General features: G+C 68.4%; 55 protein-coding genes and 3 pseudogenes. 26 read left to right on the top strand and 32 right to left on the bottom strand.

Annotation, left to right across the window (positions count from 1 at the left end):
• Window positions 1-314 precede the first annotated feature (314 nt).
• The gene (locus ACWD0F_RS48260) at window positions 315-500 is read right to left on the bottom strand and encodes a hypothetical protein (RefSeq protein WP_449889328.1); all 186 of its coding nucleotides are present in this window, start codon (window positions 498-500) and stop codon (window positions 315-317) included.
• Here ACWD0F_RS48260 and ACWD0F_RS48255 point away from each other — a divergent pair.
• From ACWD0F_RS48255 to ACWD0F_RS48235, 5 genes and pseudogenes are all read left to right on the top strand, one after another.
• Window positions 486-611: pseudogene (locus ACWD0F_RS48255) on the top strand (hypothetical protein); the annotation flags it as partial. The gene ACWD0F_RS48260 and the pseudogene ACWD0F_RS48255 overlap by 15 nt on opposite strands.
• A 45-nt stretch (window positions 612-656) precedes the next feature.
• On the top strand, window positions 657-1,310 hold the full coding sequence (locus ACWD0F_RS48250) for an integrase core domain-containing protein (RefSeq protein ID WP_449889324.1): 654 nt from the start codon (window positions 657-659) through the stop codon (window positions 1,308-1,310).
• Between the two features lie 464 nt (window positions 1,311-1,774).
• Entirely contained in the window at window positions 1,775-2,365 is a 591-nt protein-coding gene (locus ACWD0F_RS48245; RefSeq protein WP_449889320.1) for a hypothetical protein, read from the top strand.
• A 7-nt stretch (window positions 2,366-2,372) separates the two neighbouring features.
• The gene (locus tag ACWD0F_RS48240; RefSeq protein ID WP_449889318.1) at window positions 2,373-2,843 is read left to right on the top strand and encodes a hypothetical protein; all 471 of its coding nucleotides are present in this window, start codon (window positions 2,373-2,375) and stop codon (window positions 2,841-2,843) included.
• 179 nt (window positions 2,844-3,022) lie between these two features.
• A complete protein-coding gene (locus ACWD0F_RS48235) occupies window positions 3,023-3,208 on the top strand; it encodes a hypothetical protein (RefSeq protein WP_449889316.1) in 186 nt (61 codons plus the stop codon).
• A 263-nt stretch (window positions 3,209-3,471) separates the two neighbouring features.
• On the opposite strand, the gene ACWD0F_RS48230 is transcribed toward ACWD0F_RS48235, so the two are convergent.
• On the bottom strand, window positions 3,472-3,663 hold the full coding sequence (locus tag ACWD0F_RS48230) for a hypothetical protein (RefSeq protein ID WP_449889314.1): 192 nt from the start codon (window positions 3,661-3,663) through the stop codon (window positions 3,472-3,474).
• Window positions 3,664-3,670: 7 nt separating this feature from the next.
• The gene (locus ACWD0F_RS48225; protein ID WP_449889312.1) at window positions 3,671-5,185 is read right to left on the bottom strand and encodes a hypothetical protein; all 1,515 of its coding nucleotides are present in this window, start codon (window positions 5,183-5,185) and stop codon (window positions 3,671-3,673) included.
• Between the two features lie 324 nt (window positions 5,186-5,509).
• On the opposite strand from ACWD0F_RS48225, the gene ACWD0F_RS48220 reads away from it, so the two are divergent.
• Complete coding sequence (locus tag ACWD0F_RS48220) at window positions 5,510-6,301, top strand: IclR family transcriptional regulator domain-containing protein (RefSeq protein WP_449889310.1); 792 nt, start codon at window positions 5,510-5,512, stop codon at window positions 6,299-6,301.
• On the opposite strand, the gene ACWD0F_RS48215 is transcribed toward ACWD0F_RS48220, so the two are convergent.
• Genes ACWD0F_RS48215 through ACWD0F_RS48165 form a run of 11 tightly spaced genes read right to left on the bottom strand, consistent with a single transcriptional unit; the run spans window position 6,285 to window position 17,560 of the window.
• Window positions 6,285-7,307, bottom strand: a complete 1,023-nt coding sequence (locus ACWD0F_RS48215) for a TIGR03617 family F420-dependent LLM class oxidoreductase (RefSeq protein WP_449889308.1) — start codon at window positions 7,305-7,307, stop codon at window positions 6,285-6,287. The two genes, ACWD0F_RS48220 and ACWD0F_RS48215, sit on opposite strands and share 17 nt — an antisense overlap.
• Window positions 7,308-7,341: 34 nt before the next feature.
• On the bottom strand, window positions 7,342-8,559 hold the full coding sequence (locus ACWD0F_RS48210; RefSeq protein WP_449889306.1) for an acyl-CoA dehydrogenase family protein: 1,218 nt from the start codon (window positions 8,557-8,559) through the stop codon (window positions 7,342-7,344).
• Window positions 8,556-9,899 (bottom strand): MmgE/PrpD family protein, encoded by a 1,344-nt coding sequence (locus ACWD0F_RS48205; protein ID WP_449889304.1) that lies wholly within the window; start codon window positions 9,897-9,899, stop codon window positions 8,556-8,558. Before ACWD0F_RS48205 ends, ACWD0F_RS48210 begins: the two co-directional genes overlap by 4 nt.
• Window positions 9,896-11,104, bottom strand: a complete 1,209-nt coding sequence (locus tag ACWD0F_RS48200; RefSeq protein ID WP_449889302.1) for a CaiB/BaiF CoA transferase family protein — start codon at window positions 11,102-11,104, stop codon at window positions 9,896-9,898. Before ACWD0F_RS48200 ends, ACWD0F_RS48205 begins: the two co-directional genes overlap by 4 nt.
• Complete coding sequence (locus ACWD0F_RS48195) at window positions 11,101-12,264, bottom strand: CaiB/BaiF CoA transferase family protein (RefSeq protein ID WP_449889300.1); 1,164 nt, start codon at window positions 12,262-12,264, stop codon at window positions 11,101-11,103. Before ACWD0F_RS48195 ends, ACWD0F_RS48200 begins: the two co-directional genes overlap by 4 nt.
• Entirely contained in the window at window positions 12,261-12,677 is a 417-nt protein-coding gene (locus ACWD0F_RS48190; protein WP_449889298.1) for a Zn-ribbon domain-containing OB-fold protein, read from the bottom strand. The genes ACWD0F_RS48195 and ACWD0F_RS48190 overlap by 4 nt, the downstream gene beginning before the upstream one ends.
• Window positions 12,678-13,835, bottom strand: a complete 1,158-nt coding sequence (locus ACWD0F_RS48185; RefSeq protein WP_449889296.1) for a thiolase family protein — start codon at window positions 13,833-13,835, stop codon at window positions 12,678-12,680.
• A gap of 26 nt (window positions 13,836-13,861) precedes the next feature.
• On the bottom strand, window positions 13,862-14,635 hold the full coding sequence (locus tag ACWD0F_RS48180; protein WP_449889294.1) for an enoyl-CoA hydratase/isomerase family protein: 774 nt from the start codon (window positions 14,633-14,635) through the stop codon (window positions 13,862-13,864).
• A gap of 7 nt (window positions 14,636-14,642) precedes the next feature.
• A complete protein-coding gene (locus ACWD0F_RS48175) occupies window positions 14,643-16,142 on the bottom strand; it encodes a tripartite tricarboxylate transporter permease (protein WP_449889292.1) in 1,500 nt (499 codons plus the stop codon).
• A 3-nt stretch (window positions 16,143-16,145) separates the two neighbouring features.
• On the bottom strand, window positions 16,146-16,637 hold the full coding sequence (locus ACWD0F_RS48170; RefSeq protein ID WP_449889290.1) for a tripartite tricarboxylate transporter TctB family protein: 492 nt from the start codon (window positions 16,635-16,637) through the stop codon (window positions 16,146-16,148).
• Window positions 16,634-17,560 (bottom strand): Bug family tripartite tricarboxylate transporter substrate binding protein, encoded by a 927-nt coding sequence (locus tag ACWD0F_RS48165; RefSeq protein WP_449889288.1) that lies wholly within the window; start codon window positions 17,558-17,560, stop codon window positions 16,634-16,636. Before ACWD0F_RS48165 ends, ACWD0F_RS48170 begins: the two co-directional genes overlap by 4 nt.
• 279 nt (window positions 17,561-17,839) lie before the next feature.
• Here ACWD0F_RS48165 and ACWD0F_RS48160 point away from each other — a divergent pair, with 279 nt between their 5' ends.
• The 3 genes and pseudogenes from ACWD0F_RS48160 to ACWD0F_RS48150 all read left to right on the top strand — a co-directional run bounded on the left by ACWD0F_RS48160 (window position 17,840) and on the right by ACWD0F_RS48150 (window position 19,222).
• Window positions 17,840-18,250: a hypothetical protein gene (locus ACWD0F_RS48160; RefSeq protein WP_449889286.1), complete on the top strand. Its 411-nt coding sequence runs from the start codon at window positions 17,840-17,842 to the stop codon at window positions 18,248-18,250.
• Window positions 18,162-18,959, top strand: a pseudogene (locus ACWD0F_RS48155) (CoA transferase); the annotation flags it as partial. The gene ACWD0F_RS48160 and the pseudogene ACWD0F_RS48155, both read left to right, overlap by 89 nt.
• Before the next feature lie 131 nt (window positions 18,960-19,090).
• Window positions 19,091-19,222 (top strand): hypothetical protein, encoded by a 132-nt coding sequence (locus ACWD0F_RS48150; protein WP_449889326.1) that lies wholly within the window; start codon window positions 19,091-19,093, stop codon window positions 19,220-19,222.
• A 298-nt stretch (window positions 19,223-19,520) separates the two neighbouring features.
• Here ACWD0F_RS48150 and ACWD0F_RS48145 read toward each other — a convergent pair whose 3' ends face one another.
• The 5 genes from ACWD0F_RS48145 to ACWD0F_RS48125 all read right to left on the bottom strand — a co-directional run bounded on the left by ACWD0F_RS48145 (window position 19,521) and on the right by ACWD0F_RS48125 (window position 22,838).
• Entirely contained in the window at window positions 19,521-20,348 is an 828-nt protein-coding gene (locus ACWD0F_RS48145; protein ID WP_449889284.1) for a sporulation protein, read from the bottom strand.
• A complete protein-coding gene (locus ACWD0F_RS48140; RefSeq protein ID WP_449889282.1) occupies window positions 20,245-20,832 on the bottom strand; it encodes a TetR/AcrR family transcriptional regulator in 588 nt (195 codons plus the stop codon). The genes ACWD0F_RS48145 and ACWD0F_RS48140 overlap by 104 nt, the downstream gene beginning before the upstream one ends.
• Before the next feature lie 178 nt (window positions 20,833-21,010).
• Window positions 21,011-21,697 carry a cation transporter gene (locus ACWD0F_RS48135; protein ID WP_449889280.1) on the bottom strand — a complete coding sequence of 229 codons (687 nt, stop codon included), beginning with the start codon at window positions 21,695-21,697 and terminating at the stop codon, window positions 21,011-21,013.
• Window positions 21,694-22,155, bottom strand: a complete 462-nt coding sequence (locus ACWD0F_RS48130; RefSeq protein ID WP_449889278.1) for an ArsR/SmtB family transcription factor — start codon at window positions 22,153-22,155, stop codon at window positions 21,694-21,696. Before ACWD0F_RS48130 ends, ACWD0F_RS48135 begins: the two co-directional genes overlap by 4 nt.
• A gap of 299 nt (window positions 22,156-22,454) precedes the next feature.
• The gene (locus tag ACWD0F_RS48125) at window positions 22,455-22,838 is read right to left on the bottom strand and encodes a nuclear transport factor 2 family protein (RefSeq protein ID WP_449889276.1); all 384 of its coding nucleotides are present in this window, start codon (window positions 22,836-22,838) and stop codon (window positions 22,455-22,457) included.
• 250 nt (window positions 22,839-23,088) lie between these two features.
• On the opposite strand from ACWD0F_RS48125, the gene ACWD0F_RS48120 reads away from it, so the two are divergent.
• The 4 genes from ACWD0F_RS48120 (at window position 23,089) to ACWD0F_RS48105 (ending at window position 26,096) form a co-directional block, all read left to right on the top strand.
• The gene (locus ACWD0F_RS48120; RefSeq protein WP_449889274.1) at window positions 23,089-23,529 is read left to right on the top strand and encodes a hypothetical protein; all 441 of its coding nucleotides are present in this window, start codon (window positions 23,089-23,091) and stop codon (window positions 23,527-23,529) included.
• A gap of 207 nt (window positions 23,530-23,736) precedes the next feature.
• A complete protein-coding gene (locus tag ACWD0F_RS48115) occupies window positions 23,737-25,044 on the top strand; it encodes a ferredoxin reductase family protein (protein ID WP_449889272.1) in 1,308 nt (435 codons plus the stop codon).
• Between the two features lie 147 nt (window positions 25,045-25,191).
• Window positions 25,192-25,521, top strand: a complete 330-nt coding sequence (locus ACWD0F_RS48110; RefSeq protein ID WP_449889270.1) for a hypothetical protein — start codon at window positions 25,192-25,194, stop codon at window positions 25,519-25,521.
• Between the two features lie 293 nt (window positions 25,522-25,814).
• On the top strand, window positions 25,815-26,096 hold the full coding sequence (locus ACWD0F_RS48105; RefSeq protein WP_449889268.1) for a GNAT family N-acetyltransferase: 282 nt from the start codon (window positions 25,815-25,817) through the stop codon (window positions 26,094-26,096).
• 321 nt (window positions 26,097-26,417) lie between these two features.
• Here ACWD0F_RS48105 and ACWD0F_RS48100 read toward each other — a convergent pair whose 3' ends face one another.
• Window positions 26,418-28,718: an excinuclease ABC subunit UvrA gene (locus ACWD0F_RS48100; RefSeq protein WP_449889266.1), complete on the bottom strand. Its 2,301-nt coding sequence runs from the start codon at window positions 28,716-28,718 to the stop codon at window positions 26,418-26,420.
• A gap of 61 nt (window positions 28,719-28,779) precedes the next feature.
• Here ACWD0F_RS48100 and ACWD0F_RS48095 point away from each other — a divergent pair, with 61 nt between their 5' ends.
• Complete coding sequence (locus ACWD0F_RS48095; RefSeq protein ID WP_449889264.1) at window positions 28,780-29,751, top strand: helix-turn-helix transcriptional regulator; 972 nt, start codon at window positions 28,780-28,782, stop codon at window positions 29,749-29,751.
• A 58-nt stretch (window positions 29,752-29,809) separates the two neighbouring features.
• Window positions 29,810-30,352 (top strand): annotated as a pseudogene (locus tag ACWD0F_RS48090) (transposase); the annotation flags it as partial.
• 141 nt (window positions 30,353-30,493) lie between these two features.
• Here ACWD0F_RS48090 and ACWD0F_RS48085 read toward each other — a convergent pair.
• Window positions 30,494-31,504: a GlxA family transcriptional regulator gene (locus ACWD0F_RS48085; protein ID WP_449889262.1), complete on the bottom strand. Its 1,011-nt coding sequence runs from the start codon at window positions 31,502-31,504 to the stop codon at window positions 30,494-30,496.
• A 147-nt stretch (window positions 31,505-31,651) separates the two neighbouring features.
• Between ACWD0F_RS48085 and ACWD0F_RS48080 the strand changes: the two genes are divergently transcribed.
• Window positions 31,652-32,590, top strand: a complete 939-nt coding sequence (locus tag ACWD0F_RS48080; RefSeq protein ID WP_449889322.1) for an NADP-dependent oxidoreductase — start codon at window positions 31,652-31,654, stop codon at window positions 32,588-32,590.
• Between the two features lie 61 nt (window positions 32,591-32,651).
• Here ACWD0F_RS48080 and ACWD0F_RS48075 read toward each other — a convergent pair whose 3' ends face one another.
• The 4 genes from ACWD0F_RS48075 to ACWD0F_RS48060 form a co-directional block, all read right to left on the bottom strand.
• Window positions 32,652-33,686 carry a sigma-70 family RNA polymerase sigma factor gene (locus tag ACWD0F_RS48075; RefSeq protein ID WP_449889260.1) on the bottom strand — a complete coding sequence of 345 codons (1,035 nt, stop codon included), beginning with the start codon at window positions 33,684-33,686 and terminating at the stop codon, window positions 32,652-32,654.
• Between the two features lie 11 nt (window positions 33,687-33,697).
• Window positions 33,698-33,874 carry a hypothetical protein gene (locus tag ACWD0F_RS48070; RefSeq protein WP_449889258.1) on the bottom strand — a complete coding sequence of 59 codons (177 nt, stop codon included), beginning with the start codon at window positions 33,872-33,874 and terminating at the stop codon, window positions 33,698-33,700.
• 102 nt (window positions 33,875-33,976) lie between these two features.
• Window positions 33,977-34,711, bottom strand: a complete 735-nt coding sequence (locus ACWD0F_RS48065; protein ID WP_449889257.1) for a DUF899 domain-containing protein — start codon at window positions 34,709-34,711, stop codon at window positions 33,977-33,979.
• Between the two features lie 20 nt (window positions 34,712-34,731).
• A complete protein-coding gene (locus tag ACWD0F_RS48060) occupies window positions 34,732-35,037 on the bottom strand; it encodes a hypothetical protein (protein ID WP_449889255.1) in 306 nt (101 codons plus the stop codon).
• Between the two features lie 165 nt (window positions 35,038-35,202).
• On the opposite strand from ACWD0F_RS48060, the gene ACWD0F_RS48055 reads away from it, so the two are divergent.
• Complete coding sequence (locus ACWD0F_RS48055) at window positions 35,203-35,445, top strand: hypothetical protein (RefSeq protein WP_449889253.1); 243 nt, start codon at window positions 35,203-35,205, stop codon at window positions 35,443-35,445.
• Here the strand turns inward: ACWD0F_RS48055 and ACWD0F_RS48050 are convergent.
• The 3 genes from ACWD0F_RS48050 to ACWD0F_RS48040 all read right to left on the bottom strand — a co-directional run bounded on the left by ACWD0F_RS48050 (window position 35,418) and on the right by ACWD0F_RS48040 (window position 37,911).
• Window positions 35,418-35,789, bottom strand: a complete 372-nt coding sequence (locus tag ACWD0F_RS48050) for an SgcJ/EcaC family oxidoreductase (RefSeq protein WP_449889251.1) — start codon at window positions 35,787-35,789, stop codon at window positions 35,418-35,420. The two genes, ACWD0F_RS48055 and ACWD0F_RS48050, sit on opposite strands and share 28 nt — an antisense overlap.
• A 131-nt stretch (window positions 35,790-35,920) precedes the next feature.
• The gene (locus tag ACWD0F_RS48045; protein ID WP_449889249.1) at window positions 35,921-36,919 is read right to left on the bottom strand and encodes a zinc-dependent alcohol dehydrogenase family protein; all 999 of its coding nucleotides are present in this window, start codon (window positions 36,917-36,919) and stop codon (window positions 35,921-35,923) included.
• Between the two features lie 518 nt (window positions 36,920-37,437).
• A complete protein-coding gene (locus ACWD0F_RS48040) occupies window positions 37,438-37,911 on the bottom strand; it encodes an RrF2 family transcriptional regulator (RefSeq protein ID WP_449889247.1) in 474 nt (157 codons plus the stop codon).
• 84 nt (window positions 37,912-37,995) lie between these two features.
• Here ACWD0F_RS48040 and ACWD0F_RS48035 point away from each other — a divergent pair, with 84 nt between their 5' ends.
• The gene (locus tag ACWD0F_RS48035; RefSeq protein ID WP_449889245.1) at window positions 37,996-38,742 is read left to right on the top strand and encodes an SDR family oxidoreductase; all 747 of its coding nucleotides are present in this window, start codon (window positions 37,996-37,998) and stop codon (window positions 38,740-38,742) included.
• 113 nt (window positions 38,743-38,855) lie between these two features.
• On the opposite strand, the gene ACWD0F_RS48030 is transcribed toward ACWD0F_RS48035, so the two are convergent.
• A complete protein-coding gene (locus tag ACWD0F_RS48030; RefSeq protein ID WP_449889244.1) occupies window positions 38,856-39,296 on the bottom strand; it encodes a hypothetical protein in 441 nt (146 codons plus the stop codon).
• A 449-nt stretch (window positions 39,297-39,745) separates the two neighbouring features.
• Here ACWD0F_RS48030 and ACWD0F_RS48025 point away from each other — a divergent pair, with 449 nt between their 5' ends.
• From ACWD0F_RS48025 to ACWD0F_RS48005, 5 genes are all read left to right on the top strand, one after another.
• Window positions 39,746-40,639, top strand: coding sequence for a LysR family transcriptional regulator (locus tag ACWD0F_RS48025; RefSeq protein ID WP_449889242.1), 894 nt, complete (start codon window positions 39,746-39,748; stop codon window positions 40,637-40,639).
• A gap of 280 nt (window positions 40,640-40,919) precedes the next feature.
• The gene (locus tag ACWD0F_RS48020; protein WP_449889241.1) at window positions 40,920-41,774 is read left to right on the top strand and encodes an NmrA family NAD(P)-binding protein; all 855 of its coding nucleotides are present in this window, start codon (window positions 40,920-40,922) and stop codon (window positions 41,772-41,774) included.
• 27 nt (window positions 41,775-41,801) lie between these two features.
• Window positions 41,802-42,767: a haloalkane dehalogenase gene (locus ACWD0F_RS48015; protein WP_449889239.1), complete on the top strand. Its 966-nt coding sequence runs from the start codon at window positions 41,802-41,804 to the stop codon at window positions 42,765-42,767.
• 37 nt (window positions 42,768-42,804) lie between these two features.
• Window positions 42,805-43,365: an anthrone oxygenase family protein gene (locus ACWD0F_RS48010; RefSeq protein WP_449889238.1), complete on the top strand. Its 561-nt coding sequence runs from the start codon at window positions 42,805-42,807 to the stop codon at window positions 43,363-43,365.
• Window positions 43,362-44,216, top strand: a complete 855-nt coding sequence (locus tag ACWD0F_RS48005) for an alpha/beta fold hydrolase (protein ID WP_449889236.1) — start codon at window positions 43,362-43,364, stop codon at window positions 44,214-44,216. Before ACWD0F_RS48010 ends, ACWD0F_RS48005 begins: the two co-directional genes overlap by 4 nt.
• A 127-nt stretch (window positions 44,217-44,343) precedes the next feature.
• Here ACWD0F_RS48005 and ACWD0F_RS48000 read toward each other — a convergent pair whose 3' ends face one another.
• On the bottom strand, window positions 44,344-44,883 hold the full coding sequence (locus ACWD0F_RS48000) for a MarR family winged helix-turn-helix transcriptional regulator (protein ID WP_449889234.1): 540 nt from the start codon (window positions 44,881-44,883) through the stop codon (window positions 44,344-44,346).
• 128 nt (window positions 44,884-45,011) lie between these two features.
• On the opposite strand from ACWD0F_RS48000, the gene ACWD0F_RS47995 reads away from it, so the two are divergent.
• Entirely contained in the window at window positions 45,012-45,947 is a 936-nt protein-coding gene (locus tag ACWD0F_RS47995; protein WP_449889233.1) for an NADP-dependent oxidoreductase, read from the top strand.
• A 131-nt stretch (window positions 45,948-46,078) separates the two neighbouring features.
• On the opposite strand, the gene ACWD0F_RS47990 is transcribed toward ACWD0F_RS47995, so the two are convergent.
• Window positions 46,079-47,077, bottom strand: a complete 999-nt coding sequence (locus tag ACWD0F_RS47990) for a zinc-dependent alcohol dehydrogenase family protein (RefSeq protein ID WP_449889231.1) — start codon at window positions 47,075-47,077, stop codon at window positions 46,079-46,081.
• A 92-nt stretch (window positions 47,078-47,169) separates the two neighbouring features.
• On the opposite strand from ACWD0F_RS47990, the gene ACWD0F_RS47985 reads away from it, so the two are divergent.
• Together ACWD0F_RS47985 and ACWD0F_RS47980 are read left to right on the top strand one after the other, a co-directional pair.
• A complete protein-coding gene (locus ACWD0F_RS47985; RefSeq protein ID WP_449889229.1) occupies window positions 47,170-47,499 on the top strand; it encodes an ArsR/SmtB family transcription factor in 330 nt (109 codons plus the stop codon).
• Between the two features lie 478 nt (window positions 47,500-47,977).
• A complete protein-coding gene (locus ACWD0F_RS47980; protein WP_449889227.1) occupies window positions 47,978-48,547 on the top strand; it encodes a hypothetical protein in 570 nt (189 codons plus the stop codon).
• A gap of 113 nt (window positions 48,548-48,660) precedes the next feature.
• On the opposite strand, the gene ACWD0F_RS47975 is transcribed toward ACWD0F_RS47980, so the two are convergent.
• A complete protein-coding gene (locus ACWD0F_RS47975; protein WP_449889226.1) occupies window positions 48,661-49,059 on the bottom strand; it encodes a hypothetical protein in 399 nt (132 codons plus the stop codon).
• Window positions 49,060-49,526 lie beyond the last annotated feature (467 nt).

The following is a 49,526-nucleotide window of genomic DNA, read 5'->3' as shown; positions in this document are numbered from 1 at the left end:
CTGAAGAACGACTCGGCCATCGCGTTGTCCCAGCAGACCCCGGTGCGGCCGACCGAGCGGCGGATATGCAGGCCGGTCAGGAAGCGGCCGAACTCTGCGCCTGCCGATAACTACATCCGCCCAGGTCATGGCTCTGCGAGGGCTTCGCCTTGGCGTACGCGACCTCCGGTCACCCGGGAGACGGAAGCGGGTACGGCAGGATGATCCGCTGTGCTGCTTCGCTTGGCCTACCTGACTGTCACGAACGCCTTCGCCGCACTGCGGTTGCTGCCCATGAGTGATCGGGACAAGGACGTGGAGATTCTCGTTCTGCGTCACAGATCGCCGTCCTTGAACGCCAACTCGGCGTTGACACCAGAGTGCGATTCGCGCCCGAGGACCGGGCCCTTCTCGCCGCGCTCCTGACCGCACTGCCGCGTGAGGTTCTGCGCCGGCTGCGGCTCCTCGTCCAGCCGGACACCGTCCTGCGCTGGCACCGCGACCTGATGAGACGTCGTCACGCCCATACCTGTCGGCCCAAGCGGCCCGGGCGCCCACCCACGGTCCCCTCCATCCGCGCCCTCATTCTGCGCCTGGTCCGGGAGAACCCGAGCTGGGGCTACCGACGGATCCACGGAGAGCTCACCACGCTCGGCATCAAGGTCGCACCGTCCACCGTGTGGGAGATCCTCAAACAGGCAGGCCTCGACCCGGCACCCGAACGGGCTTCCACCATCTGGGCCGACTTCCTGCGCTCGCAAGCCGACGCGCTGCTGGCCTGCGACTTCATCGAGGCCGTCACGCTCAGCGGCCAGCGCCAGTACATCCTGGCTGTCATCGAGCACGCCACTCGGCGCGTCCGCGTGCTCGGCACCACCGCGCATCCGAGCGGGAACTGGGTGATCCAGGCGATGAAGAATCTCGTGATGGATCTGGACGATGCGGGCAGCCGGGCGCGCTTTCTGCTCCGAGACAGGGATGGGAAGTTCCCGGCCCTCATGGATGAGATCCTGGCCGAGGCCGGCATCAAGACGGTGCTCACCGGTATCCGGATGCCACGGATGAACTCGATCATGGAGCGATGGGTGCAGTCCTGCCGCCACGAACTCCTGGACCGCTGCCTGCTCTGGAACGAACGCCATCTGCGGCACGCTCTACGCGAGCACGAACTGTTCTACAACCGGCACCGAGCCCATCAAGCCCTGACCCAAGCCGCCCCGCTGCGTCCCGTTCCGGACCCAATCACGGACCCCGAACGAATCATCGACCTGAACATACGCCGACGAGACCGACTCGGCGGCGTCCTCCACGAATACTCACATGCGGCTTGAACTGCACGGATGGAATTATCGGCAGGAGCAATATCTGGCCGGCGGCGGGGTCGGTGCCGCGCGGCGCGGCGACGCTGTAGATAAGCTAGTCGATGCCGCCCTCTGCGCTCACCTAACCAGAAACGGGACGGTGCCTATTAATTCCGGCAACAGCGAGCAGTTTCGTTATAGATAGCCGATACATGTACGTCCATAACCCCACAAGAGTGGCAATTGATAAATTTGCAAACGACCGTTAATCGCGCCTCCGAGCTGCGCATGTAGCCGAAATACGGCCCTGCGAGTGCCCCTAGCACGCGAGTCGGCACAACACAAGAGGTTGCCTGCCATTCGCCAGCATGAGTAACTGTCGGCTAATACCCGACAGCGAGCCGGGGAAAGATCTACGAGCTGCACGGACGGGTGCCGCAACCAACGATCCCCGCCCGTGGAGCACCATTCGATGCAAAGGGAGCCTACCTGCGATGTCGTTGAAACGCACGCTCTCGGCATCCGTGCTCATCGCGCCGTTCGCGGTGCTGGGCGCGACGCCGGCCTTCGCCGATGATCCACAGCCCCTTCCAGGCAACCCTGACATTGTCGTCGGCTACGAAAACGAGACGGAGGTATTCCGCGCGGAAACCACCCCTCCTACGCTGACCACGGCCTGCCGCCGCGGAGACGTCTCTTACCGGGTCTCCACGTACAGCAACAGCCACAAAGCGGTCGGCCCAACGCAGTCCAATCACAACGGAACCTCCCGCACTGCGACATCGACCTTCACCGCCACCATCTCCGGGACTGTCTCGGTCTCTTGGAACGTCTCCGGCAGCCTGAAGGTGGACAGACTCATCGCAGGTGCCGAAGTGGCCACAGGCGTCAACCTGACTGCCAGCATGACCGCCTCCTTAGGCAACAGCATCGCGGTCCCCACCCCGGCGCGCAAGACGACCACCGCCACGTACGGCGTCTGGCAAAAGAAGACAAAAGGCGTCTACCAGGTATGCGGCCAGAGGCCGAGAAACGTGACCGCGTGGAGTCCGTGGCGCGTCGGCTGGTACATCAAGCAAAGGTGATCTCAACATGACAAGCCGACGGGTAGCGTCTCTTCTGGTTTCCTACGTCCTCGTCTCCATAACAGTGGCCTGCGCAGCCTCACCTCCGGCCAATCCAGTGACGCAGCAGCGAGACGCCACCCCGTCGGCCGCTCCGACCAAAACCCCCGCGACCACACCGCCGCCCAAACGTGCGCCGCTGCGCCTGCCGGGCATGGACGCCGGCACGAAAACCGTCCTCAAGGCGGGCCCCCGGAAAGGGTCCATGGTGGTCGGGGATATCCCGCCCGGCCGGGATGAATTGTGGGTCCTGTTCAGGTGTCGAGGGCAGGGCAAGGCGGAAATCATTCTGGAGCCAGGCATCAACATGCCCTTCACCTGCCTCGACGACATGATAAGCCCCATCATGAACCGTCTAGATTTGGGCCAGAGGAAAACCTTGACGGTACGGATTCAGGCCCCCGACTCGGTCGAGTGGGCCCTACGCATCACTCGTTAGAACGAATCAGAGTTGTGGTTCTTTCAGATCTCTGGCTGCCGACGACAATATGGTCCGACAGGTGTCCCGCTCAGAAATACGGTTGCCTGCTGTGAGCTGGGGTTTTGCTGCGTGATCAGGGCGGCGACTGCGACCATCTCGAGGTGTTGTTATCGCTTGTCCACCGGTTGGTGAGGGGCTTGTTCGGCCTGCTGACCGTGCTGATCCGCTCTGATCTGTCCAAGGACGTTGAACTGCTGGTGCTCCGTCAGGAGAACCAGGTGCGCCCAGCTGGGGACATCAGCTGCGATAACGCGCTGATCACCGCTCGATCAGCCCACGTCGGCCGCGGCCTGGCCACCTGCCGACGCAACACCGCCAACTGATGACGCAGGACAAGGATCTCCACATCCTTCGACCTCTGCGAGCGGCCCAGGAGCACCAGCCAACCCGTGACCCGGACGAAGATCAGGTAGAGCAGACACAACGCCATGAATCGCGATCCTGCCAGCCAGAACACGAGCCGCAAACCCGCAGGTCAATCCGCTCGCCGAGTTCCTGGCACCCACAGGGTGCGGTGCGGGGTCAGCTCAATCGAGGGGACTGGTGAGTGACCGGCCGGCGTGGTGTGTGGACGCCGGCCGTTACCTCATCGATCGTCCTTGTCGGGCGCGCTCAGCCAGCGGCCGATCGACCCGGCGAACGTGATCACAGCTCCCGCCAGGATCAGCGACGAGCTGATCAGCCCGTCCGCCTCGGGCGGCGTCATGCGCGAGTAGATCAGCGCGCCGGTCATGAGAACGAAGCCGACCACCGTAACGGCCCACCACACCTTTCTCATGGACGCGCTACCCCCTGCCGGGCTGCTGGGTGCCTATCGTGGCGCTCTGGTGCCCATTGGTGACACGGTAGGTGACGACAATTCCATGGCCCTTGTACGCCGCCCCGATGGCGATCGACAAGGCTCCCGAGAACACGCTGACCATGCCGCACGCAAGTCCTATCAGATGAGTTACCGCGATGAACATCGCACACGCGCCCGTGCCCCAGGTGGTGTTCTCCAGGACCGTCTTCAGCAGATTGTTGAGATAATACTCGTACTTCCAAGCCAGCGCCTCGTATACATCCTTCGCCCGCGGGCCATTCGATCCGCTGTAGCCGGTGTCACCGACGCAACCCGTTTCACCGGACTTCTGCGCGCTCTTCATGTACCAGTCGTCGACGACCGAGCAGTCTTTAGAAGAGCTTCGGCATTCCACGTAATCGATCACGCCGCTGGCGGAGTCGGTGTAGCCGCCCTGGTAGCCGAGGCTGTGCTGGGCGCCGCTGCGGGTGATCACCTCACCGCACGGGTCGTAGGCCACCGAGTCGGCCAACGCGGTTCCGTCCGCGGTGAAGGTGCCGATCAGGTCGCCGCGCAGGCCGGAGAAGGCGAGCTGGGCGCCCACCCCCTCGCTGATGCCGAGAGTGCGGCCGAGCGCGTCCCGGCCGACGGTGGCCGTCGTGGCACCGTTGGCACCGGTGACGGTGACCAGGTTGTTGCTGGTCCCGTCGTAGGTGAAGCGGCTGGTCTGCCCGCTCTGCGTGCGGGTCTCCATGCGGTCGAGGGCGTCGTAGCCGTAGGTGACGGCGTCGTCGGTGATGAGCCGGTCGAAGGCGTCGAACTTGGCGATGCGGACGATGCCGGCCGAGTCCTCCTTGAGGGTGCCGCGGGCGGTGTAGGTGTAGGTGTGCCCGTCACCCGAGGTGAGCCGGTCGCGCTCGTCATAGGTGTAGGTCTTGTCGCCGGCCTTGACGCGGTTGCCCGCGGCGTCCCATCCGTAGTCGGTCTTGTTGCCGTCCGGTGCCGTCCAGGAGGTGAGCCGGTTGGCCCGGTCGTAGCTGTAGTCGATGGCCTTACCCGAGACCGGGTCCGTCGATTGGCTGAGGCGGTCGCCGTCGTCCCAGGTGAAGGTGGAGGTGCCGGCGCCGTCGGTGCGCTGCACGAGCCGGTTGAGCTCGTCGAAGGTGCGCTCGACGCGCACCCCGCCGGGGGCCAGGGTGACGGTCGGGTTGCCGCTCGCGTCGTAGCCGGCGGTCCAGGTGCGGTCCTTCAGGTCCTGGTGCTGCGCGGTGGACGGCTCGATCACCGTCTCGGTGAGGCCGAGGCTGTTGTTGGTGATGTAGGTGGAGTGGCCACGCCCGTTGGTGACGCGGGTCTGCGCGCCGGCCGCGTCGTAGCCGAAGGTGGTGGCGTTGCCGAGCGCGTCGGTGTGCTTGGTGAGCCCGCCGGTCGCGTCGTAGGTAGGCGCGGGTCGAGGAGTCGCCGGTGCGGCACGCCCTACGCGAGCCGCCGGCATGCGCACGATCGTCGATGCGAGCACCGAGAGCACGATCGACATCCGCGTCGCGGCCCGGCGACTCGATGCGATCCTTCCGGCCGACGGCACCCTGGTGACGGACGTCGGCCGGTTCCTCGCGGGCGCCTGGCCGAACATCCACTCGGGTGATCCGCGTCGATTCGTTCCCAGAGCGCCCGGCCGTTCGAAACCGGCGCCTCCGAGACACTGCGCGCCATGGACAAGGCAGGACACCTCCGCGGCTGATCCGACTGACGCGGGCCCGGCGGCGCGGTTTCGCTAGGCTTAGGTCATGGTTGATGTACGCCGACCGATCGCCTGGCATGGTCGCAGCTCCGCCGAGGACCGTTGAGCGGGCAGGAACGGCCGGCCGAGTTCGTCCAGTCCCTCGAACGCGGGCTGGTGATCATCCGCAGCTTCACTCCCCGGCATCCACGCATGACCTTGACGGAGGTCGCCGAGCGCACGCACATGCCTCGTTCGGCCGCGCGACGCTTCCTGCTCACTCTGGAGAGCATGGGCTACGTCCGGCACGACGGGCGATATTTCTCGCTGAGCCCCTCCGTTCTGGAGCTCGGTTACAGCTACCTGTCCTCAGTGCATCCGTGGGACGCGGCGCATCCGCTGCTGGAGCAGCTCAGTGACGCCGTCGATGAGAATGTGCTGGCGGGGGTGCTCGACGGCACTGACGTGGTCTGCGTGGCCAGGACGAGCCGGCGGCTGGTGACCGTGGCGGTGTTCGTGGGCGGCAAGGTCCCCGCGCACGCGTCCTCGATGGGACGGGCCATCCTGGCGTTTCTGGAGCCCGACGCGCTCGACCGCTACTTCGCCACGGCCGATCTGGTGGCGGTCACCGAGGCGACCACCACCGACGAGCGGCAACTGCGGGCCGAACTCGCCCAGGTGCGCAAGCAGGGGTGGGCCACGACCGAGCATGAGCTGGAGAAAGGGCTGATGTCGGTCTCGGCGCCGGTGTTCGGCGCAGGGGGTCAGGTGGTGGCGGCGATCAACATGTCGGCGCACGGGGGGCGGCTGAGCCAGGCCGATGTGGAGGCGCGGATCAGCCCGCCCCTGCTGGAGTGCGCGCGTAACGTGAGCATCCTGTTCGGCGCCCGCTCCTCCTTCAACGGCCGCCCCTGACCCGCCCCTCCGGATCGCAGGACTGGACGGCGGCGACCGCCTTGGCGAAGGCGGCCCAGTCCGTGTCGCCGGGCGGGGCGTGCAGTTGCACCGCGTCCACCAGGCCGCCGAAACGGGCGGCGACGGCGGGGCCGAGCTCTTCGTACGGCGCGGCGGCGCAGAACAGGTCGAGCACGTCGTCTTCGACCTTCGGCGCCAGCTCGTCCCAGCGCCCGGCGCGGACCGTTTCCCGCAGTTCCCGTCCCAGCTCCTCCAGTCCGTGGTGGGCCAGTACAGGAAGGTAGGCGCGGGTCGAGCCGTAGAAGCCGACCCTGGTCCTGACGTGCTCCCGGGCCGCCCGCACCTCCTCAGGTGTGGCCCCGGTGGCCACGAAGCCACCGCCGGTGATCCGGATGTCCCTGCCGGGCCGGGCCAGCGTCGGAAGGGCGACGTCCGACAGATAAGCACGCGTGCTGAACGGATGCAGCCGCACGCCATCGCACAGGGACGCGGCCGTGGTGAGGTTGTAGGGGTTCACGGCGGCCAGATCGATGGGAACGCGGCCATGGGAGGAGCGGGGCCGGAACTCCGGTGTCATCAGGGTGTGCCGGTAGAACGGGCCCTCGTGCCGCAGCTCTCCCCCGGTCTCCCACGCCTCGTGGATCGCCCGCAACGCGGAGACGTAGTCGCGCATCCGGGGCCCGGGAGAATCCCACACCGCCGAGAACCGATCCTCGATGTGCCGCTTCACCTGCGTACCGAGGCCGAGCCTGAACCGGCCGCCGCTGTGGTCGGCGAGCATCCGCGCCTGTACGGCCAGCACCATGGGGCTGCGCGGGAACGCGATCGTGACGGCGGTCGCCAGCTCCACGCGGGAGGTGACCGAAGCGGCGGCCATCAGCGTGAGCAGCGGGTCGCGAGTGACCTCCGCGTCGCAGACGGTGTCCACCCCGGCCTCCTCCAGGCGGGCGGCCATCGCGGACACCTCGTTCAGCGGTACCTCCCGCAGCGTGACCTCGACCCTCATCGGTGCCTCCCCAGATCGCGATGCTGGGCGCTCATCACGCCTCCGCCGGGATGCCGTGCCGGAGCAGGTGCCGGGCGATGGTGACCCGGTGGACCTCCGACGCGCCCTCGACGATGCGCCACACCCGGACGAGGCGGTAGTAGTACTCGATCGGCAGCTCCTTGCCCAGCCCCATCCCCCCGTGCGCCTGCAGGCAGCGGTCGGCCACCTGCTGCAGCAGCTCGGTGCCCATGACCTTGGCCGTGGACGCCTCGAACCGGATGTCGCGCTCCCCCGCGTCCAGCTTCGCGGCGGCGTCCCGGTTGACGAGCCGGGCGGCGTGCAGGCCGATGCCGGCCTCGGCGATCCAGTTCTGGATGGTCTGCCGGGAGGCGAGCGGCTCGCCGAACGTGACGCGCTCCTTGCCGTAGGCCATCATCATGCCGAGCAGCCGCTCGGTCGCGCCCACGCAGCGGGCCGCGATCTCCAGGCGGCGCACCGACAGGCGGTTCTGCATGGGCACGAACGCGTTGCCCACCTCGCCCAGCACCTGCTCGTCCCCGAGTACGACGTCGTCGAAGCGCAGCTCGCAGGGCCGGTAGTTGGAGATCGTGGGCAGCCGCCGCTCGACCACGACCCCGGGCGTGCCGCGATCGACGAGGAAGGCGGTCATGCCGCCCCGGCTGCCCTTCTCCCGGTCGGTCACGGCCACCACGATCAGGAAGTCCGCCCAGTCCGCCTTGCCGATCCACTTCTTGCGGCCCGACAGCACCCACCGGCCGCCCTCGCGCCGCGCGGTCGTCTCGATGCCGGACACGTCCGAACCGGCGCCGGGCTCGCTGATCGCCACCCCGGAGGTGATCTCTCCACGCGCGTACGGCTCGAGATACCGCGTGCGCTGGCCGGCGTCGCAGGCGGCCGACAACCAGTGCAGATTGGGCGAGTCCGGAGGCAGGACGAACGGCACGATCGTCTTGGCCATCTCCTCGACGGCCGCCATCTTGTCCAGGTTGCTCAGCCCGAGCCCGCCGTACTCCGCGGGCACGTCGATGCCCCACAGGCCACGCTCGCGGGCGGCGGCCAGCAACCGCTCGTACACCTCGGGCGGCAGGTCGCCGATCGGGTCGAACAGGTAGCTCTTGCCCGGTTCGGCGGCGAAGGGCTCGGTGCGGCGGGAGGCGTCCAGCTCCCAGGTGATGACGTCCGGTTCCAGGGGCAGCAGTTCGTCGTTCACGAACGCGCGTACCCGCTGCCGGATGTTGCCCGTTTTCATGGTCGTTCCTCCTGGATAGTGGTCAGCACGTCGCGGACGGGGCGGTCCGCCCAGCCGCGCAGCGCGGCGGCGAAGCGGCGGGCGCGCCGGGCGCGGCCGCCGTGCTCGAAGCAGTCCACGGCCTTGGCCGTGAGCTCCTCCATCGTCAGCGGGGCAGCGGCGCTGCCGCGCAGGGTCTCCGCCCGGCCGCGCAACACCCGGCCGTCGGTGAGATGGAGGCTCACCTCGGCCCAGCGCGGCGACAGCGGGGTGTGGGTCTCCGTCGCGTGGACGCGGGCGAGCAGGTGCCGCGCTTCGGGGCGGCGTACCGCCTCGTCGGTGAAGTCGGTCAGCCGGGGCGGGCCGCCGAGCAGGGCGGTGGCCAGGCCGTACTCCATGCTGAACTTGGCTTCGAGGCCGGTCTCCGGCCGATGGTGGATCAGCGGGGTGAGCGCCGCGCCGCTGGTGCGCACCTCCGCCCGGACGACGTCCTTGGCGTTGAGGTCGGCTTCGGTACGCAGGTCGAGCACGACGTCGAGGGCGCGGTGGGCGGCGTAGCACATGGGGTACTTCTTGACGTCCAGGCCGCTGGTGCGCAGCTCGCGGGAGCCGAGGTCGTCGAGTTGCCCGTGCAGGCGCCTGGTGGCGTCCTCGCCGTCGGCGTACAGGTGGGTGAACCCGGCGGGACCGTCGAGCGCGCCGTGGCCCGCGGTGAGGCCGGCTCTGGCGGCGAGCGCGGCGCGCACGGCGTTCGCGCAGGCCGCGCCGACCTGGAAGGACTTGGCGGCGGTCCCGAAGTTCTCCCGGGTGCCGCCGCACTGCCCCAGGAACAGCCCGATCGCGTCCGCGATCTGCCCCGCCTCCAGGCGCAGCAGCCGGGCGGCGGCCACGGTCGCGCCGATGCCGCCGATCGTCGTGGTGGCGTGCCAGCCGGCCGCGTAGTGGGGAGCGGCCATGGCCTTGGCCAGCTTGAGCATCACCTCGAAGCCGACGACGTACGCGGTGGCGACGGCGGCGCCATCGGCGTCCTCGGCCTCGGCGAGGGCGAGCAGGCCCGGGATGAGCGCGATGCTGGGGTGGCCGCGCAGAGGCGAGGTGACGTCGTCGTAGTCGAGCACGTGCCCGGCCGTGCCGTTGATCAGCGCCGCCTGTTCGGGGCTGGTGCGGGGGCCGCCCGTCCACAGGCTCACCTCGCCGGGGGTGACGGTGGTGGTGAGTGCGCGGACGATCGGGTCGCGACCGGCGGCGACGGCGACGGCGACGGTGTCGAGCACCGCGCGGGCCACCGCGTCGGCGCTGTCGGGGGGCGGCTGCGCCGTGGCCGCGTACCGGCCGATGCGCAGTGCTGCCGGGACGGTCATCGCAGTGCTCCCGCCTCGCGGCAGGCCGCGATCTGCGCGTCGTCCAGCCCCAGGACCTCCCGGCACACCTCGTCGGTGTGCTGGCCGAGCAGCGGCGCCGGGTGGCGGAGCCGTACGGGGTCGCCGGTGAGCCGGAACGGCGGCGCGTTGTACAGGGTGGTGCCCATCTCCGGATGGTCCAGGCGTAGCCAGTGCTCGCGGGCGGCGAGCTGGGGATCGTGGTCCACCAGGTCGGCGCTGTTCTGGACGACCCCGGCGGGCACCCCGGCCTCGCGCAGCTCCCTGGCCAGCGCGTCGGCGTCACGGGCGGCCACGGCGGCGCCGATCAGCTCGTTCAGCCGGTCGCGGGCCCGGTGCCGCTCCGCCTCGTGCCGCCATTCGGGCGGAACGTCCAGAGCGAGCACCCGGACGAGCGGTTCCCACTGCTCGTCGCGGAGCACCGAGATCGCGATCCACCGGTCCTGCCCGGCGCAGCGGTACACGCCGTGCGGGGCGCGGCGCGGGTGGTCGTTGCCCTGAGGACCGATATCGCGGCCGTTGACGGTCCAGTCCATCAGCAGCGGCCCGAGCACGGCGATGGTCGGCTCGGTCTGGGCGATGTCGATGTACTGCCCCTGTCCCGTGCGCCGGCGGTGCCGCAGCGCGGCCAGGACGGCGAAGGCGGCGTGGCAGGGGTTGGGCACGTGGTCGGGGTAGTTGGTGCCCGTCCCGACAGGGGCGCGGCCGGGCAGGCCGGTGAAGTGGTGCAGGCCGACCAGGGCACTGATCGTGATCCCGTACCCGAGATGGTCGCGTTCCGGGCCGCTGTCGCCCTGCATCGACATGGCCAGGTAGACGGCGCCCGGGTTGATCCGCCGTACGTCCTCCCAGCCCAGCCCGAAGCGATCCATGGTGCCGGGCGTGAAGTTGTTGGCCACGACGTCGCTCTCGGCGACCAGGCGGCGGGCCAGCTCGCGGCCTTCCTCGGTCTTGAGGTTGAGCGCGAGGCTGCGCTTGCTGGTGTTGCGGTCGGCGAAATAGCCGCTGCGATCCACTCCTGCCCGGCCGCCGGCGAACGGCGGGCTGAGCCGGATGCCGTCCACCTTGGCGCGGCTCTCCACTTTGATCACGTCCGCGCCGTGGTCGGCGAGCAGCTTGGTGGTGAATGAGCCCGCGCCCACCCAGCAGAAGTCGGCGACCCTGACGCCGGAGAGAGGACCGGTCATGCGCTCAGCACCTCGTCGGTGTGCTCGCCCAGCCGCGGTGCCCGCCCGTTGGTACGCCAGGGCGTCTCGCTGAGCAGGTACGGCGCCCCCGGCATCGCGCCCCCGGCACCGAGGTTGTCCACGAGAAAGCCGCGGTGCGCGAGCTGCCGGTTGGCCTCGATGTCGGCCGCGGTGCTGACCGGGCACAACGGCACCCGCCGGCGCTGCGCCTCGGCGTACAGCTGGGCCTTGGTCCGCCGCGCGGCGAAGGGCGCGAACACGCGGTCGAAGGTCCGCCTGGCCTCCTCGCCGGTGACGTACTCGCGCTCGCCCCATTGATCGCCGCGCAGCGCCGTCGCCTCCGGTACGTGCTCGGCTTCGAGCCAGCCGACGAGATTCGGCCAGAAGCGGTTGCCGCCGATCCCACCGGCCAGGATGTAGACCGCGCCGTCCGAGCACGTGTACACCCCGGCCCCGGCCCGATCCCCGACCCCACTGCCCCGGCCCCGCACGGTGCCCTCCAAATCGTAGAACTGCACCGCGTTCTCCAGGGCCAGCACCACGCACTCCTGCACGGAGACGTCCACGTGCTGCCCGGTCCCGGTGAGCTCGGCGGAGGTGATCGCCAGCATCGAGGCGACGGCGCCGAACAGGTTGCCCATCACCAGTGCCTGGTCCCCGGCCGCACGCACCGGCGGGCCGTCCGGGTAGCCGCCGAGCGCGAGCAGCCCGCCGAGGGCCAGCAGGATCAGGTCGTCGGCCTCGTAGTGGGCGTAAGGGCCGCTCTGCCCGAACGGCGTGATGCTGGTCATCACCAGGGCAGGATTGCCGGCGCTGAGGTCGCTCCAGCCCAGGCCGCGCGCGGCGGCCGTCCCCGGGCGGTCGGTCTCGATGACGAGATCGGCCGTCCCGGCCAGGCGGCGCAGGGCACCGGCGCCCTCGGCGCTGTCGAGGTCGAGCACGACGCTGCTCTTGCCGGTGTTGGCGTAGGCGAAAGCCAGCCCGGCCTCGGGCCCCGGCTCGTCGCCGGCGAACGGCGGCTCGTGGCGGAGCGCGGTGCCATCCGGCGGCTCGATGAGGATCACGTCGGCACCCAGCTCGGCGAAGAGCTTGCCGCAGTAGTTGCCCATCGGCCCGGACAGGTCCAGCACGCGCAGCCCGTCCAGAGCTCCCGGCGTCACGACTCCTCCGGCGTGAACCGCGGGATCGTGACGGCTTCGGTGACCGCGTCGCAGTGCAGCCGCACCCGCAACCCGACCTGGACCTCGTCGTTGGGCACGCCGACGACGTTGCTGAACATCCGCGGGCCCTCGTCGAGCCGCACCAGGACCACGTTGTACGGCACGTCATCGGCGAACGCCTTGTTGTACACCTGGTGGAACACGATCCGGGACATGACCTCGCCCCTCCCCGACAGGGGAACCCAGGCGAACTCCTTGGACAGGCATTCGGGACAGATCCGGCTTATCGGATACCGGAGGTGGGCGCATCGGCCGCACTTCTGCAGGGTCAGGGTTCCGCTCTGGCGCAGTGCGTCCCAGAAGGGACGGGTCTCTTCGGTCAGCTCCGGCAGCGGCTTGGCGTAGGAAGTCATTCAGTTCAGCCCATCCTTGCTCAGGATCATCGCGTTCGAGCAGTTCAGCGTCATGCCGCGGCCGGTCACGAGGCAGACTTCCGCACCCTCGACCTGCCGTGGCCCGCTCTGGCCGCGTAGCTGGCGCACGCCCTCGACGATGTGCAGCCAGCCCTCCATGTACGACTCCGACAGGTTGCCCCCCGCGGTGTTGACCGGCAGGTCTCCGCCGAGCTGGATGCGGCCGCCCTCCACGAAGGCCCCCGACTCGCCCACGCCGCAGAACCCGGCGTGTTCCAGCCACAGCAGCACGCTGATCGTGAAGTTGTCGTAGAGCTGGGCGACGTCCACGTCGGCCGGGCCGATCCCGGCCATCGCCCAGGCCCGGTCGAGGGCCTCCTTCTGGTGGGGCACGTACCACCAGTCGTCGCGCTCCAGCGTCCGAGTGGTGTACGCCTGCCCCATGCCGGAGATGAACACCGGTGCCTGCCTGCCCTGCCCGGCCCGTTCGGCCGAGGTGACGATGACGCACGCGCCGCCGTCGCTGATCAGGCAGCAGTCGAGCAGCCGCAGCGGTTCGACGATCCAGCGGGAGGCCTGGTGGTCGGCGATGGTGATGGGCTCGCGCATGACGGCGTCGGGGTTCAGCGAAGCGTGCCTGCGGCAGGCCACCGCCACCTCGGCGAGCTGCTCGCTGGTCGTGCCGTAGAGCGCCATGTGGCGGCTGGCCGCGACCGCGCTGTTGGCGGCGGCGCCCATCATGCCCCAGATGTCCCACGTGTCACCCCAGCCGGAGGCCCTGGCGAAGCGGGATCCGCCGGTCTTGGCGGCGTCGCCGAACACGCAGGCCACGTTCGTGGCCAGGCCCGTGCTGACCGCCATCGCCGCCATCTGCACGAGCGCGCCCGCGGTGCCGCCGCCCATGACCATGCTGCCGGTGTAGGCGGGGTCGATGCCGAGCGTCTCGCCCAGCCGCAGGTAGTTGAGCGGCCCTTCAGGGGCGGTGGTGCCGGGGAAGGTCAGCAGGCCGTCGATGTCCCCCTTGTCGAGGCCACAGTCGTCGAGCGCGGCCGTGAACGCGTCCACCGCCAGCGACAGCTGGGTGCTGCCGGGCAGCTTGCCCTGGGCGGTCTTGCCCACCCCGATGATCGCCGCCTTGTCCTTGAGCGAATCGCCCACAACACGTCCTTTCGTGAATGGTCCGGTCATCGGCCCTGGTAGCGGGGGGTGCGCTTCTCGGCGAAGGCCCGGCGGCCCTCGATACGGTCCTCGGTGTCGCGCAGGAGGCCCCACGCGTACCGCTCCATCTCCAGGCCGCGCTCCAGCGGGAGGTCGCGCCCCTCGGTGGCGAGCCGTTTGACGGCCCGTACGGCGAGCGGCGCGTTGCGCGCGATGCGCTCGGCGAGCGCCCGCGCCCGTGCGAGCAGGTCAGCGGCCGGGACGATTTCGCTGACCAGGCCGACCCGGTGGGCCTCCGCGGCGTCGATACGCTCGCCGGTGAGCAGCATCTGCATGGCCATCGACTGGCCGATCGCCCTCGTCAGCCGCTGGGTGCCGCCCGCTCCCGGAATGCTGCCGATCTGCACCTCGGCAAGGCCGAACTGGGCGTTCGGGGAGCAGAGGCGGATGTCGCAGGCCAGGGCGATCTCCAGGCCGCCACCGATGGCGTACCCGTTGATCGCCGCGATCACCGGCTTGTCCCTGGGGAAGCCCTTGAGCAGATGGTCGCCGGCGCCGGCGAAGGCCACCTGCGCGTACGACTCCGGCGGCGGCATCGTGCGCTTCAGGTCCGATCCGGTACAGAACGCCCGGTCCCCGGCCCCGGTGATCACCGCCACCCGGATGGAGTCGTCGGCGCCCACGCGTTCCCAGGCCTCGTACAGCAGGATCCTGGTCTCAGGGTCGATGGAGTTCATCGCTTCCGGCCGGTTGAGCACGATCTCCGCGATCTGCCCCCGTACCTCTATGTCGACGGACACGTGCCCGTTACCCTCCTTGTTTGTTGCTTCTTCTGAGCAGCCGCCAGATGGCGCCACCGAACAGGACGACCGCGACGATCGCCCACAGGGTCGCGGCGATCGGGCGCGCAACGAAGTAGCCGAGATCGCCCCGGCTCAGGAACAGGCCCTCACGCAGGTGCTTCTCCATCAGCGGGCCCAGCACCAGGCCGAGCACGAACGGGGCGAGGTTGAAGGACAACTTGCGCAGCAGGTAGCCCACGGCCCCCATGACGGCCAGCATGTACACGTCGAGCAGGCTGTTGCGCACGCTGTAGCAGCCGATCGCCGCGATGATCACGATGCCGGGGAAGAGCAGTTGTTTCGGCACGCGCAGGAGTTGCACCCACACGCCGACCAGGGGCAGGTTGAGCACCAGCAACATCAGGTTGGCCACGAACATCGCGCCGATGAGCGACCAGAAGATCCCGGGGTTGTCCTCGATCAGCAGCGGACCCGGCGTGATGCCCTGCACCTCCATCGCCGAGATCACCAGCGCGAACGTCGGCGAGAACGGCATGCCCAGCGACAGCAGCGGCACGAGCCCGCCGATGGCGGCGGCGTTGTTGGCGGCCTCGGGCCCCGCGAACCCCTCGACCGCGCCCGAGCCGAGCTTGGCGCGGTTGCGGGCGACGCTCTTCTCCAGCCGGTACGACGCGAAGCTCGCCAGGGTCGCCGACGGCCCCGGCAGCAGCCCGAACAGGAACCCCACGCCCGAGCCGCGTCCCCAGGCGGGCAGGGCGTCGCGCCACTCGCTCCGGGTGGGCATGAGCTCCCTGAACCGTACGGGGGTGGGACGCGCGGACCTGCCCGGGTTCTCGATCAGCATGAGCAGTTCGGCGATCCCGAACAGGCCGATGGCCACGGGGACCAGGTCCACGCCCAGGGCCATCTCCGGCACGTCGAGCGTGTACCTGAACGTGCTGGTGATCGCCTCCTGCCCCATCGTGCCGAGCATCACGCCGACGACCATCGGCAGGAACCCGCTGGCCGGGCTCCCTCCGGAGACGCGGGCCAGCGCGATCAGGCCGCCGGCGATGAGCGCGAAATACTCGGCCGGGCCGAAGAACAGGCCGACGCCCGAGAGCACCGGGGAGAAGAACGTCACGAGGATGACGCCGATCGCACCGGCGATGAACGAGCCGATCGCCATGATGCTCAGGACGCTGCCCGCGCGGCCCTTCTTGGCCAGCGCGTGCCCGTCCACGGCGGTCATCACCGAGGCGGCTTCACCCGGCATGTTCAGCAGGACCGCGGTCGTCGAGCCGCCGTACATGGAGCCGACGTAGATGGCCGCGATCATGACGATGCCGACGATCGGCGACATCGAGAACGTCAGAGGCAGCACGAGCGCCGCGCCCGCCACCGGGCCGAGCCCGGGCAGCACGCCGATCACGGTGCCGGCCAGGGCGCCGATCAGCGAGGCGAGCAGCAGTTCCGGGCTCAGCGCCGACTGCAGGCCGGTGAGCAGGCCCTCGATGGGGTTCACCGCTCAGCCTCCCGTCAGCGCGCCGGCGGGCAGGCGCACACCGAGCAGTTCGAGGAACACGTACGAGATGACCAGCCCCAGCAGCACTCCCTGCACGGCGGCCTTCCACCACGGCCGGGTGCCGAGCAGCCAGACCGCCGCCGCCCCGAACAACACCGACGCCAGATACTGGCCGAGCAGCGGGAGCAGCAGCAGGTACGCCAGGATCGTCGCGGCCAGGCCGAGCACGATCTTGGCCCGGCCCGGCGCGGGCCGCTCGTACTCGCCGCTCACCTTGACCGTGAACTTCGCCTCGACGATCGTGATCACGCTGACCACGAGCGTGGCCGCCCCGACGATGATCGGGAACATCGCGGCCCCGGGCTGGGCCAGCGTGCCCATCGGAAGGGTGAACGCGTGCGCGGTATAGACGGCGCCGGTCACGAACAGCACGGCGCCGACGATCATTCGCCCGCGGCGTACCCCGTCGAGGGACGTGGTCGCGGTAACTGTCATGCCGGTCGCTCCTCCATGAACGCGTTGAGGCGCTCGTACTCCGTCTGGTATTCGTCGAGTTCGGTTGTGACCTGATCGGGGTTCAGGTTCTCCAGGACGTAGCCCTTGTCCTCGGCGAACCGGAGGAACTCGGGTGACCGCACGGTCTCGTCGGCCGCCTTCTGGAGGCGGCCGAGCACGTCAGCAGGGATGCCCTTGGGCGCGATGACGTAGTAGGAGGCCGGCAGCGTCACGTCGTAGCCCGCCTCGACCACGGACTCGGCACCGGGAAAGATCTTGTATGCGCCCTTGTGGAAGGCACCGAGCACCCGGAGCTTTCCGGCTCGCACGTGCTCCTTGACCGTCGGGGCGTATCCGGCGCAGGCGTCCACCTCCCCGCTGAGCAGGGCGGTCAGCGCCTCGCCGCCGCCGCCGCTGAACGGAACGCCGGTGAACTCGACCCCGCCCGCCTGGCTCAGGCGCTGGATGGTCAGGTCGGGGGCGGTACGCGCGCCGGAGTTCGAAATCTTGATCTCCCCCGGCCGGCGGCGGGCGTCGTCCATGAACTCCTTGAACGTTTTCCAGGGGGCATCGGCCCTGACCGCCAGGATCGTCGGCAGATCCGCCAGCTTGACCAGCGGCTGGTAGTCGGCCGTCGAGTGGTAGGGCAGGGCATCGGTCAGGATCGGCTGGTAGGCGACCGCGCTGTTGGAGCTCAGCCCGATCGTGTAGCCGTCAGGCGGCGCCTTGACGATCCTGCTGGTCCCGATCGTCGCCGAGCCGCCCTCGCGGTTCTCCACAACGATCTTGGTGCCCAGCTTCTTCTCTAGTTGATGGGTGAACTGCCTGGCGATGGGATCGGTGGATCCACCGGGTCCGTACGGGACGACGAAGGTCAGCTCATCCGATGGATAAGGACCGTCGTCTCCGAACCCGGGAATCACCGAGCAACCACCCAGCATCATCATTGCCGCCGCCATCGCAGCGCTTCGCCGCCTGAAGGTCATCAGCGTCCGCCTCTGCTCGATATACAACCGCATAGCGAACAAAAGTCCGCACACCGGATGCTTTGCAGCGACGTTAAGGGGAGGTAACAGAGGGTGTCAATGGTGCACTCGTCGCAAACCGTCCGATACAGCTCCTATGACTACCACTCTGGACAGGTCGTTCCCTTGCGTGGCAAGGTTCACCCGCATGACCATCTCTCTACTCACTCCGCGGACGTGACCTCCTCCGAGCATCCGCTGACCCGCTCATTCCTCTCCGACATCTGGTCCTGCCTCGACGGCGATGCCGCCGACCTGTCCCGCGTCACCGTCACCGGCGACCGGGCACTGCACTCGGCGTTCGCGGTGACCGACCTCGCCGCGGCGAGCTTCGCCGCGGCCGGCCTGGCGCTCAGCCGCCTCGTCTCCACGTGCGGCGGCCCCCTTCCCGCTGTACGAGTGGACCGCACGCTGTCCAGCGGCTGGTTCGACCTGCCCGTCGGGCCCTCACTGCCGCTCACCCCGCAGCCCCGGGCCCCTGAGCACCGGGAACCCGTGGATGACCGAGTTCAGGACGGCCGACGATCGCTGGCTCAGGGTGCAGGGGCTGTTTCCCCGGCTCCGGGCACGCATCGCGGGCGCCCTTGACGTGCCCGAGGATCCGGGGACGGTTGCGGCGGTGGTGCGTGCGCACGAGGCCGATGAGATCGAGGATGTCCTCGTCGAGGCGGGGGCGGCCGTAGCGGCCAGCCGGAGCCTGTCGGAGTGGCGGGCGCACCCGAAGGCTCGCCACGTCGCCATGGAACCCATCATCGCCACAGGTCGCGAGCCCGCCGCGTCATCAGGCTCCGCCGCTCCTCGCGCCTCGAACCCCAGCCGCACCACCGGGCCTGGCAGTGCCGCGGTACCTCGCAACGATCTGGACGACTTCTGGCGGCCGACGCCCGGGCGGCCATTGGCCGGCATCCGGGTGCTCGACTTGACCAGGGTTGTCGCCGGCCCCATGGGCACCCGATTCCTCGCGGCCTGCGGCGCCGAGGTGTTGCGGCTGGACGCTCCGGACGCGGACGAGACCGCCTGGCGAGGCGGCGGAACCGACGTGATGCTGGGCAAGCGGTGGGCGGTACTCGATCTGCGCACCGCCGAGGGCAGACAACGTTTCCTGAATCTGCTGGCCGACGCCCACATCCTTGTCCACGGCTACCGGCCGGGGGCGATCGACGGACTGGTGCCACCGGGCCTCCGCCGGGCAACCCGCCCCAACCTTGTGGAGGTGGCGCTGAACGCGTACGGCTGGACAGGCCCCTGGCGTACCGGCTACCAGGTCGCGGCGGCCGCGATCGCCGGCCTCACCCGGCTCGTCACCACGGGCAGGGGCTCGGTGTGGCGCCTCTCCCTGGCTCGTACCGCCGCCCTCCTCGCCGACGCGGGACCGCCCCCGGAAGAGGCCCGATCGGGTTGCCGCTCACGGGTCCGGTGGAGGACCGCGTGTACGCCACCCCGCACGGCCCGGTGCGCCGGCTCCGGTTCCCGGTGGAGATCGAGAGGAACCCGCTGTTCTGGGAACGCCCGTACGAGTCGGTCGGCAGCTCGAACCCCCGCTGGACGGGAACCCCATGAAGTGGGACTTCAGCAAACGCCGCCGTCCCGGAGCCAGTTCACCGAAGCCTTCGACACAGTTTTCGCCGACGCCGGCCTGCGCGTCATCAAGAGCCCCACCGCAGGCCCCGAAAGCGGACGCACACTGCGAAAGGCGTTCACCGCCGGCCTGCTGAACGGACCACTCCTGGTGAACGCCTCCACGAACGGACCCGGCTCCACCACCTCGGCCAAGCTCTTTCCCAGCAACACCCCGTTCTACGACCTCACCATGACGGTGGCGATCCCTCGCACCCCGGCTGCCCGGTCCGGCTGCCGGTCATCGTCCGTCGTCCGGTCTCGCGCGTCGCCACTGCTCGCGACTCTGCCCGCGGATGTGATGGCCCAGCCCGTCCAGCCAGCGGTCGACCTCGCTGGGCCAGTCCGTATGCAGCGCCTCCGCATGACTCATCCGGAAGTGCCCGGCGGAGCTGTCAGAAGACGATCGTCCGCTCCGCGGGTTCGCCTCCAGGATCACCGCCAGCCCGGACAGGCTCGGGAAGAACGCCAGCCCGACCTCGTGGACGACCCCCGCGTGCCGGCTCGGGGCGTAGAACTCGATCCCCTGATAGAACGGCAGATCCTGATGCACGCCGGCCAGCCGGCCCGTCCGCACGGCAGCGCGCTTGAAGTGAAAGCCGAGCCATGAGAACGCCTGCAGCACGCGTTGCTGCGACGGCACGGGCCGCACCGCGACCAGGCCCACATCGCCGAGGTCGACCGCCGTGGCGCCGGCCATCTCAGCGCGCACGCCCAACGCCAGACCCGTCAGACGCCGGCCGCCGATCTCGCTGATCGGTGTCTCCCACGGCACCGTCATCTGGAACTCGATCGTCCGTTCCTCGCCCCGGCGGAGCGTCGAAGGGCCCCCGATCTGCGTGTACGCAATCTTCTCGAGCCCGCTCTGCCCGCCATTGTCCCCGAGCGCCTGGCCAACCCGTACGACCAGGCCCAGGGCGATCCGTTCGACACCGGCGTCGGCGCGTCCGCCCCTCAGCCGTACTTCACCGGACAGCGTGCCGCCCGGCTGCGTTCGCGACGTGGTCAGAAAGGTCTCCATCGAAGGCGCGTCGGCACCGAAAGCACCGGCCATCCGCTTGAAGACCACGACCGTTCCTCCCGTTTCGCGTGGTGGAGCCACTCGCTCGGCAGAACGACCGGGACGCTGGGCAGGGTTCCGGCGCCCACGAATCGTGACCTGCGGCCGCGCCGGCAACGCCGCCGCCGGACACCCCGGACCGATGGCCGGCCTTCCCCGCAGCCTGCTGCGCGATCCGCGCCAGGGCGTCCAGGCGCGGCCGCAGGTAGCGCTCGGTGTAGGCGATCACCAGCTTCGGGTAGTCGACCGAGGCGCCGATGACCCGTGCCATCAGCGCGCGGAAGCGGGGCTGGCTGAGGAGTTCGGCGACGGAGGAGACCAGGTCGTCGATCGACTGGCCGACCGGTGCCGCGTCCATGTCGGGTGTGCGTGCATGCTCCAGCGCGGCCATCAGCAGGTCGTCCTTGGCCCGCCAGCGCCGGTAGACAGTCAGCTTCGCCACGCCGGCGCGCTGGGCGACCGCCTCGATGCTGGTGCCGGGCGGCCACGCCAACCGATGTGCCCGTCCGGGCGGATCAACACCACATCGGGCACATCCTTGTTGACCGTGGTGAGGGCTGACTTAGTAAACGATGCGGTACCGATTACTAAGTGAGGTAGTGACCTCCATCACTTCACCCGACCACGACGGTGTCGAGGCACGGCGTCACCTCCGGCGGCTATGGGGCGGGTCAACAGCAGCCGTCCGCGCAGCCGTCAGCCTCGGACACCGTGCTGCCGAATTGGGTGCTGGTGGGAACGGCGCAGCAGGTGTCCCCGCGCCAGGCTTCGCGGCCTTCCTTCACCGCCACGGCGGCGATGACCAGGGCGGCGATCGGGTCGGCCCAGGACCAGCCGAACAGGCTGTTGAGCGCCAGCCCGACGAGCAGCACCGCCGACAGGTAGGTGCACAGCAGGGTCTGCTTGGAGTCGGCGACCGCGGAGGCGGAGCCGAGTTCGCGGCCTGCGCGGCGCTGCGCTGCCGACAGGAACGGCATGATGACCAGGCTCACGGCGGCCAGGATCAGGCCGGAGGTGGAGTGCTCGGCTGCACCGGCGCCGAGCAGGGCGCGTACGGCGTCGAAGGTGACGTACGCGGCCAGCGCGAAGAAGGAGATCGCGATGATCCGCAACGCGGTCTTCTCGCGCCGCTCATGGTCGGCGGCGGAGAACTGCCAGGCCACAGCGGTGGCGGAGGCGACCTCGACGATGGAGTCGAGGCCGAACCCGATCAGCGCGGCCGAGGAGGCGATGGTGCCGGCGGTGATGGCCACGGCGGCTTCGATCACGTTGTAGGTGATGGTCGCCGCGACCAGCAGCCGGATGCGGCGCTGCAGTAACGTCCGCCGGTCCGGGGCGGGCAGGTTCAGCGTGGTCATGACACCGCCTCCCCTGCGATCTCGCCCCGCTGCTCGCCCAGGCGCTTGAGGTCTTCGTCGAGCTCAGCCTGAAGGCCGCCATGGGTGGCGGCCGCGGGCTGGGTGGCGTGCACCGGGCGCAGCGTCACGGCGTGGCCGGTGGCGGCCAGCAGGCGCTCGGCGGAGGCCAGCAGGTCCATCAGCTCGGGCCGGGTCAGGGAGTAGAAGGACTGGCGGCCTTCGACGCGGTAGTCGATCAGGCCGCAGTCGCGCAGGCAGGCCAGGTGCTTGGACACGGTGGACTGGGCCAGCCCGAGCTGGGTGGTCAGATCCACCACCCGGGCCTCGCCACGGGCCAGCCGAGCCACGATGCGCAGCCGGGTCTCATCGGCCAGGGAGTGGAACAGCGCCGCCGCCGGGGAGATGCCGGCGGCGATGTCAGCACTGACACACCGGCCACCATCAGAATTGATCGCCACATGACGATGATAACCCGATATGCCGATGTCATCGCAAGTCCTGCGACGCCGCCCACCACCGCCGGCAGTCCTCAGCGGCCTGGCCAGCACTGGCGCCAACGGTTCCACGGGTGTCTACGGCGGGCCCGCTGATCAGCGGGATCCTCGTCGACGCGCTACTTCCGTCCCTCGCCGGAGGCGATCGCCGAGCTGACCAGCCTGCTGGGGCCCGGCGACCGCCCCCGGTGATCCTCAGCGGTCGGGGTGCGGAGGCGGAGTGAATCCGAACGAGGAGGGGAGCCCCGCTGCGTGACCGTCCGTCACCTGTAGTCGTTCTCGGTCAGCGGCACGACGTACGCCCGGCGCTCGCGGATCAGACCGTCGCGCATCACGAACACCTCCCCCATCGCGGCGCGCATCACGGTGCCGTCCTTCTGGAGTGCTTCGAGGGTCATCTCCGCCATGACGACGTCGTTCTCCTCGACCATCCGGGTGATCGTCACTTTCGGGGGAACGCCGACCGGGTCCAGCCCTTCGATGTTGGCGTCGTAGGCCTCCTTGCCGGTGATCCGGTAGTGGCCGAACACGGTCCACTCGATGTCGTCGGTCAGGCACGACAGGATCTGCTCGTGGTCGGACTTGTTGAACCCGTCGATGTACCGCTCGACGGTCTGCTTGTTCGTGGACTGGTTGACAGCGGACATGATCTCTCCCTGATTCGTCGTTGTTCACTGATCGGTCGGTGCCGGCCGAGCATTCTCGACATGCCGCCAGAAGAACGTTCGCAGCGATGCGCCCGAAGGTCTGCGGACCGGATGGGCCTCAAGGGGGACAACCCAGGTCAGCGTGGCTTTCGCTGCCTCGCATGGTGCGCCGGGAACACGCCGCGCCGCGCCCAGGCGTGGCTGAGATCACAGTGCGGGGTTGAGTGGGCGGAGCCGGCAAGGCCAAAGCGTGCCGGACATCACCTCGTTGATGCAGGTCGGCGAGGACTGCGTACGCGATGGCATCCACGCCTTCAACCAGCGGGGGTTCGACGCGTTGGACTCAAAATGGAGCGGGCCGGGCAGCCGCCGGCGGACGAGCATCCGGCCGGCGAAGACCAACTGCGCCGGCCTTGAAGAATCACGGCCCGGCATCGATCCCGCGCCCCGCCGAGCCGGCCCGACCTGGCGGCAATTCCTGACCGCTCAAGCCTACGTGATCACCGCGTGCGACTTCCTCGTGGTCGAAACCATACTGCTCAAACGGTTGTATGTGCTGATCTTCATCGAGCACGGCACCCGGAAACTGCACCTGGCCGGAGTGAGCGGGCACCCACCGGCACCGGCCACACCAGTCCCGACAACAACAGGTCCCGGTCCGTCTGGGGCCGGATGCTGGAGTCGTTTTTGACAAGGTCCGCACGGGTACCCAGATCGTGAACGTTGCAGCTCATCGCGGGGGAGTGAGCGGTATTGACGATGGATCAGTGTTCGATGTGGTCACCGAGCGGACCCGGCGGCAGCACGTGTGGGCGACGCCGTTGAGCGCTGTGGCGGGCTTGGGCTGCGTCGACGACCGGGCTCTGGGGTGCGTCCGTGGCGCCGCGGGGAATCTGGCATGAGGCCGACGGCACAGGGGATCGTGTGGGTCGGCGTGTTTCTGGGAGTCTGCGTGGCGCCCCTGGGGTTCGCGTTGATAGGCACGAGCCGCCCGGGCCAGGGCTTCTGGACCGACTTCTCCGTTGCGCTCGGGTTCGTTGGCCTGGCCTTGATGGGAGTCGAGTTCGCCCTCGTCGCGCGGGTCCGTGCCGTCGCCGAGCCGTTCGGCACCGATGCGGTGATCCAGTTCCATCGGCAAATTGGTTACGTGGGTTTGGCGTTCGTCCTGACGCATATGGCGCTGTCAGGTCCGGGCGTGGTCACCGCCTTCGCCCTGACCGACCTACCGTGGAGAGCCCGGTTCGCCGTGCTGTCGGTGCTGGCGGTGCTGATACTCATGGTGACGTCGATGTGGCGTCGGCGCTTGCGGCTGTCGTACGAGGTGTGGCAGGTGCTGCACACCGTGCTGGCCACGGTCGCGATTGTAGCGGCGCTGGTTCACGTACTGCTGGTGAACTACTACGTCGACAGCGTGTGGAAGCAGGTGCTGTGGGCGATCATGTCGGCGGTGTTCGTGGGGCTGCTCCTCTGGATTCGGGTCCTGCGGCCAGTGCGGTTGCGGCGACGTCCGTGGGCGGTCGAACAAGTGATCCCTGAGCGTGGCAGGACCACTGTTCTCGTGCTACGCCCGCGCGGGCATGACGGACTGCGGTTCCACCCCGGTCAGTTCGCCTGGATCACCGTCGGCAGGTCGCCGTTCACGGTTACCTCGCACCCGTTCTCGTTCTCCTCCAGCGCCGAGACAGACGGCACGGTCGCCGTCGCCATCAAGGCAGCCGGAGACTTCACCTCCAGCATCAGCGCGGTACAGCCCGGCACCACCGTCTACGTCGACGGTCCGCACGGGGTGTTCTCCATCGACCAGTACGAGGGCGCCGGGTTCTGCCTGATCGCCGGCGGGGTCGGCATCGTCCCCGCACTGAGTATGCTGCGGACTCTCGCCGACCGCGGCGACGTGCGGCCAGTGGTGCTCTTCTCCGCTCACCGTGACTGGGACAGCATCCCGTTCCGCGAGGAGATCGAAGAACTCACCGACCGGCTGAACCTGCGGGTCGTGCAGGTACTTTCACAACCTCCGCCTGACTGGACGGGAGAGAGCGGCTACGTCAACGGCGACATGCTACGCCGGCACCTGCCGTCCGCCTGTCCGCGTTTCCAGTTCTTCATCTGCGGTCCGAACCTGATGCTCGACGCCATGGAGGCCGCTCTCCCGGGGATCGGCATACCCGTCGACCGCATCCACACCGAGCGCTTCGCATGGGTCTGAGCTGCCTATTTCGGAGGAAACCGTGCGCCACAGTTACATGACCCGGATGACGATCGTCGCCGGCCTGCTCCTGGTCTTCACCTGCCTTGCTTTCGCGGCAATCCAGAACTGACCGGTGTTCCCGTTCAACAAGCCAAGGAGGATGACATGGAGGAACCGCGGCACTTGCAAATCGAGATCCTGGATCGGGTGGCCATCGAGGACCTGATCGGAAAGGTGGAGAACGTCGCCACCCAGCCCGGCGCGGCCGATCGGGTGAGCCGGTGGCGGGCCGAGCACGGCACCGAGCACGCCACGCCGCTGGCCCGCTCGTTCGTGGTCGTCGGCCCGACGCTGATGTTCCTGCACCCATGTCCGGACGGTGTCATGCTCCCGTTCGCGGCGTATCCCGACGGGTCGGTGAAGGTCTACACCGACCCGGAACATGCCGGATTGAGCTTCTATGAGGACGCCCCTCGATCAGCTGGGCAGTCATAACGGGGACGCCGCCGGGCTGGGCCTGAGGCCCTCCGATGGAGACCGTTGTGGTCTGTGCCATGTCTGCTGTCTGCTGCCCCTGGGCCCGTGCCTGCTCTTACGCTGCGTTGCGCGACCCGCGCCGATCTGCCTCCAGCCCTTGCCCTACTGGCCGACGAAGAGCAGAGCGTGGACCCGGCAGCGATCGTGGTCGAGGAGGCGTACGAGCATGTCTTCGAGGCGATCGACGCGGACCCGCGCAACGAGATGCCGGTCTTGGTGGGAATGCCGACGGCTGGGGCGATGGCGGCACGGTGGTGGGCTTCCTGCAGGCCACCTACATCCCCGGGCTCGGCAAGGGCGATGCCGAGTGGGCACTCATCAAGGCGGTGCGAATCCGCGCGGATCGTCGCCGCGGCGGGCTCGGCCCAACCTTGATGGAACGCGCGGTTGCGCGAGCACGCGCACGTGGTTGCGCCCTCGTCCAACTGACCCGCAACAAGAGGCGCGAGGAATCCCACCGCTTCTACCCCGCGCTGGGCTTCGCGCGCAGGCATGACGGGTTCAAGCGAGAGATGCGGCGAACCGGGCCTTGAGGTAGTCGAGCGACGACCGCCGACAAGTCGCTGAACAGGCTGATCCGGCTGGTGGAGAACCTGCTCGACCTCAGCCGCCTGGAGGCCGGCGTGCTCGGCTCTCCACAGCTCACGACCATGGGCTCGAAGAGCGCAGCCCACATCTCGGGGCCGGTTTGGGGCGGGCGCTGTCGGGCGGGCTGGCCACGGCCGGCACCGTCACCCTCTTGGCATTTTATCAACAGCAAGCCACCGGTCCAGAACCCGTTGATCACCAGCACCCACGGCAGAGGCGCTCAGGGGACCAAAGGGGGACCAACGAAGCCCTGATGAGACTCGCTTTCATCGGAGCTTTTCGCGGATGAGGTGCGCAGCAGTCAAGCTCTCATCACAGTCGGCGAGACGTGAAGGAGGGCCGACGAAGACGACTCTCCCGCCCTTGTCTCCCGCGCCCGGCCCGATGTCGATGACATGATCGGCGTGGGCGATGACGCGCCGGCTGTGTTCGATAGCGACGACTGTGGCGCCACCGTCAACGAGGTCGTCGATGAGTGCGAGGATGCGGTCGATGTCGGTGATGTGCAAGCCGGCGGTCGGTTCGTCGAGCACGATCATCAGAGCATGAGGGTCCGGGTGCTCACCGAGATGCTTGGCAAGAAGGAGTCGTTGGCGCTCTCCGCCGGAAAGCGTGTCGAGCGACTGCCCGATCCGAAGATAGCCCAGCCCCACACGGTTCAGCCACTGCCCCTTCCGCACGACATCCACATCGTCCCTGAACAATCGCGACAGTTCGTCGACCCTCATGGCGAAAACGTCAGCGATCGTGAATCCGCGCAGGGTGGCAGCCAGAACATCGGGGCTGAAGCGTGTCCCACCGCACGCCTCGCAGACAGTCTCGACATCGTCGAGAAATGCCAGATCGGTGACGATCACTCCTTTCCCGTTGCAGGCTGGGCACCCGCCACGGGAGTTCGGACTGAACCATGAAGGGTCCATGTTGTTCGCACGGGCGAAGGAACGACGGATGCCGTCGGCGATGCCCAGCACGGTCACCGGAGTTGATCGAATACCTCCTCGCAGCGGCGCCTGCCCAATGACCGAGAACTCCGGGTGCTGGCGGGGAAGTTCGACGGCGGCGAGCGTGGTCTTGCCAGACCCTGCCACGCCGGACACGACAGTGAAGACGCCGAGCGGGATCTCGACGGTGATGCCCGCGAGGTTGTTGCTGTGCGCGTTCGTGACGGTCACCTGCCCGCGGGCGGGGCGCGGACACTCGTTGATCACGAGGGGCTCTCGCAATGCGCGCCCCGTGACCGTCGCCGAGTCGTACAGCTCCGCAGGCGTCCCCTCGAACTCGACGGATCCGCCGTTCTCTCCCGCCCCGGGACCGAGGTCGATCACGTGATCGGCGTCCGCGATCACATCGGGGTGATGCTCGATGACAAGCACGGTGTTGTGAGCATCGCGCAACCGGCCCAGCAGGTCGAGCAGCCGATGGACGTCATGCGGGTGCAATCCCGCACTCGGCTCGTCGAGCACATATGTCACATCCGTGAGCGCACTGCCGAGGTGGCGAACCAGCTTCACGCGCTGCGCTTCCCCACCAGACAGTGTCGACGATGTGCGATCCAGGGTCAGGTACCCGAGACCAACCTCGTCAAGGGCCTCAAGTTGCCGCGCAAGGGAGGCGAGCAGCGGCGCGACCTCCGAAATCTTCGTGGCGGCGGCGACATCTCTCAGCTCGGCGACCGACATCGCCGCCCAGTCGGTGATCGATCGACCGTCGATCAGGCTGGCGCGGGCCGCCTCATTGAGCCGGGTTCCGTCGCACTGCGGACACGGCCCGCTGGTGATGATGCGCGCCAGTCCCTCGCGTTCAGTCGGCGTCAGCCGAGACGGCGTCTTGCGCAGGTAGGAATCTCGCAGCCTCGGGATGACACCGTCGAACGTGCTCGACTTCGGATATTCGGGACCCGGCGATGACAGCGTCATGTCACGCGCATAGAGGAGATCGTGACGCACGGCCTCGGGCATGTCCGCCCAACGCAGGTCGCGGTCGGCGAGCCCGGAGTGGAGGAGTCGCTTCCACCGATATGTTCCCGGCGCGAAAGCCGAGAAACGGAATGGCCCCTCCCCCAAGGTCTTCGTCTCATCGATCAACGCGTCGAGATCGATGTCGTCCACGATCCCCAAGCCTTCGCATCCAGGGCACATTCCGCGTGGATCGTTGAACGAGTACGAAGGAGTGAAACCGGCCGAAGGTGCCCCTGCGCGTGAGAACAGCATCCGCAGGAGCGGCGCGATGTCGGACGCGGTCGCCACCGTCGAGCGCACACCGCCGGAGAAGGGTCGCTGATCTACGAGCGTCGTGAAGCTCAACCCGTCGATCCGGTCGACCTCTGCGGGGGCATGCTTCGGCAACCGTGCGCGCACGAACACGGGGTATGTCTCGGTTACGAGGCGCTGGCCTTCTGCGGCGATGGTGTCGAAGGCCAGCGAGGACTTGCCCGACCCCGACACGCCGGTGAACGCGGTGACACGATGTTTCGGCACGCGGACTCCCACGCCTCTGAGATTGTTCCGCCGTGCACCCTCCACGGTGATCCAGTCAACTCGGTCATCGTTCGTCGTGTGATCCACCATGTTCCGACCGTACGATGGAATGTGGCCAGAAAATGACCACATTTGGGACGAGGATCGACTGATGGACACTCGTGAGCGCATGCTGGCGCTGCTGGCTCTCCTTCAGACCGGCCGCGAGTGGTCCGCTAGTGATCTCTCGAAAGCACTCGAAACAAGTCCACGAACGCTCCGTCGCGATCTGCAACGGCTCGACGAACTCGGGTATCCCGTTGCAAGCAGCCGGGGCCCTGGAGGTCATTACACGCTGACGAGCGGCACCGCGCTTCCTCCGCTCATGCTCAGCGACACGGAGGCAATCGCGACCATGCTCGGACTGCAGATGGCGCGTTCCGGTGCCGTCGGCATCGACTTCGACCACCGCGCGATGGACTCGGCTCTGGACAAGATCCGGCGCATGCTGCCCTCGAACCTTCGGAAGCAAGCTGATCAGATCGATCAAGCCGTCACGATCGCGGAGACGGTGCAGCACCTTCCCGAAGCGGCCCTTTTCCGCGTAGTCACCGAGGCGATACAGCGTCACCGCCAGCTCACCTTCCACCACCGCAACGGCGATGGCGACACGGTCCGAACCGTCGAGCCTCTTCGTCTGGTCAACCGCCGCTCGCGCTGGTACCTGATTGCATGGGACACGATCCGCGCCGATTGGCGCACTTTTCGCCTGGATCGGATCAGGCAGGCCCACCTCACGACGGAGACGTTCCAGTCACGCAAGCCTCCGACGGACGACCTGCCCGCCTGGTTCGACGACATGCTTCGCACGCCCCGCCACCGCATCGCAATAACACTTCACGCGGGGCTCGAAGACGCGTTGGCCAGACTGCACCGCGTCGATGGAACTCTGACCCCGATCGGACCCCACCGTACGCGGTACCACGCCGAAGTCGACTCTTTCGAGTGGCTAACCAGCGTGCTGATCCTCTCCGGGCTCGCGTTCACGGTCGAATCGCCCCAGAACTTTGCGCACTACATCGGTGCAGCCGCAGAGCGTCTGAGCAACTCTGTCACGTGCTCCACGCCTCAGGGACACCCATAGCCCTCGATAGGGACTGTACGGTCACTGGTGTAACTCCTGATCAAGGAGAACGCACCTGATGAGTACTGTGATCCAGGCATCGACGGAGATCGACCTGGAGGACGCCGCGGTGGCGGCTAAGCAGCCCAAAGACGCCAAGACGAAGGAGTCGAACCGGGAGCTGGTGGCCCGGCTGGTCGATCAGGCCCGCACCGAGGGTGTGGAACTGGTCGGTGAGAACGGGTTGCTGGGCCGGCTGACCAAGCTGGTCCTGGAGTCCGCGCTGGAAGGTGAGATCACCGACCATCTCGGCTATGACAAGCACCAGCGCTCCGGCGGCGAGACGACCAACAGCCGTAACGGCGCCCGCTCCAAGACGGTCATCACCGACGTTGGGCCGGTGGAGATCACTGTCCCGCGCGATCGGGACGGCAGTTTCGAGCCGAAGATCGTGCGCAAGCGGCAGCGGCGCCTGTCCGGCGTCGATGAAATGGTCATCTCGCTGGCCGCCAAGGGGCTGACGACCGGGGAGATCTCGGCTCACCTGGCCGAGGTGTACGGCGCCGAAGTCTCCAAGCAGACGATGGACGGGATGACGGAATGGCAGAACCGGCCGCTCGACCCCGCGGGAGTTCTATCGATGGTTGCGAACCTTCTCGAAGGAGAACCTCGCATGCCTCGTTGGGCTCACAACAAGCTTCCCTCGTCGGTTCAGAAACGCTACTTCGAGTTGGTGCGAGAGGGGCATAAGGGCGCGGCTGGTTCATAGCGGAGTTCCGGGCTGGATATCCTCAGGAACAGGCGTCTTCGTACAGGGTGATCCCTGGAAGGTGCGGCGGTAGGTCGCAGGGGAAGTGCCGAGGGCGACGCGCAAGTGCTGGCGGAGCGAGTTGGCGGTGCCGAACCCCGCCCGGTCGGCAACATGGTCGATCGACAGTTCGCTGGTCTCCAGCAGTTGCCGGGCCAGCTCCACACGCTGGGCGGTGAGCCACTGGCCCGGGGTCATGCCCGCCTCTGCCCGGAAGTGCCGGGTGAAGGTTCGTACGCTCATCCGGGCGTGGCGGGCCAGCTCGGACAATGACAGCGGCTGGTGCAGGTGCTTCAGCGCCCAGGCGCGGGTCGGGGCGGTGGTGGCCGACGACGCGTCGGGAACGGGGTGCTCGATGTACTGGGCCTGGCCGCCGTCGCGCCACGGCGGGACGACGCAGCGGCGAGCCGCCTGGTTGGCCACCGCGCTGCCGTGGTCGCGGCGGATCAGGTGCAGGCACAGGTCCACCCCCGCCGCGGCACCCGCCGAGGTGAGAACGTCGCCGGCGTCCACGAACAGCACGTTCCGGTCCACCTTCACTCGGGGAAAGGTCCGCTGGAAGTGCTCGGCGACCCTCCAATGCGTAGTGGCAGGCAGGCCGTCGAGGAGACCAGCGGCCGCCAGCACGTACGACGCCGTGCAGATCGACACGATCCGGATGCCCGGCCGGAGCAGCGCCAAGGCACCTACCAGCGGTTCGGGCAGGCATCCGTGCTCACGGATCACGTCTAGCGCGCTGGAGGGCGGGATGACCAGCGTGTCCGCGCCGGCCAGCGCCTTCGCGTCATGCTGGACGGCGATGGCGAATCCCGCGTCGCTGTTGACGGGCCGTCCGTCCAAGGTGCAGACGATCACTTCATAGAGCGGCTCGCCATTCGCATGCTCGGCGCTGCCGAAGATGCGCGCCGGGATGCTCAGCTCGAACGGGATGACGCCTTCGAGGGCGAGGACGACGACACGGTGCATGGCCAGATCCTGTCACATGATGACCATCAAGCCAGTGCCGGTCCATCCGTCCGTCGCGCACTCTGGTTACCGGCTGCACGACACGGTGCATCCCCAGGAAACGGAACAGGACATTCGGTGAACGACAGCACGCCCGCCGCCGCACGTATGCGCGCGATGAGCCCGCGAACCTGGGGCGGCCCAGAGGTCCTCACGGAGATCGAGGTGGAGCGCCCGAGCCCAGGTCCGATAGAGATCCTGGTCCGGGTGCACGCCGCGGGTGTCAACCCGACCGACTGGAAGTCCCGGGCCAGTGGCGGGCTGGGACTCTGGGGTGAGCCGGTCATTCTCGGCTATGACGTATCCGGCGTGGTCGAGGCCACCGGCTTGGGAGTGACGCTCTTCCGGCCGGGCGACGAGGTGTTCGGCATGCCCCGCTTCCCGCACCAGGCGGGCGCCTACGCGGAATACGTCACCGCCCCCACGCGTCACTTCGCGCGCAAACCCGCGACCATCGACCACTTGCAGGCCGCCGCCCTGCCGCTGGCGGCGCTGACCGCCTGGCAGAGCCTGACCGAGACCGCGGACCTGCGGCCCGGCCAGCGCGTGCTGATCCACGCCGCCGCCGGTGGCGTCGGCCACCTGGCCGTGCAGATCGCCAAGGCGCGCGGCGCGTACGTGATCGGCACCGCGCGCGAGGCCAAACACCCGTTCCTGCTGGCCCTGGGCGCCGATGAAGTGATCGACTACACCCAGGTCGACTTCGCCGAGGCGGTCCGCGACGTCGACGTGGTTCTCGACACCATCGGCGGCGACTACGGGCTGCGATCCCTGAGAGTACTGCGCAGGGGAGGCACCCTCGTGTCCCTCGCCTCGTGGGCCGACGTCCCACCTGCCGGCGAGGCCGAGAGGCTCGGCATCCGCACCGGGTTCACCTTCGTCGAACCTGACCACGCGGGTTTGCGGGCCATCGCCGGACTCGTGGAGGCCGGGCGGCTGCGCGCCGAGATCGACACCGTTCTGCCACTGGAGCAGGCGGCCAAGGCCCACGAGCAGGGCGAGACCGGCCGCACCACCGGGAAGATCGTGCTGACCGTCGTCCGCTGAAGCCCGGTTCAGCGGGTCGCGGGCCGATCCGGCGGATGACATGATCGGAAGGTGCAGGCGGCTAACCGGCTCGATGCTTCGGGGCGCCGGTGGCATGCAACGCTGGTGGCAGTCCGCACGGCGTGAACAGGTCGGTGTCGAGGAACGCGACCACCCGCGCGACACCCGCGCCCGTGACGGTCAGCACCTGAAGCGCGTGCGGCCGATACACGCCATCGTGGCCGCGCGCGTAGGACCCGAACGCGGGCTGCCCGTTGACGCCCGCCGGGACCATACGGTAGTCGCCGGCGGCCAGAATTCTGGTCGCGAGGAACCGTCCGATCGTTTCCCTGCCGGTGAACCAGGTGGGGATCGGCGGCATCTCCCAGACCGCGTCTTCGGTGAGCACTCCCGTCAATGCGGCGAGGTCGGCGTTCTCGAAGGCGGCAGCGTACCGGTCGAGCAGCGCCCGCTGGGCAGGGTCGGTCGGCTCGGCGATCCCGTCCTCGGTGGGCGCGATCTGGCTGAGCTGCGCGCGGGCGCGCTGCAACGCGCTGTTGACCGCGGCGGTCGTGGTGCCGAGCAAGCCGGCGACCTCACTTGCTCGCCAGGCCAGCACGTCGCGGAGGATCAGCACCGCGCGTTGCCTGCCGGGCAGGTGCTGCAGCGCGGCGATGAATCCCAGCCTCAGGGTCAGCCTCGCCTCGATGACGGCGGCCGGATCAGCCGGCGCGGCACCGAACAACATGTCGGGAGCAGGCTCCAGCCATGGCACTTCCGGCAGCCGGGGGCGCAGCGTCTCGTCCGGATCTTCGCTCGGGCCGCCCAGCCCGGAGGGCAACGGCCGCCGGCCGTTGCCCTCCAGCGCCTTGAGGCACACCCGGGTCGCGATCCGGTACAGCCAGGTGCGCAACGAGGAACGCCCTTCGAAGCCGCCGTAGCCGCGCCACGCCTGCAGGTAGGTCTCCTGGATCGCATCCTCGGCGTCGTGGATCGAGCCGAGCATCCGGTAGCAGTGCGCCAGCAACTCTCGCCGGAAGGGTTCACTCAGCCGGGCGAACCCCTCGTCAGGCGCACCGTCGGCCCTATCCGTCTGCCGTTGCGCCGTCGGCGACATCGCCCCTCCCCTCATCCCATCGGCCAGATCATGACGAGCATCGCCGCGGCCATGAGAGCGTGGGCCAGGTGGGAGATCCGGTCGCTGACGCCCGATGACGCGCCACCGGAGCCGGGTCGCACGCCGCGGAACAAGAACCACAGTCCGGTGCCCGCGAGCACGAGGATGAGTAGCCACCTGAGTGGCATGGACTCGATCATTCCATGATTCCCGTGCATTTCATGACTTTCGTGTTCGGGACGGAGAAGTGACACCTCCGTTCGGAGACGTCACTCGCCTTGCCGTGCGGCTCAGTGGTGGGCGTGGTGGGAGTGGTTCCCCGTGCCGTCGTAGGCGTCGCGGTAAGGGAACTCGTTGACGTAGCGCCGGCGGCCGAGCGGGGTCAGGTCGAGATAGTGGTAGGTGCTCAACATGACCTCGACGCCGCGCCCGTAGGTCGAGTAGGTGTGGAACACGGTGTCCTGGTCGCGGACGAAAACACTCATGGCCTGGGCGTCGCCGTTCACCGCGTACGCCAAGCCCTCCCGTTCCAGGGTCGCCTTGTCCTTGTAGTTGTACTCGACGGGCGCGACGGACTCGTCGTTGGTGGCGTGGAAGTCGTAGTTGAAGTCACTCCCGGCCGAGGAGTACCACGGGATCGTCCACCCCATCCGCTCCTTCCACCTCTCGATCTTGGCCAGCGGCGCGCGGGAGACGAGCACGAACGTGGTGTCGCCGGCGTGCAGGTGCTCCAGGCGGCCCACGTTGTCGACCGCGAACGAGCAGCTCGGGCAGCCCTCTTCCCAGCCCTCGTTCCACATGAAGTTATAGACGATGAGTTGAGTGCGGCCCTCGAACAGGTCGCTGAGGCCGGCCTTTCCGGCGGAGCTTTCGAACCTGTAGTCCTTGTCGATCCTGACCATCGGCAGCTCACGGCGCTGTGCGGTGACCGCGTCCTGCGCCCGCATGACCTCCTTCTCCTGCGGCAGCAGTTTCAGCCGAGCTGCCAGCCATTCCTCGCGGGACACGACCTGCGGAAGAGCCATTGCCTTCTCCTTCATTTAGATCATGGTGTGAAGAAACGGTAGGAACCGACAACCGTGGCGCCGGCACTCTCTGGCGGGCCGGCCATGCGGTCTGCCGCACCACGCTGGAACTCCTGGAACGCGGTCAACCGCGACAGCGGGTTGTCTTCTCCCTCCACGTGCACCACGTGGACGAAACTCACCCCATCGGCCAACAGGAACGCCGCGTAGCGCAACCCCTGCGGAGCCGCCTCGGCCAGTTCGAGGAACACCCGCTCGGCCAGCCGCCGGTTCTCCGCCGCCGCGCCGGCCCGGGTCTCGTACCGCACCACAACCGTCTCGCTCATCCTGACCACACTCCTCATGGACCCGACGGACCAGCGGCCTCGCGCCGTGCCGACCCTCTACCTGTACTGAGGCCGTCCGTCGCCAAAACTCATCGGTCCGCTCCGAGGTGTTCGCACACGCGGCGATCGGATGGCGTTCAGACCTGATGCAGGGAGGAGGACGCGATGACGGCGAGTGCTGCCGTGCCGCTGAGCGGCATCGCGGCGGCCGGCGCCGTCGCGGCATCCGAGGAGGCTTCCGAAGTGGAGAACCTCCTTCTGAGCGAGGCCGAGTTCAGGACGGACCCACGTGGCCAGCTTCCGGATCGCGTCGTCGGACTCGGGTGCGTGTCCCCCGGCCATCTGGAAGGTGTGCTGCCGCAGGTCGGCTTCGGTGGGATTCAGCCCCCCGGCGGGCAACTGTGGTAACTCCTGACGAGCCACCTGCAGTCACTCCTTGAGAGCGCCCATGTCGCCGATTCCCACCGCTCGTCTGGGAACGTGGTAGCACTCCTGGTGACCACGATGGCTGCGTCGCCACCGAGGAACCGGACGCTCTCCACCTCATGGACACGCCTCGATCCCTTCAGCGGCCCAGCGAAGGCATGACCCATGCCGGTGCGGACGTCGGCCCTGCCCCGCAGGTAGACGCCCGGCAGGATCACCGTCGCGTCTTCGGCGTACGACGTGACGAACGCATTCGCGTCGCCCTCCGCCCACGCGCGGGACGTCGCGTCGAATACGGCGAGCAAAGCACGCTCCTCAGCCTGCATCGGTGCGGCTCCGCCGGTCATGTGCCCGTGAAGATCCGAACTCATGCTTCACCGGGGTGAGCGACCTAGCGGCTGAGGCTCGCGGATGGCGTGGAAATGGGCTTCCAACGTCGATGGACGCCCGTGGTGGTTCAGTGCTGGACGGTGAGGACGATCTTGCCGATCTGGACGTTGGATTCCAGGTGACGGTGGGCTTGGACGACGTCGCCGAGGTCGAACGTCCGGTCGATCACCGGCCTAAGGGTCCCGGCGCGCAGGCCCGCGTTGATGAAGTGCTCGGCGCGGCGCCGCTGCTGCGGCCGATCCATGGTGAGCTCGAAGAAGGAGTACCAATGGATGGCCCGGCTGCGCAGGTCGGCGGCGACCGGCAGGGGGATGGGGACGGGGTCCAGGGCGCCGTACAGGACAAGGATGCCGCCGGGGGCCACAGCCGTGGAGACCTTGTGGACGGCACTGCCTGCGACGGCATCCACCGCCAGCGTGGCGCCGGTGCCGCCGGTGAGGGCGTGGACCTGCTCGGCGAGGTCCTCCTCCTCGGTCGCGATCACGTGGGCGGCCCCGGCCTGGAGCAGGCGTTCCCTCTTGCCACCGGTGCGGGTGCTTGCGATGGGGATCGCGCCGAGGTGGTTGGCGATCTGGATCGCGGCCAGGCCGACGCTGCTGGAGGCGGCCGTGATGAGCACGGTGTCACCGGGACGGATCTGGCCGATCTCCACCAGCATGCCATAGGCGGTGGTGTAGGCCACCCACGTCGAGGCGCCGGTCACCGCGTCGATACCGTCCGGGCGGTGGACGATGGCGGAGGCGGGCAGGATCGCCTGCTGGCCGTAGGTGCCGTATTCGTTCATCAGGAAGGCGGGTACAGAGCTGACCGGGTCGCCCGGAGCGAACCCGTCCACCCCCTCGCCGACGGCCTCCACCGTGCCGGCCGCCTCGTAGCCGAGTCCGGCGGAGGGGAAGGACGGCTGGTAGAAGTAGAAGCCCGCCCGAAACAGGGCCTCCGCACGGTTCAGGCCGATCGCATCCACCCGGATGCGTAGCTCGCCCTTTCCTGGCTCACCGAGCTCCACCTCTTCGACCCTGAGCACCTCGGGTCCGCCGAGTTCGTCGAAGACCACTTTCTTCGTCATGAGCAGTTGCCTTTCTCTCTTTAGTCGAGGCAACCGTATGGCGAGCAAGTGAGATGGCCAATGAGTAATCGTCTCACTTATACAAGTGATCGTCTCACTGGTTAGGAATATGTACACTCCGGCTATGGACGTGCTCAGCGCCGCCATCAGTTGTGACCATTTGTCCGTTTTCTAGCTTGAGCACCTTACCGATGATCTGTCGTTTGAGTCTCATTTTATATGAGTACGATATCATCGTGGAGGATATCGAGGGATCAAGGCCCGAACCTTCACTAACAAGGTCGCGGTCCGACAAGGCATAGTTCGAGGAGGCCACACGTGGACCGGGTCGCGGGCGAAGGGCGTCAATACTCCGTCACACATGTGAGCTGCGGGTTTGCCCCGGCTTCCTGGTCGAAGCAGTGGTCAGGTTCGGGCACGGGACGGTCAGATCCACATGCGACGTCTACCTCGATCAACGGCTTGCGGACGCGAGCCAGGGTTCGTCCGGTCGGCCCTGTACAACCCCGCGGCCGGGGCTACGCCGTTCCCGCCAGGCGCAGTCGGGTGCGGGCCGGGGCGGACGGCGGCAATGAGGCGAGGATGTCCGCGAGTGAGACGTCGGCGAGACTGCGCCGCCAGGCTTCGTGCGCGTCGGCCATCTTCTCGGCGAGGACGCAGGTGCGCCGGCACTCCCCCGGGGGCAGCGCGCCCCGTCCCTGCTGCCGGATCTCGCGGCATTGATACGACGAGGACGTGCCGTCGACCGCCTCGACGATCTGCAACAGCGAGATCCCGGACGCGGGCCGCGCGAGCCGAAACCCACCCCGCGGGCCCGTTGTCGCCACCAGTACATCCCCTCTGACGAGGGTCTGTAGTTGCTTGGCGAGATAGGCCGCCGGCAGGGCGTAGTACTGCGCGAGCTGGGCCGCCGACGCGGTGGCTCCCGGCTCGAGCTGCGCCAGCGTCGTGGCGCAGTGCAGTAGCCATTCGGTGCTCACGGGAAGCTTCATGATCTCCATCATATACAAGACATTGCGGATCTTTTTAGTCCGAGATACTGTCTGGCGGACAACACGAGAGATGGGGAGATCATCATGCGAATCGCCATTGCCGGCGCGACGGGGAACATCGGGATCCGCACCGTCGCCGCTCTGCGGCGGGACGGGCACGACGTGGTGCGCATCAGCCGTTCACTCGGCACGGACCTGTCGACCGGCGAAGGGCTCGACACGGTCCTGGCCGGCGTGGAGACCGTTGTCGACACCACGAACTACACGGCGGCCGACCCTTCGGAGACGGTGTCCTACTTCGGTGCCACCACCCGGAACCTGCTCGCCGCCGAGCAGCGCGCCGGCGTTCGTCATCATGTGCTGCTCTCGATCGCCGGGGTTGGCCGCGTCGAGGGCAACGCGCATTACGCCGGCAAGCGGGAGCAGGAGCGTCTGGTGGCCGCGGGCCCGGTGCCGTGGACCATCGTTCCGGCCACGCAGTTCCACGACTTCGCCGCGATGGTGGCGAGCTGGACGGAGCAGGACGGCGTCGCCACGATCGCGCCACTGCTGATACAGCCGATCTCGCCCGATGATGTGGCCGACGTCCTCGCCGAGATCGCCACCGGCACGCCGCAGGGACGTTATCCCGATGTCGCCGGACCCGAGCCGCAGGACCTGGTGGACATGGCCCGGCGCACCAACGACGCGCGCGGCCACGCGGTCAAGCTCGTCCCGACGTGGTCGACACTGTTCGGCCTGGAGATGACCGGCAACGTGCTGCTGCCCGGCGAGGGCGCCCGCATCGCACCGACCACCTTCGAGCAGTGGCTCGCCACTCAGCAAGCCTGAACATTCGGTCGCAGGAGGCGGCTGCCAGGCTCTGCCCGCATGGAGAAGTTCCTTTGACGACGGTGCCGCCCCAGACCATGTCCTGGGACTGGTCCGACCGCGCGTCGGCCAGATCAACGGCTGCTCGGTTGCGGGACCTGCGTTCCCAGCGCCGCGGGCGAGAGCCCGCCGACTCCGGTCGGGCCAACGATCGGCCGATCGAGTCGGCGATCAGGGCCTGCCGGCGAAGGCGCCGCTTGGCCGCGACGACCGCGTCGTCCACCGTGAATCGCGCCGGGTCCGTTGGAGTCGCCAACCAACCCGGGCCGGTTCAGTAGGATCAACGCCGCGGCGTATGCCGTCCCGTACCATGCGGAAAGCCGGCCACCTCCGATCACGGCGACGGCGAAGCTGATCGCCGAAACCACGGCGAACAGCAGCGCGCTGGCAATTCGCTCTCGCACGACGTGCGCTGCCACACCTGCTAGCCCCAGGGCACCCGATGCGGCGAGGAGATCGGCTACCAGCCATGCGTCGAGCAGTCCTGCCCGTGCCAGCAGGTCAAGCAGCGGCAACGGGAGCCACAGCGTCCAGATCGCGCTGAACCCGCCGGCCAGGTTGACGGCCGAGGGGAGGGCCAGCAGCAGTGACGCCTAGGCCAACGCCCATCCGCGCCGGCGACCACCGCTCAGGGTCCGGCCCGCTGGGCAGTCGCAGCCTCGCCGATCCACGTAGCGCAGCTCCCTCGACAGCGCAAGGAAGCGGCGGCGGGCACCCGGCGCGCTCTCGGCTGGAGTCAGGCGGTCAGCGCTCAGCGCGCCACCGGTCTGGGCCGCGTCGGCAAGCAGCAGGTATCCCCCGTCATGGGGCGGAGCGGCGGGCTCACCATCCTCCGGCCGCACGACCAGAGGCGTCATGAACAGACATCACAGAACCCCTTCGAGGAGAACGCGTCCATTCGAACGCGGGAAGACGCGACGAACCAGAAGCGGTTGTCCCCTGCAGTAATCACCGATCCAGATGAATGCGAGGCCCAGAGGTGGAACTGCGGCAACTGCAGTACTTCGTGGCGGTGGCCGAGGAAGGTGGCTTCGGCCGGGCGGCCGAGCGGCTCAGCATCGTCCAGTCCGCGGTCAGCCAGCAGATCCGCCGCCTGGAACGAGAACTCGGCGTGACCCTGTTCAGCCGCTCCACCCGGCACGTACGACTGTCAGGAGCAGGCGAACGACTGCTACCCGAAGCCCGCGCACTGCTGGCGGCGGCGCACCGCTTCAGACAGGTGGCCGCGGACATCACCTCCGGCGAGGACGGTCTCCTGCGTCTGGGCGTGGTGCAAGGACCCGGCGACCGGATCTACCGCCTGCTGACCGATCTGGCCGCACTCGCGCCTCGGCTCCAGGTCCGGCTCAAACGGCTGCCCGTGGCCGAGAGGCTGGCCGCGGTCCGCTCAGGCGAACTGGACGCCGCGCTGGTGCGAGCCATGGACAACGCCCCCGGCCTCGAACTGCTGCCGGTGTGGACCGACCCGCTCTACGTCGCCCTGCCCGCCTCGCACCCGCTGGCAGCGGAGCGGGAACTACGTCTAGAGGATCTGGCCATGCTGCCGTTGCGGCTCGCACCCAGGGAGAACAACCCGCCCTTCCACGACCTGATCATCGGCGCCTGCCGGGCGGCCGGGGTGCAACCGATCCTCGGCCCACCGTTCACCGACTTCCAGGGAACCCTCACCGCCATCGTTGCCACAGAACCGTCCTGGACGGTGTTCTACGAGGTGGCGGGCCTGCCGTCCGTCCCGAAGGTGGCGATACGACCGCTGATCCAGCCGGTACTCACCACATCACTGGCAGTACCACCCGGACCACCCAGCGCCCCGATCCGCCACCTCCTGCAGACCCTCACCCCGACCGGACCGAACTAGCCCCCGTTCCGGGCAAATCGGAAGCCGTGCTGCGCATCGCGAAACTGCAGGCTCCGTCCATGGCACTCCTGGATACGAGCCACCGACGCAGATCACCGACGCGGCATCGAGGTTGCTCATAGGTGTTCGTGGAGAACGCGCCGTTCGCGCTCTCCCACCGCACCGGGCTCACGCCCAGCGGCGACCGGTCCACCGACGCGACGAGCCGACCCGCGCCACGCACTCTGTATTGGATTGAGATAATATGAATCTCATACAGAATTCGAAGAAAGGACTCGTCATGATCCTGATCACCGGTGCCACCGGCACCGTCGGGCGCCCCCTGGTCAGTGTGCTCGCCGACGAAGGTCTCAAGATACGGGCCGTCACCCGTGACCCCCGGGCGGCCGGTCTGCCCGCCGGCGTCGAGGTCGTCGTGGGCGACCCGTCGCGGCCGGACACCATGGGCGCGGTCCTGGAGGGCGTCACCTCCCTCTTCCTGCACCCGCGCGCCGTGGGAGAAGCGGCCGTCGAGCTGCTGGCACTCGCCAGGGAGCGCGGCGTCGGAAGAGTGGTGGCGCTCTCGGCCGTCAATGTCGACGATGACGTGGCCGACCAGCCGTCCCGCTTCCAGGGGGACAGGAACAAAGAGGCCGAGGACGCCGCCGTCGCGAGCGGCCTGGACTGGGTCAGCCTGCGCTCCGCCTCCTTCGCCGTCAACACCCTCCGCACGTGGGCCCCGCAGATCCGGGCAGGCGACGTCGTCCGCGGCCCGTACGCCGCGTTCGCCGAACCCCTGATCCACGAGGACGACCTGGCGGAGGTCGCCGCCCGCGCCCTGCTCGACACCTCGCTGACCTTCCGGAAGGTGCGGCTCACCGGCCCGCGGTCCCTGTCTCACGAAGAGCTGGTGGCGGCCATCGGCGAGGTGATCGGCAGGCCGCTGCGCTACCAGGAGGTCCCGCCGCAGGCATTCGAGCAGAGCATGATCCAGCGCGGCCTCCCGAAGCCGTTCGTCGAAGCCCTGCTGGCCAGGTACGCCCGAGGCGCCGGGCCCGCCGAGGGCGTCACCGGCGAGGTGGAGAAGATCCTCGGCCGCCCCGCGCGCACCTTCACCGAGTGGGTCGCCGGCCACGCCGCCGCCTTCCAGAACTGACGCCGATCAGAGACCGAGGAGAAGACCGTGGTTGACGCAGAGCACGCTTCGCCGCAGGGCATCCAGGTGTTGCGCACGCCGGAGGAGCGCTTCGAGGGCTTGGCCGACTACCCGTTCGCGCCCCACTACGTCGAGATCGACGCGAACGACGGCGCCGGCACCCGGCTGCGCGTGCACTATGTGGACGAACGACCGAGTGATCCGGCCAAGGCGTCCGGGGAGACGGTTCTGCTGCTGCACGGTGAACCGACGTGGAGCTACATCTACCGGCACATCATCCCGCCGCTGGTGGCTGCCGGGCATCGCTGCGTGGCCCCCGACCTGGTCGGCTTCGGCAAGTCCGACAAGGCCGGCCACCGGTTCGACTACACGTACCAGCGCCACGTCGGCTGGCTGACGGAGACGGTGCTCGACCGCCTTGACCTGCACGACATCACCTTGGTCGGCCAGGACTGGGGCGGCCTGCTGGGGATTCGCATGGTGGCCGAGAACCCTGACCGGTTCCGTCGCGTGCTGGCGACCAACACCTCTTTCCCCACGGGAGAAGAGGAGCTCGTCGCCGGCTTCGCCATCTGGCTGCAGCTCAGCCAGCGGTCGAACCCGTTCGACATCGCCAAGGTCATAGACAGGGGCACCGTGAACGAGCTGGACCCGGCCGTGGGCGCCGCGTACAACGCGCCGTTCCCGGACGAGTCGTACCTGCAAGGAGCACGCCAGTTCCCGCTGCTCATTCCGATCACGCCGTTCGACGAGGCGGCGATCGCCAATCGCAAGGCGTGGGAGGTGCTGGAGAACCTGCGCACCCCGTTCCTGGTCGCGTTCAGCGACAGGGACTACGGAGTCGGCGGCGGACCGGACAGCCTGCGCAACCGCATCGCCGGGGCCGCGGGACAAGCGCACACCACCATCGAGAACGCCGGCCACTTCGTCCAGGAGGACAAGGGACCGGAACTCACCGCCATCATCGACACCTTCATCAACTCGACACGCTGAATCAGGCGCACACCTGCTCGCACAAGGGAAACCGATCATGAGGAAAGCTTCGCTCGCTGGATACTTACGCTTCCTGAGCCTGACCTTCACCGGGCTGTTCGCCGGATTCGTCAACGGGGTTCTCGTCTTAGAGCTGTCCCTGCGCGACTACGACGGGTCCGTGTACACCCAGGTACGGCAGGTCGAACTCGACCACCTGGACACCCTCGCCTCCGCCACCCTCATCCCGGCGCTGATCACCACCGCGATCCTGGTCGCCCTCGCGGTCAGGGCAAGAGACCGTGCCTTCTGGCTGACCCTGACGGCGCTCGTCCTGCTGGTGACCGTCTTCGTCACGACGCTCATCGTCAACCTCCCCATCAACGGCGATCAGATCGGCTGGAGCGTCACGGCGCCTCCCGCCGATTGGGCCGACATCCGTGATCGCTGGCAGCTCGCACACGCGGTGCGCACGGCCGCGGCCGTACTCGCCTTCGCGTCGCTGGTCGCGGCGGCGATCGTCCATGCCAAGCGGTCCTTCCCGCGCCGGCACCCGGCCGATCGGCCGCAGGCGGATCGCTCCGCCCCCGCCCGCGCGGACGAGGGCGGCCGGAGGTGAAGGAGATCGAGCTGTCCGCCGGGACGGTCGCCTACGAGGAGATGGGCGAAGGACCCACGCTCGTGCTGTTGCACGGCCTGATGATGGACGCGTCACTGTGGGAGAACGTGCTCGCCGACCTGTCGGCCGATCACCGGTGCGTGGCGCCGACGCTGCCCCTGGGAGCCCACCGTCACGCCATGCACGCCACCGCCGACCTGTCGCTCGCCGGGGTCGCGCGGCTGGTGGCGGAGCTCCTTGAGCGCCTCGATCTGCATGACGTCACTCTCGTCGGCAACGACACCGGCGGCGCGCTCGTCCAACTGCTCATGCGCGACGGTGCCGAACGTGTGGGGCGGATCGTGCTCGTCTCCTGCGACGCGTTCGACAACTTCCCGCCAGGGCTGACCGGCAAGACGCTCGTACTCGCCGGTCACCTCTCACCCCGGATGTTCGGGCTGTTCATGCGGCAGCTGCGGATCCGGATGCTTCGGCGGCTCCCGCTCGCGTTCGGCCGGCTGACCTTGCGCGGAGACGCCGCCACCGCCCGCTGGCTGAAGCCGGTCCTGACGCGGCCAGAGATCCGCCGCGACGCCGTGCGCGCCCTCCGCGCGGCGGCGGCGGGCGGCGCCGGCTCCCTGCTCGCCGCGGCCGAACACCTGCCGAGCTTCGACCGTCGCGCCCTCGTGGTCTGGGCGAAGGGCGACCGGGTGATGCCACCCGAACACGGCCGGCGCCTCGCCGAACTCCTCCCGCGAGGACAACTGGTCGAGGTGGACGACAGTTACACGCTGATCCCCCTGGACCAGCCGGCCAGGCTCGCTCAGATCATCCGGGAGTTCACTCGCGCGTCCCCCAGGGTCATGGATTAGATCTGCGACCGGTCCACCGCCCCCGAGCTCGGCCTGCTCGCCGACTTCCTCCGCCGCACCACCGACGCCGGCCAGGACGCCACCAGCGAACCGACCCGCGAGCGACGGCCGCGGGCGGGATTCCGGTTCAGGACCGCGCCGGGGGCGGTGAAGTGGGGCCGGGGCGGCGTTTACGGGGTGCGGCGGAGCGGGGTGGCTGGGTGCGCATGTGGTCGCGGACGCGGGTCATGATGTCGCCGAGGTGGTGGAGGTCGTCGTCGGTCAGGGGGTCGAACAGCAGGCGGGTGACCTGGATATGGCCGGGCAGGACGCGGTCGACGAGGGCCAGTCCGTTGCCGGTGATGGCGACCAGGGTGGCGCGGTCGTCGTCGGGACTGGGACCGCGGGTGATGAGGCCGGCCTTTTCCAGCAGGCCGGCCTGGTAGGTCAGGCCGCTGCGGCTGTACACGACACCGTCGGCCAACTGCGTCATGGTCAGATGACCCTGCGCGTTGGCGAGGCGTGCCAGGAGCTGGAACTGCACGTAGCTGATGTCGCCCTCGGTACGTAGCTGCTGTTCTACCTGGTGCTGGAGCAGGCTGGCGGCTTCCATGAGCACGAAGTAGGCCCCCAGCTGCTGAGGATCGAGCGCCTGACCGGTGTCGGAGGCGGGGCGAGTGTCGGACATCCCTCCACCCTATCTGTTCGAATTCAAAGCATTGTGAGGAAGGTCACCCTCCGCGCGCTATTGCTTCGAAGTCGAAACAGATTACTGTCGAGCATGCTTCAACTTCAAAGCATTGAATCGGAGAGATCATGAAGGCAGTGCGTTATCACTCCTACGGCGACAGCGACGTTCTCGTCTACGAGGAGGCCGACCATCCAGTGGCGGGAGCGGGACAGGTGGTAATGCTGGTCGCCGGCACCTCGTTCAACCCGGTGGACACCGCGATCCGCGCCGGTTTCCTGTGGGAAGTGTTTCCGGTGACCTTCCCGCACATTCCGAATTTCGACGTGGCCGGCGTCATCACCGAGGTCGGCGAGGGGGTCAGCGGCTGGCAGGTCGGCGACGCCGTGGTGGCGTTCCTGCCGATGACCGCGCCCGGTGCCGCCGCCGAGTACACCACCGCCCCGGCCGAGACCCTGGCCGCCGCCCCGCGCACGATCGACCTCGCCGACGCTGCGGCGCTGCCGTCAGCCGGCCTGACGGCCTGGCAGGCCCTGTTCGAGCACGCCGAGGTGAAGGCCGGGCAGTCGGTGCTGGTCAACGGCGCGGGCGGCGCGGTCGGCGGGTACGCGGTTCAGCTCGCCAAGCGGGCCGGTGCCGTCGTGACCGCGACCGCCGGCACGCGCAGCCTCGACCGCATCCGCTCCTACGGCGCGGACCGGATCATCGACTACACCGCCACCCCCGTTGTGCAGGCGGTGGCCGGGCAGCGATTCGACGTGGTGCTGAACCTCGCGCCCACCAGCCCGCACGAAACCGCCCGGCTGGTCGGCCTGGTCAACGACGGCGCCGTCTTCGTCAGCACCACCACCCCCGGCCCTGACGACGCCGGGCGCGGGGTGCGGACGGTGCGGATGTTCGTGCGCAGCGACGCCACCCAGCTCACCGAGCTGATCGCCCGCGTTGACGCCGGCGAGTTGAAGATCGAGGTGGCCGAACGACGCCCGCTGACCGATCTGGCCGCCGTTCACGACGAGGCCGCCGCCGGACGGCTGGCCGGGAAGACCGTCCTGATCCCCGCCTGATGCGGAGCTCGCCTGGCCGGGCTCGCCGAGGGCGATGTCGCCCAGTCCGATCGGCTCGTGGCCCCCGAGCCGATCGAACAGCACCGCCTCGGCCATGACGTGTGACGCCTTGCTCTTGAAGGAGGGGCCGGTCAGTGGGGCACGGTGATCACGATCTTGCCGAGCTGGGCGTTGGACTCCAGGTACTCGTGGGCGCGGACGATCTCCTTCAGCTCGAACGTGCGGTCTACGACCGGCCGGAACGCGCCGGTGCGCAGGCCGGAGGCGATGAACGCCTCGCCGCGGTGCAGCCGGTCGGGGTCTTGGGTGATCTCGAAGAGGGTGAAGGTGCGCACGTTCAGCGCGGGCATGCCCAGTTCCATGCCAGGGTGCGGGGTGGGCAGGCCGCTCAGGGCGCCGTACAGGAAGATGGTGCCGCCGGCGGTGACGGCGCGGGCCAGATTGGTCACGCCCGGCCCGACGACGGCGTCGAGGACGTGGTCGGCGCCCCGGCCGCCGGTCAGGTCGAGCACGCGGGCCGCCGTGTCCTCCTCGTCGGAGACGATCACCTCGGCCGCGCCCTCCTTGAGCAGCTGCTCCTTCTTGGCGGCGGTCCGGGTCACCGCGATCGGGACGGCGCCGATCCGGTTGGCCGTCTGGATGGCGGCCAGGCCGACGCTGCTGGAGGCGGCGTTCAGCACGACGGTGTCGCCCGCGCGCGCCCCGCCGATCTCGATCAGCGCCCCGTAGACGGTGAGGAAGGGCATCCATACGGCGGCGCCGGTCACGGCGTCGACGTTGTCGGGACGGTCCACAACCGCTGCGGCGGGCACGATGGCCTGCTCGGCGTACACGCCGTAGTCGTTCTGGGAGAACGCGGGCACGACACTGACCTGCTGCCCCGGGTGCAGACCCGCGACCTCCTCGCCGACCGCCTCGATCACGCCCGCCGCCTCGTATCCGAGCCTGCTGGGCAGGTGCCTGACCGGTTCGATGTACTGGTCGCGCCGGAACATCGCCTCGGCCCTGTTGAGCCCGATCGCGTCCACCCGGATGCGCACCTCGCCCGAGCCCGGCGCGCCGACCTCCAGGTCCTCCAGCCGCATCACCTCCGGGCCACCGATCTCGTGGAAACGCACTGTTGTGGCCATGCCGCACGTCCTTCGCTTGTCGGTGAGGCGACCCACTGAAGCGCAAAGTACGACGACTGTCAAACTTCGATGGACATCGTATGATGGGCCATATGAGCGCTGAACGCGTCCCGCCACATCCGCCGATCGAAGAAACCACCCTCCAGCGACTCCTGGAGGCCCTGGTCGACCCGGTACGGCGGCGCATCGTCAGCCAACTCGCCATCGCGCGCACGGACATCAACTGCGGCGCCTTCGACCTGCCGGTGAGCAAGTCCACCGCCACCCACCACTTCAAAGTGCTCCGCGAGGCAGGGGTGATCCGGCAGTACTACAAAGGGACCAGCCGCATGAACGCGCTGCGCGCGGAAGAGATCGGCAAGGCGTACCCCGGTCTGTTGGAGGCTTTGATCGCCGCGGAGTCCGGTGACCCTGCGCCATGACCGCTTCGAACGTTGCGCCCTTCCGCGGGTGGCGCCGCGCTGGAGAAGCGCCGCCCGAGCAGGACCGTCCCGCCACCGTCGCCGTGGAGCCAGTGCCGTCGAGTGCCGGTCGAGCACACCTGCGAGAAGGCGCGCCGGTCCTTGAGCACCGCGGGCGGGCGTCCCCGCCCGCGGTGGCGTGGTCCGGCGCCTCCGATACACGAACTGGTGGCCGGCTCGCGCCGAGACCCCTGAACCGCGAGCCGAAGGTGATCGTCTTATGGGCGTGAGATGGGGTTGGGTCGTCGTTCTGGCATTGGTGCTGACGGCATGTAGCAGCACAGGAGTTCAGAAGGCCGGGACCACGCCAGGTCTGGAGCAGACTGGCCGGCCAGTCCCTGAGCCGCCGGCCTCAGCCGGACCCGCACGGCGCCCTGTCGCCACATGGCTGCGTGAGGGTGGTTTGGCGGCCCCCGGCCTGGGAGCCGTCCGCCCTCCGATGCTGGTGGTCTACGCTGACGGCCGGGTCATCGCCGGCGCCTCGCACGAACTGCGCCTTCCACGCACCGAGATCAGGGCTCTGATCGAAGCTCTGGAGCACGACCTGGCAGGGCAACCCGCCACCGCCACGCCTCAGTCGGGGTCGCCGAGGGTCTATGACGCGCCCACCACGATCCTCGGCGTCGACAGCGGCGGCGGGATGCGCGAGGTGCACGTGCCGTATCTGGAGCACGGCGCAGCCCGCTACGACGTCGCGCTCATCACCGCCCGCGACCGCCTCGCCCATCTGGCCGACCGCGTCACCGCACAGGGCAGAAACTACTCCACCGACCGCGTACGACTGTCCGCCGAGCAGATCACGGCCCCTGCGACGACCGCCGAGCCCTTGCCGGAGGGCGTCCCCCTGCCACCCGAGACGCAGGCGCACTCTGCGGGCAAGGACTACAAGGGTAACAAGGCGCACATGATCGCCCGGCTGATCCCACGTGACGGATCCTGGCACGTCTATCGCACGTCAACCGGCGAGCACATCGCGCTTTCGTGGCGCTACCTGCTCCCTCACGAGTAAGACTTCGACTACGAACGAGCAGATGGCCCGCGGATCCGCTGCTGGGCCGTGGCATGGCCTGAGAAGGTTCCCAGTTCGGCGCGATGCGGCGCGGATGCCGGCTCAGGCAGACCTCAAGGCCTCCCGCACTCGGACAGCCGGCCGATCAGATAGGACCGCTCGCGCTCGTTGCCGGCGAGGGCGAGAGCGAGTCGGTACTGCTCACGGGCGGCGGTCGGCTGCCCGAGTCGCCGCAACAGATCGGCGCGCGTGGCGGGCAGCAGGTGATGATCGGTCAGCTCACCGACGGCGAGTTCATCGAGCAGGTCGAGGCCGGCCTGTGGGCCGGTGGCCATGGCGACCGCGACCGCCCGGTTGAGCCGCACGGTCGGTGCGGGGACGAGAGCCAGGAGCCGATCGTAGAGCATCACGATGCGGGCCCAGTCGGTGTCGGCGGGCCGTGCGGCCGTCGCGTGACAGGCGGCGATCAGGCAGTGAAGCTGGTACGGCCCGATCCGTTCGTGGCGCAACACGCGCTGCAGCACGCCAGACCCGCGTCGATCATCGGCCGGTTCCATCGAGACCGGTCCTGTTCCTCCAGCAGGTGCGCGGGCGGTATCCGGTAGGGGATCCCCGCGGCGGCGATCCGCTGTTTGACGCGGACCAGCATCCGTCACGTGAACAGTCCCGACCTCTCGCGAACGACCCTCGGACCGGCTGACGTCGGCAAGCACACGCCAGCTACTCCCCATTGAGCATACTGAACACCCTCAATCAAATCGATGATCTTCGGCCACTACCGCCAGAAGCGCTGCGAGAGGATCGCTGGTGAGTCCCGCTCCATGGACCGCACCACCATATGATTTGAATCTCATATATTATGAGATCAAGGAAATCGTGGTAGGAGCGAAGGAGACGCACATGTTCCTGGTCATCGGAGCAACCGGAAGCGTCGGACGCGCAGCGGTGAACCTGCTGCTGCAGGCCGGCCTCAAGGTAG

The organism is Nonomuraea sp. NPDC002799, from assembly GCF_053592075.1.
The sequence above is the reverse complement of the archived record's forward strand: the minus strand, read 5'-3'. Positions and strand labels throughout refer to the sequence as shown.

Coding starts and splice junctions, on each gene's coding strand:
- ACWD0F_RS48245 (WP_449889320.1), top strand. CDS start 1,775: ATGTCGTTGAAACGCACGCTCTCGGCATCCGTGCTCATCGCGCCGTTC.
- ACWD0F_RS48240 (WP_449889318.1), top strand. CDS start 2,373: ATGACAAGCCGACGGGTAGCGTCTCTTCTGGTTTCCTACGTCCTCGTC.
- ACWD0F_RS48230 (WP_449889314.1), bottom strand. CDS start 3,663: ATGAGAAAGGTGTGGTGGGCCGTTACGGTGGTCGGCTTCGTTCTCATG.
- ACWD0F_RS48215 (WP_449889308.1), bottom strand. CDS start 7,307: ATGAGGGTCGAGGTCACGCTGCGGGAGGTACCGCTGAACGAGGTGTCC.
- ACWD0F_RS48210 (WP_449889306.1), bottom strand. CDS start 8,559: ATGAAAACGGGCAACATCCGGCAGCGGGTACGCGCGTTCGTGAACGAC.
- ACWD0F_RS48205 (WP_449889304.1), bottom strand. CDS start 9,899: ATGACCGTCCCGGCAGCACTGCGCATCGGCCGGTACGCGGCCACGGCG.
- ACWD0F_RS48200 (WP_449889302.1), bottom strand. CDS start 11,104: ATGACCGGTCCTCTCTCCGGCGTCAGGGTCGCCGACTTCTGCTGGGTG.
- ACWD0F_RS48190 (WP_449889298.1), bottom strand. CDS start 12,677: ATGACTTCCTACGCCAAGCCGCTGCCGGAGCTGACCGAAGAGACCCGT.
- ACWD0F_RS48170 (WP_449889290.1), bottom strand. CDS start 16,637: ATGACAGTTACCGCGACCACGTCCCTCGACGGGGTACGCCGCGGGCGA.
- ACWD0F_RS48135 (WP_449889280.1), bottom strand. CDS start 21,697: ATGACCACGCTGAACCTGCCCGCCCCGGACCGGCGGACGTTACTGCAG.
- ACWD0F_RS48125 (WP_449889276.1), bottom strand. CDS start 22,838: ATGTCCGCTGTCAACCAGTCCACGAACAAGCAGACCGTCGAGCGGTAC.
- ACWD0F_RS48115 (WP_449889272.1), top strand. CDS start 23,737: ATGAGGCCGACGGCACAGGGGATCGTGTGGGTCGGCGTGTTTCTGGGA.
- ACWD0F_RS48110 (WP_449889270.1), top strand. CDS start 25,192: ATGGAGGAACCGCGGCACTTGCAAATCGAGATCCTGGATCGGGTGGCC.
- ACWD0F_RS48100 (WP_449889266.1), bottom strand. CDS start 28,718: ATGGTGGATCACACGACGAACGATGACCGAGTTGACTGGATCACCGTG.
- ACWD0F_RS48095 (WP_449889264.1), top strand. CDS start 28,780: ATGGACACTCGTGAGCGCATGCTGGCGCTGCTGGCTCTCCTTCAGACC.
- ACWD0F_RS48085 (WP_449889262.1), bottom strand. CDS start 31,504: ATGCACCGTGTCGTCGTCCTCGCCCTCGAAGGCGTCATCCCGTTCGAG.
- ACWD0F_RS48080 (WP_449889322.1), top strand. CDS start 31,652: ATGCGCGCGATGAGCCCGCGAACCTGGGGCGGCCCAGAGGTCCTCACG.
- ACWD0F_RS48075 (WP_449889260.1), bottom strand. CDS start 33,686: ATGTCGCCGACGGCGCAACGGCAGACGGATAGGGCCGACGGTGCGCCT.
- ACWD0F_RS48070 (WP_449889258.1), bottom strand. CDS start 33,874: ATGCCACTCAGGTGGCTACTCATCCTCGTGCTCGCGGGCACCGGACTG.
- ACWD0F_RS48065 (WP_449889257.1), bottom strand. CDS start 34,711: ATGGCTCTTCCGCAGGTCGTGTCCCGCGAGGAATGGCTGGCAGCTCGG.
- ACWD0F_RS48060 (WP_449889255.1), bottom strand. CDS start 35,037: ATGAGCGAGACGGTTGTGGTGCGGTACGAGACCCGGGCCGGCGCGGCG.
- ACWD0F_RS48055 (WP_449889253.1), top strand. CDS start 35,203: ATGACGGCGAGTGCTGCCGTGCCGCTGAGCGGCATCGCGGCGGCCGGC.
- ACWD0F_RS48050 (WP_449889251.1), bottom strand. CDS start 35,789: ATGCAGGCTGAGGAGCGTGCTTTGCTCGCCGTATTCGACGCGACGTCC.
- ACWD0F_RS48045 (WP_449889249.1), bottom strand. CDS start 36,919: ATGACGAAGAAAGTGGTCTTCGACGAACTCGGCGGACCCGAGGTGCTC.
- ACWD0F_RS48040 (WP_449889247.1), bottom strand. CDS start 37,911: ATGAAGCTTCCCGTGAGCACCGAATGGCTACTGCACTGCGCCACGACG.
- ACWD0F_RS48035 (WP_449889245.1), top strand. CDS start 37,996: ATGCGAATCGCCATTGCCGGCGCGACGGGGAACATCGGGATCCGCACC.
- ACWD0F_RS48025 (WP_449889242.1), top strand. CDS start 39,746: ATGCGAGGCCCAGAGGTGGAACTGCGGCAACTGCAGTACTTCGTGGCG.
- ACWD0F_RS48020 (WP_449889241.1), top strand. CDS start 40,920: ATGATCCTGATCACCGGTGCCACCGGCACCGTCGGGCGCCCCCTGGTC.
- ACWD0F_RS48010 (WP_449889238.1), top strand. CDS start 42,805: ATGAGGAAAGCTTCGCTCGCTGGATACTTACGCTTCCTGAGCCTGACC.
- ACWD0F_RS48000 (WP_449889234.1), bottom strand. CDS start 44,883: ATGTCCGACACTCGCCCCGCCTCCGACACCGGTCAGGCGCTCGATCCT.
- ACWD0F_RS47995 (WP_449889233.1), top strand. CDS start 45,012: ATGAAGGCAGTGCGTTATCACTCCTACGGCGACAGCGACGTTCTCGTC.
- ACWD0F_RS47990 (WP_449889231.1), bottom strand. CDS start 47,077: ATGGCCACAACAGTGCGTTTCCACGAGATCGGTGGCCCGGAGGTGATG.
- ACWD0F_RS47985 (WP_449889229.1), top strand. CDS start 47,170: ATGAGCGCTGAACGCGTCCCGCCACATCCGCCGATCGAAGAAACCACC.
- ACWD0F_RS47980 (WP_449889227.1), top strand. CDS start 47,978: ATGCTGGTGGTCTACGCTGACGGCCGGGTCATCGCCGGCGCCTCGCAC.